Source organism: Streptomyces sp. NPDC048643, assembly GCF_040650615.1.
Lineage (GTDB): Bacteria > Actinomycetota > Actinomycetes > Streptomycetales > Streptomycetaceae > Streptomyces.
On sequence record NZ_JBEZHO010000034.1, the window covers coordinates 54422 to 99805 of the forward strand.

Here is a 45384-nt window from a genome sequence, read left to right on the forward strand (position 1 = left end):
GCCCATCCTCATGCTGACGGCCCGTGACACGGTCGGCGACCGGGTGACGGGACTGGACGCCGGCGCGGACGACTACCTGGTCAAGCCGTTCGAACTCGACGAACTCTTCGCCCGCATCCGGGCGTTGCTGCGACGCAGCTCGTACGCGGCGTCCGCGGGTGCCGTTCCCGAGGACGACGCGCTGACCTTCGGTGACCTGCGCATGGACCTGTCCACGCGCGAGGTCACCCGGGCCGGGCGCCCGGTGGAGCTCACCCGCACCGAGTTCACGCTCCTGGAGATGTTCCTCGCCCACCCGCGCCAGGTCCTCACCCGCGAGCAGATCCTGAAGGCCGTCTGGGGCTTCGACTTCGAACCGTCGTCGAACTCCCTGGACGTGTACGTGATGTACCTGCGCCGCAAGACGGAGGCCGGCGGCGAGCCGCGCCTCGTGCACACGGTGCGGGGCGTGGGGTACGTACTGCGGTCGGGCGGCGCGGAGTGAGAAAGCTGTTCCGCCGGTTCAGGTCACTGCCCCTGCGATCCCGGCTCGCCCTCCTCGTAGCGGCAGCGGTGGCGTTCGCGGTGGCGGCGGTCTCGGTGACGTGCTGGTTCATCGTTCGGGGCAAGTTGTACGACGAGGTCGACGACGATCTGCGGACGACGGTGCGTACGCCGGTGTCGGAGGTCTCGTTCAGCACCCTCATCGACAACTGCACCCAGACGCCCAAGAGCCCTACAGGACCGAACGGTTTCGGCCCGCGGCCCAAGACCATGTACTACGAAGTGGTCGACGCGGACGGCACGGCCTGCGTCTTCGGCGACTCCGCGGGGCTGGTGAAGGTAACCGACAGCGACCGGAAGGTGGCCAAGGAATCGGAGTCCCACGACGGAATGCTCCGCAACGGAACGGACAGTGAGGGAGACAGCGTCCGGGTCCTGACCGCTCCCCTGACCGTCAGCCAGGGCCTGCCCGGCACTCGGAGTACGGTCCCGGGCTACGCCATCGTCATCGGCTCCCCGCTCAAGAACACCGAGACCACTCTCAACGACCTCGCCCTGCTGCTCCTTCTCGTCTCCGGGATCGGAGTGATCGGCGCCGGGGCTGCCGGGCTCTGGGTCGCTCGCGCCGGGCTTCGCCCGGTCGACAAGCTCACCGACGCCGTCGAGCACGTCGCCCGCACCGAGGACCTCACCATCCGCATCCCCGTCGACGACGACAGCGAGGACGAGATCGCCCGGCTCTCGCGATCGTTCAACTCGATGACCGCCTCCCTCGCCAGCTCCCGTGAGTTGCAGCAGCAGCTGATCGCCGATGCCGGGCACGAACTGCGGACGCCGTTGACCTCGCTGCGGACGAACATCGAACTCCTCACCCGGAGCGAGGAGACGGGCCGGCCGATCCCCCCGGCGGACCGCAAGGCGCTGCTCGCCTCGGTGACCGCGCAGATGACCGAGCTGGCGGCGCTCATCGGCGACCTCCAGACGCTGTCCCGGTCGGACGAGGCGCACGCGGGCGACCGGGTGGAGGTCGTGGCGCTCCAGGACACCGTGGAAGCGGCCCTGCGCAGGGCGCGGCTGCGCGGCCCGGAGCTGACGATCATGGCGGACCTGGAACCCTGGTTCGTCCGGGCGGAGCCCTCCTCCCTGGAGCGCGCCATCGTCAACATCCTCGACAACGCGGTGAAGTTCAGCCCGCCGGGCGGCACGGTCGACGTACGGCTGCACGCGGGCGAGCTGAGCGTGCGCGACCACGGCCCCGGCATCCCCACCGACGAACTCCCGCACGTCTTCGACCGTTTCTGGCGCTCCCCGGACGCGCGGGCCCTGCCGGGATCGGGCCTCGGCCTGTCCATCGTGGCCCGCACGGTCCAGCAGGCCGGCGGCGAGGTGTCACTGCGCCCGGCCGAGGACGGCGGCACGATCGCGACCGTACGGCTGCCCGGCGCCCCGGCCGCTCCGCCCGAACTTCCGTGACCCGCGGGTCGGGTCAGTGCCCGACCCGCAGATCCGTGCCCGCCACCTGGACCCGGATCCCGTCGCGCTCGACCCGCACGTCCCGCAGGTTCACCGCCCCGTCCGCCGGGTGCGGCAGCTGGAAGCCCAGCGAGAGCTGGTCGGCGAGAACGGGCCGGGTCAGACGGGTGAGGCCCTGGAGCAGCGTGGGGTCGAAGCCGAGGCGCTTCAGGAGCTCCGGGTGGGCGGCTGCCACGTCGAGGAGGTTCAGCCGCATCGCCTGGTGGACGAAGGCGGGTGCCCCGGTCAGGGAGGCCAGCTTCGTGTCGTCGCGGAGCGCCTCGCGCACCGCCGAGTCGGGCACCCCGAGCCGGTGGACGATCGACGGGACGGCGAGCAGCGCCCGTGCCTTCGCGGCCTCCTTGCCGAGCCTGGCAGCCGTGTCGCGGGTGAGGTGGAGGCCTTCCGAGGCCCGGGTGCCGGGGCGGTAGGTCGCCAGGTCGCCGATGTCCAGGCGCATGCCGCCGATGTGGGTGGAGATACCGCGCGCGCCGTCCCGCCGGATGCGCGCGTCGGCCCGCAGCTGGAGATCGTGTCCGGCGACGGGCAGCGTGCCGCGCGCCCGCACCTGGTCGCGGCCGTGCCCGGTGAACGTGACCTGCGAGGCGCCCAGTTCACGGTTCAGGTCGTCGAAGGACAGCAGGACCTCGCCGTGCATCTGGGGGATGCGGGCGCCGCGCACGGAGGTGGGACCGTCGCCGTCGAGCCGTACGTTCGTCGCCGTCGCCGACACCTTCGCCAGGGAGACCCGGTCGGCGGCCACGTCGGGCACGGTCACCTTCACGGAGTCCAGCCGCTGGTCGGCGAGCTGGGTGAGGAAGGGGAAGCCGCCGATCTCGACCTCGGGCGCGGCCGTCAGATGCAGCTGGTCCTTGAGCGTGTCGGCCGCCCGGTGCTCGGCGTACAGCACCGCCCAGCGGTCGCCGAGGGCGAGGAACGCCGCGAGGGCCAGGATGGTGGCGGACGCCTTCACGGCGAACGGGAGGCCGGCGAAGCGCCTGCGGCGGCGCCGGCTGCCGCGCCGGTGGTTGGGCGGGGACCAGCCGTCGTCCGGTTCTTCCGGAGGCTCGACCACGGGCGGGTCCTCGTGGAGGAACTCCTCCAGCGGCCCGGTGCCGTCGAGGGCACCCAGTTCTTCGTAGGGGTTCGGATAGGGATGCGTGGCTATGCGGTGGGGGGTACGCATCGTCTCATCCGACCATGCGTACCGCCCCTGACCGCAACTGCTACCGCCCGTATGCGATCAACTTCACGCTCCGCGCCTACTTGACGATCGTGATCCGGTCCGCGGCCGGGACCGGGTACGGCGCCGTGGCCGAGGAGCCGGCCGTCAGGTAGGTCTCCAGGGCCGCGAGGTCGTCGTTGCCGACCCGGACGTTCGCGCCCTTGCCGAGTTCCGCGAAGCCGTCGCCGCCGCCCGCGAGGAAGGAGTTCATCGCGACGCGGTAGGTGGCGGCCGGGTCGATCGCCGTGCCGTTGAGCTTGACCGAGTCGGCGACGACGCGGGCCGCGCCGGTCTTCGTCAGGTCGAGGGTGTAGGTGAGGCCCTCGGAGATCTGGAGGATCTTCGGGGAGGCCTCGTTGGCGCCGCTGACCTGCTGCTGGAGCGCGGTGACCACCTGGGCGCCGGTGAGGTCGACCAGGTTGACCGTGTTGGCGAACGGCTGGACCGTGTACGCCTCGCCGTAGGTCACGACGCCGTTGCCCTCGCTGCCGCTCGCCGCGTAGGTGAGCCCGGCGCGGATGCCGCCCGGGTTCATCACCGCGAGGTCGGCCTCGGGGTCGACGGACTTGCCGTACGCGAGCTGCGCGTCGGCGATCAGGTCACCGAGCGGGGACTCGGTGCCGGCGTTGCCGATGTCGCCGGCGATGTAGCCGATGGGGCGCGAGGCGATCGGCGCGGAGAGCGCGTTCCACTTGGCGATCAGCGACGTGATGTCTCCCGCCTTGGCGACGTCACGCGTGACCACGTGGTTCGCGGACTCGACCGCCGTGCGCGCGATGTCGCCGGTCCTGCGGTCGTACGTCAGCGTGGTGTCCGTGTAGAGCCGGCCGAAGGAGGAGGCCGACGTGACCATGCGGGGGTTGCCCGCCGGGTCGGGGATGGTGCACGCGTAGGCCTGGTGGGTGTGACCGGTGACCAGGGCGTCGACGGCGGGCGTGACGTTCTTCGCGATGTCGACGATCGGCCCGGAGATGCCGTCGCCCGCGCCGGGGCTGTCGCAGTCGTAGTTGTACGACTGCGAGGCGGGCGCCCCGCCCTCGTGGATCAGCGCGACGATGGACTTCACGCCCTGCCGCTGGAGTTCCTTGGCGTACTTGTTGATCGTCTCGACCTCGTCGCCGAACTTCAGGCCCTTGACGCCCTCGGCGGAGACGATGTTCGGCGTGCCCTCCAGCGTGACGCCGATGAAGCCGACCTTGACGCCGTTCTTCTTCCAGACCCAGTAGGGCTTGAGGATCGGCTTCTTGGTCTTCTCGTCGGTGACGTTCGCGGCGAGGTAGGGGAAGTCGGCGCCCTTGAACTTCGCCTTCTTGTCGTAACAGCCGTCCGTCGGGTGGCAGCCGCCCTTCTGCAGGCGGGCCAGCTCCTTGGCGCCCTCGTCGAACTCGTGGTTGCCGACGCTCGTCACGTCCAGGTCGAGCTTGTTCAGCGCGTCGATCGTCGGCTCGTCGTGGAAGAGCCCGGAGATCAGCGGCGAGGCACCGACCATGTCGCCGGCGGCGGCCGTGATCGAGTACTTGTTGCCCTTGCGGGCGTCGCGCAGGTGCGTGGCCAGGTACTCGACGCCACCCGCGTCGATGGTCTTCGTCGTGCCGTCGGGCTGCAGCTCCGTGACGCGGCCGGAGGAGCCGGTCGGCGGCTCCAGGTTGCCGTGCAGGTCGTTGAAGGAGAGCAGCTGGACGTCCTGGTAGCGGCCGCTGCCGTGGTGGTGCAGCGGAGTCGCGTCGTCCTGGTGCGCGCTCGCGGGCATCGCCGCGGCCAGCGCGCCCACGGTGGCGAGACCTGCGGCGGCCGCGAGGAGGCGATGAGTTCGTCTGTGCCGGAAGGTGGGCGGCATGGTTCCCCCCTGGAGAACGGTGAGAGGCGAAAACGCTGGGTCGTGAACTGAACCGGACTGAGCTGACGTGCAATGTGCACCGTGCGATGTGCACGGAACGGGCGGGCGCTACGGGTCCTGCGAGCCGGGCTGGTGGTTCGGTCGAGCGGGTGGTGCGTGCGCGGGCCGGGCGGGCTGTGCGGCCGCTGTGACAGCCGTGGCTTTTGCACGCACTTTAGAATCAACGCGCGTAGCGCAACAGGGGGTTCGGGGTTACGGACTGGTTGCCATCGGCTCACCGGAGGCCGACACCCCGCCCGGCGAGGCTCCGGCCCGCCCCCGCCGCGACCGCTTGCGCATCCCGCGGAGTACCTCCGCCCCGCCACGATCACATCGACTCCGCCCAACCGCTTGTCCCCCAATCACCGCGCCGTACCCTCGTATCCATGACCAGCGACGACACGTCACCCCTCGCCAGCTCGCGCTCCATCGCGACCTACTCCGAGCTCTCCCCGGACCAGGCCGAGGACGTGCTCCGGCTGCTCTCGGAGGCCGCCCTGGAGGACGGCCAGCAGGCGGTGTCCGAGCAGGGGCGGCTCCAGCTGAAGGGTGGAGCCCGCGAGGGCGTCCGGCATCTGCTGCTGACCCTCGGCGACGAACTGGTCGGCTACGCCCAGCTGGAGGACACCGACCCGGTCGAGGCCCCGGCCGCCGAACTGGTCGTCCACCCGGCCCACCGGGGACACGGCCACGGACGGGCGCTCGGCACGGCCATGCTCAACGAGTCCGGGAAGCGGCTGCGGGTGTGGGCGCACGGCGGGCACTCCGCCGCCCGGCATCTCGCCCAGGTCCTCGGTCTCACCCTCTTCCGTGAACTGCGCCAGATGCGCCGCCCGTTGGAGGGCCTCGACCTGGCCGCCCCGAAGCTGCCGGAGGGCGTGAGCGTCCGTGCCTTCGTGCCGGGGCAGGACGACAGCGCCTGGCTCGCCGTGAACGCCGCCGCCTTCGCCCACCACCCCGAGCAGGGCTCCCTCACGCAGCGCGACCTGGACGACCGGATCGGCGAGACGTGGTTCGACCCGGCCGGCTTCTTCCTCGCGTTCCGCGGCGACGACCTCGTCGGCTTCCACTGGACGAAGGTGCACGCCGAGGAGGGCCTCGGCGAGGTGTACGTCCTCGGTGTGCGCCCCGGCGCCCAGGGTGGCGGCCTCGGCAAGGCGCTGACCACGATCGGGCTGCGCCATCTGGCCGCCCAGGGCCTGCCCACCGCGATGCTCTACGTGGACGCCGACAACAAGCCGGCGGTCGCCGTCTACGAGCGCCTCGGCTTCGTCACCCACGAGACCGACCTGATGTACCGGACGGAGTCCTGACCCGGGTTCGGCTCGGAGCGACGGCCAGGGTCCGGGACGGAGTAACGATCCGCCCGTGAGCGGACCGCGCCTCCGGCGCCGGGCCCCTCGGCCGACGTCAGCGGCGGCCGAGGACGGTCGCTCTCCGCCGCCGCAGGGGCTCGGCCAGGCTGCACGCCCCCGCCAGCACCGCCACGACCAGGACACCCGCCCATCTCCGGTGCGCGTCGTCCCAGTGGGGGTCGTGCGTCGCGACGAAGAGCTCCCAGCGCTCGGGGAGCAGCAGGGCCGCCGTGAAGACGGTGCCCACGAGTCCCGCGGACACCGCGATGCCCGGCTCGGTCGCCTCCGCGTGCCGTACGGCCATGGTCGCGGCGGCCAGCGCGAGGGCGGCGAGGGCCGCCGCCTCCAGGGTGACGGCACCCACCGGCGGCCGGCCCTCGTCGGGTATGAGGAGCAGGACCGCCGTCCACCACGCCGCCGACAGCGGAGCGACGAGTCCCAGCCGGACTCCGATCCGCACCGGCCGCCGCGTCGGCACCGCGGCGGTGGTGTGCCGGGCCGGGTCGTCCAGCAGGAACGCCAGTCCCAGGCCGAAGGCGAGGGCGGCGGCCCGCAACACGTTGAGGCAGAGCCACGGGTCGACCTCACCGGACAGCGTCCGCGGAGTGCCGGCCAGCAGCAGCCCGAGGCCCGCACCCGTGGCCAGGGCCGTGCGGGGCAGGGTGCGCCACACGGGCCGGACGAGGACGGCGGCGACCTCGTGAGCCCGGGGGCGCCCTCCTCCTCCCGCGGGCCGTCCGGAGGCTCGGCCGAACCGCTCAGCAGCGTCCGCGGAGCCGCCGGGGCCTTCTGCCGGCCGGGCCGCCAGGTCTACCTCTCGCACGATCCGCTCCCCGAGTCCGCCGGCGTCCCCTTGCCCCCGACCGGGACGCCGAGCAACTCGGCCACCCGCTTCGTGGACGTCTTCGGGGCGGTCAGCTCCGTCCAGTGGGCCTTCACCTTGGCGGCCACGCTGTAGTGCGACTTCGCCAGCAACTCCCGTACCACGGTGGTCTGCTGGGCCGTCATCGAAACGCCGCCGGTGGGCGAGAGCACGTAGGCGGAGCCCTCCGTGGTGTCGTCGAGCCGCACGTCGCGCAGGGACTGCATCGGGTCCGGCTGTGTGCTCAGCGCCAGCCACATGGTCGTGACCACGCGGGCGTCGCACCTCTCACCGGCGCTCTTCTCGTCCCCCGCGACCAGTACGGAGGCGACGCCGACCGCGAACTCGGGAACGCGGTTCCCACCCCAGCGCGTGCCCGCCGTCACGGTGCCCGGTGTGCCGGACGAGTCGATCGCGGCGTCGCCCTGAAGGCCGTACCGGGCGTCGATGCGCTGGCGCACGGTCAGCCGCTCCCCGCCGGCCGATCCGCCCGCGCGGGACTGGATGCGGTCCACGATGTCGGCCCAGTCGGCGGTGCGGCCGGCCCACTCGGGGAACACGCAGTACGTCGACCGGCCGTGCTCGACGCAGACCTGCACCTTCTGCGGGGTGACGGACGCCTTCGCCCGGGCCGCGACCAGTGCGGCGGAGTCGCCCGGGGACTGTCCGGCCACTCCGACGCCGGTCGCGACGGCGGCGACCACCGCCACGGCCGCGAGCAGGCGCGTCCGGCCACCGCTCAACAGGACCGCGAGGCAGAGCAGCAGGGCGGTGAGGCCGATGAGGTAGAGGGCGTGCCAGGCTGCCGGGCGGCCCACCAGGTCGGAAGGAAAGGGGTCAGCGCCCGTGTCGGAGACGACCGGGCCGAGCCAGGTCACCCAGTGCGCGCCCTGCGTGGACGCGGAGACCAGGATGGTGACGGCGTAGGCGCCGATCACGAAGGGCGGTGCGACGAACCCGACCGGGATCAGCCGGGCCAGCAGGACCCCGAGGACACCGGCCAGGAGGACCACCAGGGGGCCCACGGCCAGTTCGGCGGGTGAACCGTGCCCGACGGCGCCCGGCTTCAGCGCGGCCCAGGTGAACTCGAAGCCGACGACCAGCGCGGTGATCGCGACGAACGGCAGCACGGACAGCGCGTGGGCCAGCGTCCGCCGCCAGGGTTCCATGACCAGCACGTCGAAGTGCCGGTCGGTGGACTGTCGGCGCGAGCGCAGCACCGCGCGGTTCACCCCCACGAACAGGGCGATGGCGAGCAGCATCGGGGCGGACTGCGTGGACCGGTCGACGTCCTGGAGAGCGGGGAACTCGTCCATGCCCTCACGGCCGGAGAACAGGGTCCACGCGGTGTAGCCGACGTACACCGCGAGGAAGAGCAGGACCGGGATCTGCAGGAGCAGTTCGCGTGCCTCGAAGCGGGCCAGGGCGACGACGGCGGCCGCCCTGGACCGCGGGCCCGGCGTGACCCGCTCCCTGGCGGTGGGAGCGGTCCGGGGGAGCGTGTGCGTACCGGCGCTCATGCCGTCACCTCCGCGGGCTCACCGTCGAGGGTGAGCAAGTAGCCGTCTTCCAGGGTCGGTTCGAGGAGGTCGGCGCCTTCGGGAGGGTCTCCGACGTTGCGGAAGGTGCCCGTGCCGGTGCGCCATCCGGCTCGGGCGGCCGGGTCGCGCTCGGTGCTGCTCCAGACGCGGCCGGCCGCTCGGTCGGTCAGCTCGGCCGGGGTGCCCTCGAAGCGGATGCGGCCGCCCGCCATGACGATCACGCGGTGGCAGAGCATCGCGACGTCCTCGGTCTGGTGGGTGGAGAGCAGGACGGTGCGGCCTTCACCCGCCTGGGCGATCAGCTCACGGAAGCGCATGCGCTGTTCGGGGTCGAGCCCGACGGTCGGCTCGTCGAGCACGAGGAATCCGGGGTCGCCGACGAGGGCGGCGGCCAGCGCGACCCGCTGGCGCATCCCGCCGGACAGTCGCTTGATGCGCTTGCCGCGCACGTCGGACAGGTCGACGGCCTCCAGCACGCGCCGCACCTCGCGGTGCCGGGCGGTGCGGTCGGTCAGCTCCTTGAGGATCGCCACGTAGTCGACGAACTCGAACGCGGAGAAGTCCTGGTGGAATCCGGGGGTCTGTGGGAGGTAACCGAGGGCCCGGCGGACGTCCAGGCGTCCCGCGGTGGTGCCCGGGTCGTGTCCGAGGACCGTGAAGGCACCCCGGTCTGCCGGTACGGCGGTGGCGAGCACCCGCAACAGGGTGGTCTTGCCTGCGCCGTTGGGCCCGAGGAGGCCGGTGACGCCGTCACCGAGGCGCAGCGAGACGTCGTCGAGTGCGAGCGTCCCTCCGAAGCGCAGGCTCAGGCCGGAGGCGGAGACGGTGGGGATCATGCGGCGTTCCTGTCGGTGAGGTCGGTGAACGGGAGGCGCGAGCTGTCGAACCGGTCCCGTGCGAGATAGAGGAGTGCGGCGGCGAGGGCCGCGACGGCTCCGGCGACGCCCTGTCCGGCCGCCGTGAAGGGCGCGAGGGTGGTGCCCGACGCTGTGGTCGCCTGGGCCACGGCCAGCACCGTGACCCAGCCGCCCGCGACCAGGGCGGGCGCGAGGACGGGGCCGAGCCGGGAGGCCAGCGCGAGGCCGCTCGCGGTGAGGGCGAGGGCCGGCAGCAGCCAGGCCAGGGCCCGCAGGCCGTAGGACGGGAGGGCGAGGGTCGCCACGCCGTTCAGCCCGAGGCCGACCGTGAGCACCGCGACCGTGCGGATCATCAGGAGGCGGAAGCCGTGCAGCGGGGAGACGACCGCCATCTCGTACGTCGGGTCGAGCCTCGGTCCGTAGGAGAGGGCGACCCCGGCGAGGGGGAGCAGGGGGGCGAGGGCGAGGAACAGGGTGGGGGTCGCGCCGACCCGTGCGGCGTTGGCCGCGGCGACCGTCATGGCGAGGACGGCGACGACGGCGCCGAGCCAGGACCGGCGCAGGACGGGGGCGGCGGCCAGCAGCCGTGCGGTGTGGTCGGCGACGCCGATCCGGACGAGCAGCGCCTCGACCGGGCCGGGCCGGGGTGCGTCGAGCTCGGCGTCGAGCCGCTCCCAGCCGGCGTCCAGGGCCAGCGGGTCGCTGGACGCGGCCAGTTCGGCTCGGCACCGGTCGCACGCGGCGAGGTGGGTGTCGGCGGACCAGAGGCGGGGTGCCTCCAATACGCCCTGTGCATAGGCCCGGAGATCCTCCTCCGGCACGTGCCACGGCGTACGCCCGGTGCTGCCACCGGTCACGCTCTCGTCCCCGCTCGTGCGGTTGCCGTCCGCCACGCCGTCGTCACCCTTCATGCCGCTGTCACCGCTTCCGTGACGGTCGTCGCTCATGCCAACGCCTCCCGCAACTGCCTGCGCGCACGCAGTGCCCGCGTCTTGACCGTGCCCGGCGGGATGCCGAGCAGGACGGCCGCTTCCCGGGTGCTGAGCCCGTCGATCACCGTGGCCTGGAGCACCGCCCGGAGTTCGGGCGAGAGTCTGGTCAGCGCGCCCGCCAGGTCGCCGTGTTCGACGCCTGCCAGCACGCGCTCCTCCGCCGAGACCTCGTCGCGGTGCCGGAGCCGGGCCAGCGCGCCGCGCAGCCTGCCGCGCGCGCCGTCCCCCCGCATCGCGTCCACGAGCCGCCGCGAGCCGATGCGCCACAGCCAGCCGGCCGGGTCGCCCTCCTCGCGGTAGCGGGCGGAGCCGTGCCAGACCGCGAGGAAGGTCTCCTGGACGACGTCGTCGACGATCCCGGGGTCGGCGCAGCGGCCGCGCAACCGCGCGCTCAGCCACGGCGCATACCGCCGGTACAGCTCCTCGAAGGCGCGACGGTCCCGGTCCGCCGCGATGGCCCGCAGCAGCTCTCCGTCGCTTCTCGTTTCCCTCACACCCCCTCATCGGACGAGCCCCGCCGATCGGTTCACGCTCCGGCGAGTTTTTTCCGATCAGTGTTCCGCGCCTGGTCGGGGCCCTGATCCCGGCGTCGCGGGCACCCGGCGGGCCGGGGCGACTTGACGGCGGCCGCTCCCTTGCACCACCCTTTCACTACTCAATTAGTGAAAGGGTGGTTGTCCGAGTGGTCGCGTACCGCATCGACCGGCGCAGCGGCGTCGCCACCTACGTCCAGATCGTCCAGCAGACGAAGCAGGCGCTGCGCCTCGGCCTCCTCGAACCCGGCGACAAGCTCCCCACCGCCCGCGAGGTCGTCGAAGCCACCGCCATCAACCCGAACACCGTGTTGAAGGCCTACCGCGAGCTGGAGCGCGAAGGCCTGGTCGAGGCCCGGCGCGGCCTCGGCACCTTCGTCCGCAGAACGCTCGGCGCCGCCCCGGCCGACTCGCCCCTCGGCGAGGAACTCGACGCCTGGGCGCGCGACGCCCGCACGGCGGGCCTGGACCGCGAGGACGTGGCCGCGCTGTTCACCTCCGTACTGGACGCACACTTCCCGAAGGGGGACCAGTGAGTTCCACCCGCACCACCCGCCCCGCCGTCGCCGTCGAGGCGCACGGTCTCACCGTGCGCTACGGCCGGCGCTCCGCCGCGGCCCTGGACGACTGCTCCTTCCGCCTCCCGGCCGGCCGGGTCAGCGCCCTCGTCGGCCCCAACGGCGCGGGCAAGTCGACGCTGCTGGCGGCGGCGGCCGGACTGGTGCGCCCCACCGCCGGCACCCTCACCGTGCTCGGCACCGGCCCCGCCGAGGCGCGCGAGAGCATCGCCTACCTCTCCCAGAACAAGCCGCTGCACGCCCAGCTCACCATCGCCGAGACCCTGCGCCTGGGCGCAGAACTCAACCCGGCCCGCTGGGACGCCTCGTACGCGGCCGGCATCGTGGAACAGGGCTCGCTCGACCCGGGGACCAGGGTCAGGCGCCTGTCCGGAGGCCAGCGGACCCGTGTCGCCCTCGCCCTCGCGCTGGGCAAGCGGCCCGACCTGATGCTGCTGGACGAGCCGATGGCCGACCTGGACCCACTGGCCCGCCACGAACTGCTGGGCACGCTGATGGCGGACGCCGCCGAGCGCGGGACCACCGTGCTGATGTCCTCGCACATCGTCTCCGAACTCGCCGACGCCTGCGATCACCTGCTGCTCCTGGGCGGCGGACGCATCCGGCTCGGCGGCGGCCTGGACGACCTCCTTCTCGCCCACACCCTGGTGACCGGCCGCGGCACCCCCGCCGACCTCGCCCCGCACCTCGTCGTCGAGTCCCGCGCGGCCGGCCGCGGCCTCACCGCACTGATACGCAAGGACGGACCCGTGGACGACCGCTGGCAGGCCGAACAGCCCTCGCTGGAGGAGCTGCTCCTCGCCCACCTGCGCTCCCCCGCGACCCCCGCGCTGCTCACCCCCGGCACGACCGCGACCCCCGTGGCGGTGACCCGATGAGCACCACCTCCCTGACGTCTCCCGTGCGCCGCGCGCTGCCCCGCCCGCACGGCCTGCTCTGGACGCTCCTGCGGCTGCACCGCACCGCCCTGTGGATCTGGACCGCCTTCGTGGTGCTCACCGCGGGTCTCCTGCTGTGGCTCTACGGCCCGGGCGCCACGCACACCCAGCACCTGCTCGACACCTTCGGCTACGCGGGCGTGCAGGACGACGCCTGGACCGCCGGCACCATCGGCTCCCCCTTCTCCGGCGCCTACAACGACCTCTTCTACGCCCCGGCCTCCCTGCTGAACGCCGCCTCGTTCGCCGTCGCCGTCTTCGCGGGGACCTCGCTGGTCGCGCGCGAACTGGAGAACGGCACCGCGCGGCTCGCCTGGACCCAGTCCGTCAGCCCGGCCCGGTGGCTCGCCGCCAAACTCGCGGTACCCGCGCTGTTCCTCACGGTCGGCACCGGCCTGCTCGTCGCGCTCTACCGGATGCTGTGGTCCGCGCACGGCAACCTGCTGCTGGCCGGCTACGGCCCCCAACGCCTGTACTTCTCCATCGGCCCGGCCACCGTCGCCGCACCCCTGCTCGGTCTGGCCGTCGGCGTCCTCGCCGGGCTCACCCTGCGCCGCACACTCCCCGCCCTCGCCGCCGCGGGTGCGGTCCAGTACTCCGTCATCGCCGTGCGCTCCAACTTCTGGCCGTTCCAGCGCGGTTATCAGCAGCCCGAACTGTCCGTCCGCAGCCGGGCCATCACGTCCACCGGCGCGGAGATCCACGACCCGGGCTGCTACGCGAGCCGCGCGTGCCTCGCCAAGCACGACGTCGTCGGCTTCACCCGCCAGTACCTCCCCTCCCCCGACTACTGGCCCCGCCAGCTCCTGGAGACCGGCGTCCTGCTGGCCGCCACCGCGATCCTGGTCGCCGCGGCCTTCGCCGTCCTGAGGAGGACGTCCACCTCATGAGCGCCCCGACCCTGCGCCCCCCGTCGGGCCCTGCCGTGCCGTCCCGGCCCGCCCCGGCCCCGCTCCGCCCCTCCGGCCTGACCTGGACCGTGCTGCGCCTGCACCGCGCCGCGCTGATCGTGTGGGTCGCCGCCCTGCTCGTCGCCGGCGCGGTGATGACCTGGCTGTACGTCATCGGCCCGGACGCCCGCGCGGCCGTCGTCCCCTGCGCCGCACCACCGGCCGACGGCCTGCCGGACTGTGCCTCGCTCCGGGCGATCCACACGGACGAGAACTACGGCGTGGGCCTCGACCTGGTCGCCACCGGCCTCTCGTACCTGATGTTCCCCGTCGCGGCCTGGGCGGGCGCCGCGCTGATCGGACGCGAGCTGGAGAACGGCACCGCCCAGCTGGCCTGGACCCAGTCCGTCACCCCGGTGCGCTGGCTCGCCGCCAAGCTCGCCGTCCCCGCTGTCCTGCTCACCGCCGGCACCGCGGCGGCCGTCGTGCTCCACACGGTGGCCCGCCGGGACGGGAACGGGCCCCTGGCCGGCGCCTGGTACGACCCCGAGGTCTACGCCTCCACCGGTCCCGTCACCGTCGCGTACGCCCTCGCCGGACTGGCCCTCGGCACCCTCGCCGCTCTGCTCCTGCGCAGGGCCCTGCCCGCCGCCGGAGCAGCGTTCGCCGCGACACTCGTCCTCTCCTACGCCCTGCGGGCGGTGCGGCCGAGCCTGTGGCCCACGACGACGATCACCGGGCGGACGGCCCTCGACCTCCCGCCCGATGTCCTGGTCCTCGAACACGGCATCGTCACGAACGACGGCCGGCGCATCGGGAACGACCTGGCCTGCGTCGGCTCCGAGACGTCGGCCCAGATCCGGGCCTGCATGAAGAGCAGCCGACTGAGCGACTTCTGGGCGACCGTCCACCCGGAGTCCCACTTCTGGCCCCTGCAGCTGGTGGAGAGCGGGGTGCTGCTGGCCGTGGCGGGGGCCGCGGCCGTCGCCGCCTTCACCCTGCTGCGCCGTCGCACGGCGTAACCGGCGGTACCCCGGGGGCCCACGCGGCTCGTACGGGGGCCGGAACCCGGTTTCCGGACACGTGGACGTCCGGGAGCCTCCCCCCGATAGCCCGCACGTCATGTCCTCGTAACCATCGATTCAGGTGACCTTGCGACCCTCGGGGAATGCAGCCCGCCGTGCCCGAGCCGTCTCCTCCGCCGGAGAACGAGCCCTCGCCGACCACGCGGAGTGAGCGTACGTCAGTGAAGCGGAACGGAAATTTCCGTATCGCCGCGCTGGCGCCCGCTCTCTCCGACGCGCCGGTCTCGCCTTCGGCGCGGAAGAATGGGTCCATGAACCAGCCAAGCGCCCAGGCACCCGTGCAGCACCCGCAGCCGTCCGTCGGATCCATCGCCGCGCACCGGCCGCACACCGTCGCGGCCAACGTCTCCGACCTGGAGCCCGACCTCGACGCCGACCTCGACGAGTACGAGGACACGGTGCAGGACGGGATCACCCTGCCGCAGGGGCGGTTCCTGGACCGTGAGCGCAGTTGGCTGGCGTTCAACGAACGCGTGCTCGAACTGGCGGAGGACCCGAACACCCCGCTCCTGGAGCGCGCGAACTTCCTGGCGATCTTCGCCAGCAACCTGGACGAGTTCTTCATGGTCCGGGTGGCCGGCCTCAAGCGCCGTATCGCCACCGGCGTCGCCACCAAGTCCGCGTCGGGCCTCCAGCCCCGCGAGGTCCTGGAGATGATCTGGGCGCGTTCCCGCGAGCTCATGGCCCGGCACGCCGCCTGCTACCAGGAGGACGTCGCCCCCGCGCTCGCGGAGGAGGGCATCCACCTGGTCCGCTGGAGCGAGCTGACCGAGAAGGAACAGGCCCGCCTCTTCACGCTCTTCCGGCACCAGATCTTCCCGGTCCTGACCCCGCTGGCGGTCGACCCCGCGCACCCCTTCCCGTACATCTCCGGCCTGTCGCTGAACCTGGCCGTCGTCGTGCGCAACCCGGTCAGCGGCCACCGCCACTTCGCGCGCGTCAAGGTCCCGCCGCTGCTCTCCCGCTTCCTGGAGGCCTCCCCGAACCGCTACGTCCCCATCGAGGACGTGATCGCGGCGCACCTGGAGGAGCTGTTCCCGGGCATGGAGGTGCTGGAGCACCACACGTTCCGGCTCACCCGGAACGAGGACCTGGAGGTCGAGGAGGACGACGCGGAGAACCTTCTCCAGGCCCTGGAGAAGGAGCTCATGCGGCGCCGCTTCGGCCCGCCGGTGCGCCTGGAGGTCGAGGAGTCCATCGACCGCTACGTCCTCGACCTGCTCGTGCGGGAGCTGAAGATCTCCGAGGCCGAGGTGTACCCGCTGCCCGGCCCCCTGGACCTCACGGGCCTCTTCGGCATCGGCTCGCTCGACCGGCCCGAGCTGAAGTACCCCAAGTTCATCGCCGGCACCCACCGCGACCTCGCGGAGGTCGAGTCGGCGTCCCCGCCGGACATCTTCGCCGCGCTGCGCGAGCGGGACGTCCTGCTGCACCACCCCTACGACTCCTTCTCCACCTCCGTGCAGGCGTTCCTGGAGCAGGCCGCGGCCGACCCGGACGTCCTCGCCATCAAGCAGACGCTGTACCGGACCTCCGGCGACTCGCCGATCGTCGACGCGCTGATAGACGCCGCCGAGTCCGGCAAGCAGGTCCTCGTGCTGGTCGAGATCAAGGCCCGCTTCGACGAGCAGGCCAACATCAAGTGGGCGAGGAAGCTGGAGGAGTCCGGCTGCCACGTCGTGTACGGCCTGGTCGGTCTGAAGACGCACTGCAAGCTGTCGCTCGTGGTCCGGCAGGAGGGCGACATCCTGCGCCGCTACTCCCACGTCGGCACCGGCAACTACCACCCGAAGACCGCCCGGCTCTACGAGGACCTCGGACTGCTCACCGCCGACCCCCAGGTCGGCGCGGACCTCTCCGACCTCTTCAACCGGCTCTCCGGCTACTCGCGCCGCGAGACCTACCGCCGGCTGCTGGTCGCCCCCAAGTCGCTGCGCGACGGCCTGATCGCGCGGATCAACAAGGAGGTCCAGCACCACAACGCCGGACGTCCCGCGTTCGTCCGCATCAAGGTCAACTCGATGGTGGACGAGGCCCTCATCGACTCGCTGTACCGCGCCTCCCAGGCCGGTGTGCCGGTCGACGTGTGGGTGCGCGGGATCTGCGCCGTCCGGCCCGGGGTCGCGGGCCTGTCCGAGAACATACGGGTGCGTTCCGTCCTCGGCCGCTTCCTCGAACACTCCCGGGTCTTCTCCTTCGGCAACGGCGGCGAACCCGAGGTGTGGATCGGCAGCGCCGACATGATGCACCGCAACCTCGACCGGCGGATCGAAGCGCTGGTCAGGGTCACCGACCCGGCTCACCGAGCGGCCCTCGGCAGGCTGCTGGAGACCGGCATGTCCGACACCACCGCCTCCTGGCACCTCGGCCCCGACGGCGAGTGGACCCGACACGCGACCGACGCGGATGGCCAGCCCCTGCGGAACGTCCAGGAGATGCTCATAGACGCCCGGAGGCGCCGGCGTGGCACAGCAACACCTTGATCCCCCCACCGGTCCGTCGGCCGGGACAGCCCCCACCGTCCCGGCCCCTCCCGTCCAGGAAGGCGACCCCATCGGTGACGCCCTGGCGGGCTACCTCCGGGCTCAGGCCACGGAGTTCCTGCGCTCGCTGCGCCAGCACCGGGAGACCGGCAACGCGGCGGGCGGCGCCGGGGAATCGGGCGACGCGGCGCGTTCGCTGCGCCGCTCCGCCCGCCGTATCAGCGGCAGCCTGCACACCTTCCGGCCGCTCCTGGACGCGGACTGGTCGGAGGCGATGCGCCCCGAGCTGGCCTGGCTGTCGGGCACCCTGGCCCGCGAACACGCGTACGCCGCACGCCTGGAGCGCCTGCTCGGCGCGCTGAACCGGCTGTCGGGCACCGCCGCGCTGCCCGCCCAGGTCGGACCGGGTCCGGCCGCCGCCCCCAAGGGCAGCCTGACCGTCGGCGCCGCGAAGGCCGGCGCCCTCCTCGACCGGCAGCTGACCCTCGCGCGCACCCGCGCCCACTCGGCGGCGCTCCAGGCGCTCGGCTCCTCCCGTTTCCACGCGGTCGCCGACAGCGTCGCCGTCCTCGCCAGCGAGGTCCCGCTGACCCCGGCCGCGGACTTCACCGACCTGCGTCCGCTGGCCGGAGCGGCCCAGGGCCGGCTGGCCGACGCCGTCACCGCGCTGCCGCTGGTCACCGCGGGCCACCCCTACAACGCGGAGGCCCTCGTGCACGGCCTCTCCGCGGACACCGCCCCCCAGCCGCAGGACGCGCCCTGGCACCAGGTCCGGCTGCTGCTGAGGCTGCACCGCTACGCGCGCGAGGTGCTGCACGGCGGGGAGTTCCCCGTCGACGGACGGCTGCTCGGCGCGGGACAGGCGCTCAACCGGCACCGCGACGCGGCGGAGGCCGCGGCGGCCGCCGCGTCGGCGGCACGCACCCCGCGGATCGCGCCGGCGACGGCGTACGCGCTGGGAGTGCTGCACGCCGACCAGCGGCACGAGGTGGAGGCGGCCCGGTTCGCCTTCCAGCAGGCATGGCAGAAGGAAGCCGTACGCACCCCGTGAGGGAGGCCCCATGGCCGACGACACCATCCATGCCGCGGGCTGTGTCCTGTGGCGCCGCTCCCCGGTCGGCTCCGGGCTGGAGATCTGCCTGGTGCACCGGCCCAAGTACGACGACTGGTCGCATCCGAAGGGCAAGCTGAAGCGCGGCGAGGACTCCCTCGCCGGCGCGCTGCGCGAGGTCGGCGAGGAGACGGGCTACGGGGCCGCCCCGGGCGCCGTCCTGCCCACGCTCCGCTATCTCGTCGGTGACCGCCCCAAGGAGGTCCGCTACTGGGCGGCCGAGGCGGCCGACGGTCATTTCACGCCGAACGACGAGGTCGACCGCGTCCTGTGGCTCTCCCCCGTCGCAGCCCGTCACCGTCTCACCCAGCCGCGCGACCGTGATCTGGTGGACGCCCTGCTGGACGCGCTGCACCTGACGTGAGGCCGTCCCGTACCGGCGAGCACCTTCCGTACCGGCACGAACGCGGAATCCGCGCCGGTACGCACAGGGGCGTGAGCCGGTACACGCGGGAAAGGCGCGTCGAATGAGGGATGGCGGAGGCGTGCGTACGCTGAAACAGGAGCCGCCCCTGTTCGTCACTCAGAGTTTCCCCGCAGGCCCCCTGGGCCGGAATCCGGCCGTGTCCTCGACGTAAGCCTTCCGTGACCTCACCGCACCGCCCTCAGGGGTTCACCCCCCGTTCACTTATGGCCATCGACGCCTTCACCTGATCTGCCTAATTTCGGCCGTACACGGTGCGAAGGAAGTCCCCGGACGTTCTCCCCGCATCGCTACAGACCGCGTTACTCAGACTTCGCACGCCGCCACCAGACGGCGGCTCCTGGAAGGAACTCCCGAAAGTGAAGCTTCAGCGCATGAACCGGCGGGCCCTCACCCTCGGTGCTCTCGCCGTCTCCGGCGCCCTGGCCCTCACGGCGTGCGGCTCTGACGACACGGGCAAGAGCGACGCGGGCGGCAGCTCGGCGCCGACCGCTGCCGCGGGCTCCATCAAGTGCGACGACGCCAAGGGCCAGCTGCAGGCGTCCGGCTCCTCCGCGCAGAAGAACGCGATCGACGCCTGGGTCAAGGCCTACACGGCCGCCTGCAAGGGCGTTCAGATCAACTACAACCCGACGGGTTCGGGCGCCGGTGTCACGGCGTTCACGCAGGGCCAGACCGCTTTCGCCGGTTCGGACTCGGCTCTCAAGCCGGAAGAGGCCACCGCGGCCAAGAAGGCCTGTGACGGCAACAACGCGGTCGACCTCCCCATGGTCGGTGGCCCCATCGCCATCGGTTACAACCTCCCGGGTGTCGACAACCTCGTGCTGGACGCCTCGACGATCGCCAAGATCTTCGACGGCAAGATCAAGACGTGGGACGACGAGGCGATCGCCAAGCTGAACCCCGACGCGAAGCTCCCCAGCACCAAGATCCAGGCGTTCCACCGCTCGGACGAGTCCGGCACCACGGACAACTTCACCAAGTACCTCAAGGCCGTCTCCCCGTCGGACTGGAAGTACTCGGGCGGCAAGGCCTGGCAGGCGCAGGGCGGCCAGTCCGCTCAGGGCTCCTCCGGCCTCGCCCAGCAGGTGAAGCAGACCGCCGGCGCGATCTCGTACTTCGAGCTCTCCTACGCCGCCGACGGCATCAGCACCGTCGACCTCAAGACGGAGGCCGCCACCCCGGTCAAGGCCACCGTCGAGAACGCCACCAAGGCCATCTCCTCCGCCAAGGTCGCCGGCGTCGGCAACGACCTGGCCCTGGAGCTGAACTACAAGCCGACCGAGGAGGGCGCCTACCCGCTCACCCTGGTCACCTACGAGATCGTCTGCGAGAAGGGCAACAAGGCCGACACGCTGGCCGCCACGAAGTCCTTCCTCACCTACATCGCGAGCGAGGACGGCCAGAAGCAGCTCACGGCCGCCCAGTACGCGCCGATCCCCGACGAGATCATCACCAAGGTCCGCTCGACCGTCGCGAACCTGAGCTGACCCGAGTGTGCGGCCCGCCTCACCGAGGCGGGCCGCACCGTCCGGTGCACCGCCGCCTGGAGCCGCCACTCGACTCGGCTCCGCAGACCGGAGACTCCTGATGGACATATCGACACAGAACACCGAAGCACCTCCTCCCACCCCACCGCCTTCGACGATCGAGCAGAAGCGCGCGGCCCGTGGCGCCACCCGCCCCGGCGACCGTGTCTTCCTCGGCCTGTCCCGCGGGTCCGGCATCCTCCTCCTGGTGATCATGGCCGCCATCGCGGTCTTCCTCACCTACCGTGCCGCCATCGCGATCAGCAAGGACCACGCGAACTTCCTCACGACGTTCGAGTGGAACACCAACATCGAGCCGCCGGTCTTCGGCATCGCGGTGCTGGCCTTCGGCACGGTGGTCTCCGCGATCATCGCCATGGCCCTCGCGGTCCCCGTCGCCGTCGGCATCGCCCTGTTCATCACGCACTACGCGCCGCGCAAGCTCGGCGGACCCATCGCGTACGTGATCGACCTGCTCGCCGCCGTCCCGTCCATCGTCTACGGCCTCTGGGGCGCCCTCGTCCTGGTGCCGCACATGGGCGGCCTGTTCGGCTGGCTCGACCACTACTTCGGCTGGACCGGCATCTTCGAGTGGCAGGGCGGAGCGCCCCGCTCCATGCTCACCGTCGGTGTCCTGCTCGCCATCATGATCCTTCCGATCATCACCAACGTCAGCCGTGAGGTCTTCCGGCAGGCGCCGATGATGATCCAGGAGGCGGCGCTCGCGCTCGGCGCCACCCGCTGGGAGGTCATCCGCATGTCGGTGCTGCCCTTCGGCCGCTCCGGCGTGATCTCCGCCTCGATGCTCGGCCTCGGCCGCGCGCTCGGCGAGACGATGGCCGTCGCCACCGTCCTCTCCCCGACCTTCGACATCAACGCCAGCCTGCTCGACCCGGGCGGCGGCACGTTCGCCCAGAACATCGCGAGCAAGTTCAGCGAGGCCACCCCGTTCGGCCAGGACGCCCTGATCGCCTCCGGTCTGGTCCTGTTCGTCATCACCCTGGTGGTCAACGGCGCGGCGCGCGTGATCATCAACCGCCGCAAGGAGTACTCGGGGGCCAACGCATGAGCAACGCACCCGTCACCGCACGCCACGCGAGCACGCTGCGCGGCGGAACCCTCCCGAAGTGGTCCCCGTGGGCCATCGCGGTCGGCGCCGTGGTCGTCGCCGTCGGGATCGGCCTCGGCGCCGGCCTCGACAGCAAGGTCCAGTGGGGCCTGATCGCCGCGATCCTCTTCGTCCTCGGCACGTACGGCATCGCCGCCCGCGTCGAGGGCCGCCGTCAGGCCAAGGACCGCGTCGCCACCAGCCTGGTCTGGGTCTGCTTCATCGTCGCCGTCATCCCGCTGGCCTCCCTGATCTGGGAGACGGTCAAGCGCGGTGTGAAGGTCTTCGACGTCTACTTCCTGACGCACTCCATGGGTGTGGTCGCCGACACCGAGACCGGTGGCGGCATCTACCACGCGATCATCGGCACCCTGGAGCAGGTCGGCATCGCCAGCCTGATCGCGGTGCCCGTGGGCGTGCTGACCGCGATCTACCTCGTCGAGTACGGACGCGGCAAGCTCGCCAAGGCCGTCACCTTCTTCGTCGACGTCATGACGGGCGTCCCGTCGATCGTCGCCGGTCTGTTCATCCTCAGCTTCTGGATCCTGATCCTGGACATGGGCTACTCCGGCTTCGCCGGTGCGCTGGCCCTCGCGATCCTGATGATGCCCGTGGTGGTCCGCTCCACCGAGGAGATGCTGAAGCTCGTCCCGAACGAGCTGCGCGAGGCCTCCCTGGCCCTCGGCATCCCGAAGTGGCGCACCATCATCAAGGTGGTCCTGCCGACCTCCCTCGGCGGTATCACGACGGGTGTGATGCTCGCCGTCGCGCGCATCACCGGTGAGACGGCCCCCGTGCTGCTCCTGGTGTGGGGTACGAACTTCATCAACACCGACCCGTTCTCGGGTCCGCAGGCCTCGCTGCCGCTGTACATCTACCAGCAGTACGCGAACAGCGCCGGCTCCGGCGCGGCCTACGACCGGGCCTGGGCGGCGGCGCTCGCCCTCATCGCCTTCGTCATGATCCTCAACATGGGGGCGCGAGCCATCGCGCGGTGGAAAGCCCCCAAGACGGGCCGCTGACGCGGCCATCAGCGACCCGAATCCTTTGCGAAAGAAGCAGTGAACTGACATGGCCAAGCGAATCGACGTAAGCGGTCTGACCGCCTACTACAGCGCCCACAAGGCGATCGAAGACATCTCCATGACGGTCGAGCCCCGCTCGGTGACGGCCTTCATCGGCCCCTCCGGCTGCGGCAAGTCGACCTTCCTGCGCACCCTGAACCGCATGCACGAGGTCACCCCCGGTGGCCGCGTCGAGGGCAAGGTCCTCCTCGACGACGAGGACCTGTACGGCAGCTCGATCGACCCGGTCGCCGTGCGCCGCACCATCGGCATGGTGTTCCAGCGCCCCAACCCCTTCCCCACGATGTCGATCTTCGACAACGTGGCGGCGGGCCTGAAGCTCAACGGCTCCTACAAGAAGTCCGAGCTGAGCGACGTCGTCGAGAAGTCCCTCAAGGGCGCGAACCTCTGGAACGAGGTCAAGGACCGGCTGAACAAGCCCGGCTCCGGTCTGTCCGGCGGTCAGCAGCAGCGACTGTGCATCGCGCGGGCGATCGCGGTGGAGCCGCAGGTCCTCCTCATGGACGAGCCCTGCTCGGCCCTGGACCCGATCTCCACCCTCGCCATCGAGGACCTGATCGGTGAGCTGAAGGAGCGCTTCACGATCGTCATCGTGACGCACAACATGCAGCAGGCCGCCCGCGTCTCCGACCGCACGGCGTTCTTCAACCTGTCCGCGGTGGGCCAGCCCGGCCGCCTCATCGAGATAGACGACACGGAGCGGATCTTCTCCAACCCGTCCGTCCAGGCCACGGAGGACTACATCTCCGGTCGCTTCGGCTAGACCGGATCTCCTCCTCGAACCCCTCGCGGTGCTGCATGGCGGTGCCACCGCGAGGACGAAAAGGGCCCGCCCCCGACACCCGGGGGCGGGCCCACTCGTTTGCGTCCTTCAGTCTCCGGCGGGCCGGGGGCTTCAGGGGAACTTCAGCCCGTCCGGCGTTGAGGACGAGGCCGTCCATGCCGAAGGGGGGTCCGGGGGCGCAGCCCCCGGGGACGGGAAGGGAAGGGGCGGAGGGGGCGAAACCAAAAGGCCCGGCCCCCGGAGGAAACCCCCGGACGACCGGACCCTGGACCCTGGAACAGAGGAACGGGAACGAGCGGCCCCGCTAGAGAACCGCGACGTTCACGATCCAGAAGCTCACAGCGGCCACGAGCGCGGCCGCCGGCATGGTGATGAACCAGCCGAGGACGATGTTCTTGGCGACACCCCACCGCACGGCCTTCACCCGCTTCGTGGCCCCCACACCCATGATCGCGGACGTGATGACATGCGTCGTGGAGATCGGCGCCTTGAAGATGTAGGCCGTGGCGAACATGATCGACGCACCGGTCGTCTCCGCGGCGAACCCCTGCGGCGGATCGAGCTCGATGATCTTCCGCCCGAGCGTCCGCATGATGCGCCAGCCACCCGCGTACGTCCCCAGCGACAGCATCATCGCGCAGACGAGCTTCACCCAGACCGGGATCGGGTCGCCGGGACCCTGCACATCGGCGATGACCAGGGCCATCACGACGATACCCATCGTCTTCTGGGCGTCCTGAAGACCGTGCCCGAGGGCCATGCCGGCCGCCGAGACGGTCTGCGCGATACGGAAGCCGCGCTTGGCCTTGTGCGGGTTGGAGCGCCGGAACAGCCACATGATCGCGGCCATCACCAGATAGCCGACGAGCAGGCCGACCACCGGCGAGAGGAACATCGGAATGATGATCTTGTCGAGCACGCCGTCCCAGTAGACCGTCGTACCGCCGGCCAGCGCCGCGCCGACCATGCCGCCGAACAGGGCGTGCGAGGACGACGAGGGCAGACCGAAGTACCAGGTGACCAGGTTCCAGGTGATCGCGCCGATGAGCGCGGCGAAGAGGATGCCCATCCCCTTCGACCCCTGGGGCGTCTCGATCAGCCCCTCACTGACGGTCTTGGCGACCCCGCTGCCGAGGAACGCACCGGCGAGGTTCATCACCGCGGCCATGGCGAGCGCGGCCCGTGGCGTCAGGGCACGCGTGGACACGGACGTGGCGATGGCGTTCGCCGAGTCGTGAAAACCGTTCGTGTACGTGAATCCGAGCGCGACCCCGATGGTCACGATCAAAGCGAAGGTGTCCATGAACGGGTCAGGACTCCTTGACGGCGATGGTCTCCACCGTGTTCGCCACGTGCTCGAACGCGTCGGCCGCTTCCTCCAGCACGTCCACGATCTGCTTGAGCTTCAGCACCTCGATGGCGTCGTACTTGCCGTTGAAGAGGTGGGCCAGCAGCTTGCGGTGGATCTGGTCGGCCTGGTTCTCCAGACGGTTGACCTCGATCCAGTACTCGGTGAGGTTGTCCATGGTCCGCAGGTTCGGCATGGCCTCCGCGGTCAGTTCCGCGGCCCTCGCCAGCACCTCGATCTGCTGCTCGACACCCTTGGGCAGCTCCTCGACCTGGTACAGGACGACCAGGTCGACGGCCTCCTCCATGAAGTCCATGATGTCGTCGAGGCAGGAGGCCAGGTTGTAGATGTCCTCGCGGTCGAACGGCGTGATGAACGAGGAGTTCAGCTGGTGGAAGATCGCGTGTGTCGCATCGTCACCGGCGTGTTCGGCGGCCCGCATACGCTCTGCGATCTCGGCCCGGGCGGAGGTGTCCGCTCCGAGCAGTTCCATCAGGAGTTTCGAGCCCGTGACGATGTTGTCCGCGGATGCGGAGAACATGTCGTAGAAGCTCGTCTCCCTGGGGGTCAGACGAAAGCGCACGTTGGGGTCCTCGGGGTGCTTCGGTTCGGTCAGGCTGATGCTAGGCGCATCATCCGGCCACGGCTAATGGGCCGTCCCCCAGTGTCGCCCATCGGGCAGTGTGATCAGCACAGGGTCCGGTACCGGCTTCTGGCAAGGGCCCTATACCCGGCAAAGTTCGATACCATATACCCACTAGGGGTATACGTACAGGGCTTAACAGACGAGATTCGGCCAGGTTCCCCGGCCGGATCACGACCGGCATCCGGGACAGTCCCCGGGCAGGCCCCTGACAAAACCGCCGAGCGGATCAACAGGAGGACGCGATGACGACCACCGAGGCCGGCGCGACCGCGCCCTCCGGCGACGGACACGAGGTCGTGACCGATCACGACCGCGGCGTCCACGGCTACCACCAGCAGAAAGACGAGCACCTGAAGCGGCTGCGCCGGATCGAGGGCCAGATCCGCGGGCTCCAGCGGATGGTCGACGAGGACGTCTACTGCATCGACATACTCACCCAGGTCTCGGCCTCGACGAAGGCCCTGCAGTCCTTCGCCCTCCAGCTCCTGGAGGAGCACCTGCGGCACTGCGTCGCGGACGCGGCTCTCAAGGGCGGCGACGAGATCGACGCCAAGGTCGAGGAAGCGACGAAGGCGATCGGCCGCCTGCTCCGCACCTGAGAGATGTGACGCACGCGACGCGGGGGACGTATGTGACATCCCCGACTCTTGTGACGTTCCGGACCCGGACCGGGACACAGAGTCGACGCGACACCGGGACGCCGCGTCCGGAACGCCGTGCAACAAGTCGGGGACGCCGGGACCGGAACGCCGGGCGACGGGACGGATCAGGACGCCCGCTCCGCGGCACCCCGCCCTCAGAGCCGGGCGCTAGTCCCCCGCGCCGCGCGGACGGGCGCGTTCTTCGGCCACTTTCAGCACCTCGTCGATGCTCTCCAGGCTCAGCCGGTCCTCGTCGGCGGCCGAGGCCGCGATGATCAGGTCACCGCACAACTCGATCTCGGCGAGGGCCACGTGGTCCTGAACTGCCGTACCGCCGACCGGAGCCACGTGCGTCACCTCTTCCTGCCGTCACCGGCTTCCTAGAGTAGGGAGCGGCCTACACACCGCGCATGGCACGGAAGGGCCATTTCCGGCCCTCCGGTGAAGCTACGGCTCCGGATGCTCTTGCCCATTCCACCGGAACCCACTACTCCGCGATCTTCCCGGCGTAGATGTCCGCGGAATCCGGCAGCCGTACGTCCGCGGCGGCGCCGAAGGCGTACAGCAGGGTCGTCGAGGCGACGTCGACGGTGCCCTTCTTCTGGTCGTTGACGAAGCTGAACCGGTGCCGGACCTTGCGCAGCCGCCCCTGGTCGTCGAGGTAGGCGTCGAACGGCACCGCGGTGGTGGCGAACCCTTTCGCCGCCGCGTTGAGCGCGGGCCGCTGCCCGGTCGAGGCGCCCCGCGCGGCCACCAGGAGGTCGGCGGTCCCGCGGTAGTGCCGCACCGAGGTGCCGGCCACCTCGGTCCGCCCCACGTACGTCGCCGTGCGCGCGCCGCGCAGCAGCTCGGCCGCGGCGTACGGGTCGGTGGCTCCGCCGGTGACCAGGTTCCCGTCCGAGAGACCGGCGGTGTCGACCCGGACCCACTTGTCGGCGGGCACACCGGCGCCCCGGTTCTTCATGAACAGCGCACCCGGGGCGAGCAGCTCGGTGATCGGCCGGTGCTCGTCGGCCCCGGCGGGGTCCTGCGGCAGCAGCACCTTCAGCCGCCCGGTCTGCTTGCGGAAGTCGTAGACACCCTGCCCGCGGATGGTGACCCGGGTACCGCCGGTCGCCATCTCCATGGACGTGGTGGCCTTGGCGCTGCCCGCTCGCTCCAGCGCGCCGGCCGCCTGGCGCAGCGTCCCGACGGTGTCGGCCCCGGAGCCGACGTCCTCGGCGGCGGCCCCGCCGCCCGAGCACCCGGTGCCGCAGACCATGAGTCCCGCCATGACGAGCGCCATCGCGGTCGCCCGTCCCTCCTGCTGCGCCACCATCGTCCGCCGACCCCCAGCCGGTCCGTCCCGGGCCTCCCTGTCGTCCCGCTTAACGACGGGTGCGGGCGGCCGTCACGCGGCAGGAGTCCGTTCACTTGCCTTGGGTAACGTTGTCGGTGTGGAGCAGCAGGACATCACCGACCCGGTATCAGAGCACCGCGCGACCACCGTCGAGCAAGGTCCCTTCTGTCTGGCCCGCTGCACCTGCGGCTGGCGGGGCCCGGCCCGCCGCGCGAGAAGCCAGGCCCGCGCGGACGGCGCGGCCCACGCGACGGGCGACACCCCCTGAGGAACGCTCGTCCTCCCCTGCCCCGCCTCCCTCTCCTTTTCGTACCTTTCCCTCCCCTTTCGCGGCCACCCCGCCGTTCCCGTGGCGGTGCGCGCGTGCTGGGATGCGGGAGCTGTAGCGGTTTCGCGACGTTCGGACGTGGAACCTGCGGGCCCGGGGGCCCGTCTCGTTCCACGGAACCCAGGGGAGGCGCACATGCAACGGCGTACGTTCATCGGCGGTACCACGGCCGTCCTCGCGGCGGCGGCGACGTCCGCGTGCAACGGCACGGACAGCGGCGGTGCTTCGGGTGCCTCCGGCACGGCGGGGAGCACCGCGGCGGACGCCTCAGGCATACGCTCGGCGGCCGCGGGCAGCCGCGCGGCCGCCAACTGGACAGCCCTCTCCCACGCCCTGGACGGCGCCCTCGTGCGCCCGGGCGACCGCAGCTGGTCGGCAGCGCACCAGCTGTACAACACGCGCTTCGACGGCCTGAAGCCCGCCGCCGTCGCCTATGTCGCGCACGCCGACGACATACGCACGACGATGGACTACGCCCGTGCCCACGGCGTCAAGGTGTCGATACGCAACGGCGGCCACTCGTACGCCGGTTGGTCCTCGGGAGACGGCCGCCTGATCATCGACGTCTCCAAGCTGAACAAGATCCGCGCCTCGGCGAACGAGGCCGTCGTCGGCGCCGGCTCGAAGCTGATCGACGTCTACCGGACGCTGGCCGCGAAGGGCGTCACCATCCCCGCGGGTTCCTGCCCCACCGTGGGCGTCTCCGGTCTGACGCTGGGCGGCGGCCACGGCGTGGTGTCACGGGCGTACGGACTGACCTGCGACAGCCTCACGCGGGCGACGCTGATCACCGCCGACGGCAAGCAGCTGACCGCCGACTCCTCCACGAACAAGGACCTGTTCTGGGCGCTGCGCGGCGCGGGCAACGGCAACTTCGGCGTCGTCACCGAGCTGCGCTTCAAGACCCACCCGGCGCCGCAGGGCGTCTCCGCGTACATGACCTGGCCGTGGGCGAAGGCCGCCGCCGTGGTGAAGGCCTGGCAGGAGTGGGGCCCGGACCAGCCGGACGAGATCTGGTCGTCGTGCCATCTCGCGAGCGCGTCCGGCGGCAGCCCGACCGTCTCGGTCGCCGCCTTCTCCCTCGGCACCTACGGCGAGCTCCAGAACGCCGTAGACAAGCTGGCCGACCGCATCGGCTCCCCCGCGCGGAGCGTCTCCCTCAAGCGGCGTTCGTACGAGGAGTCGATGGAGGTGTACGCGGGCTGCTCGTCCTTCTCGGCGGACGCCCAGTGCCATCTGCCGGGCTCGACGCCGGGCCGCGTCGCGCAGGGCGCCCTCGGACGCGAGACGTACGCGGCCCGTTCGGACTTCTTCGACCGGTCGATCTCCGCGGCCGGCATCCAGACGCTGCTGAGCCAGATCTCCGCGGTCCGCGGCGGGGCGGGCAGCATCGCGCTCACGGCGCTCGGCGGCGCGGTCAACCGGGTGTCGCCCACCGCGACGGCGTTCGTGCACCGTCGCTCCCGGATGCTCGCGCAGTACATCGTGTCGTGGCAGGCGGGCACGTCCGGCACCACCGCCCAGTCCTGGCTGACCGGCGCCCACCACGCGATGGCCCGGCACGCCTCGGGCGCGGCCTACCAGAACTACACCGACGCGACGCTGACGGACTGGCGCAAGGCCTACTACGGGGACGCGGCGACCCGCCTCAAGACGCTGAAGCACCGTTACGACCCGGACCGCTTCTTCTCGTTCCCACAGGCGCTGTAGCCGGCGGCCGTGGCGGGTGCCCCGGCCGCGGGCGCCCGCCCGTCACCGGTGCGGGCGCCCGATCGGACGGTCAGGCCGCGAGGTCCCGCTCCTCGGAGTGCTCGGTGCGCGCCCCGGGGATGAGCGTCTCCTGCCCGGCGGGAGCCGCGTTCCGCGCGCGGATCAGCCGTCCCGCGCGCGGGGACCGCTCCACGGCCTTCATGACCGGGGTCAGCAGGGCCATGGCGAGCGGCGACAGCAGCAGGGCGACCGCGGTGCCGAGGGCGAATCCGCCGATGACGTCCGTCGGGTAGTGCACGCCCATGTAGACGCGGCAGAACCCTTCGAGGAGCGCGAGCCCTATACCGGCGAGGCCGATCCTGCGGTGGGCGACGAAGAGCCCGACGCCCATCGCCATGGTGAGCGTCGCGTGGTCGCTGACGAAGGAGAAGTCGGTCTTGCCGCCGATCAGGACGTCGAGGCCCTGGTGGTCGACGAAGGGCCGCGGCCGCTCCACGAAACCCCGTATCGGAACGTTCACGAGGACGGCGATGCCGGCCGCGAGGGGGGCCCAGACGAGTGCGGCCACGGAGGACGCTGCGTCGGTTCCGCCCCGGCGCCGGACGGTCCACCAGCAGCCGACGACCAGGAGGACCATCGCGAACAGGAGACCCCACTCACCGACGAACTCCATGATGCGGTCGAACCAGTGCGGCGCGTCCTTGGCCAGGCCATTGATGTCGTACAGCAGGTCGACGTCGGGGTTCGAACCGGATTCGGCGAGTCCAGCCATGGTGCTGCGGCCCCTTCGTCGTCTTTCCCACGGTCGCGCCTTCTCGCGCGCCGCTCGATCCACCCCCGTGGTCGTAGAACAAGGTCTCTACGTGGAATAGGAACGCACAGTTCCCTGCGGTGGGTTCCGCACTCCACGGAACGATCACGCAGACGTTATCGAAGAGAGACACATCGCCGCAGCTCAGGGGGTGGGTTCAGATCGAAGTGGGCAATGCTTTCGCGCCATCTTCCGTCACTCGGGTGGCCCCGAAGTAGTCGGGGGTGTCGATGGGGTCGAAGCGGATGACGGCACCCGTGCGGGGTGCGTCGATCATGTAGCCGCCGCCCACGTAGATCCCCACGTGCCGGATGGCACGGGAGTTGGTGAGGTCGTCCGAGAAGAACACCAGGTCCCCCGGCAGGAGTTCGGACCTCTTGGGGTGCGCTCCCGCGTTGTACTGGTCGTTGGCGACCCGCGGCAGAGTGATCCCGGCGCTCTCGTAGGAGGCCTTGGTGAGACCCGAGCAGTCGAAGCGTCCGCCCTGGTCAGCAGTACCGGTGCCACCCCACAGGTAGGGCGTGCCGAGCTTCTTCTGCGCGTAGGTGATCGCGGTCGCGGCCTGCTTCGAGGGGTCCACGCGGGTCACCGGAGCGGCGAAGCTCTTCGACAGCGTGGTGATCGTCTTCACATAGTTCTGGGTCTCTTTGTACGGCGGTACACCCTTGTACTTGATGACCGCGTACGCGCCCGCGTTGTAGGCGGCGAGCATGTTCTCGGTGACGTTTCCGGGCGCGTTCTTCACATAGGAGGCGAGCTGGCAGTCGTACGAGGCCGCCGACGGAATCGCGTCATTCGGGTCCCACACGTCGCGGTCGCCGTCGCCGTCGCCGTCCACTCCGTGCGTGGCCCAGGTTCCCGGGATGAATTGCGCTATCCCTTCGGCCTTCGCTGGACTCTTCGCGTTCGGGTTGAATCCGCTCTCCTGGTACAGCTGAGCGGCCAGCAGCGCCGGATTGATCGCTCCGCAGAGATTGCCCCACTTCTGCACGAGGGGCTGGTACGCGGCGGGCACGGCGCCCTTGGCGAGTCCGACGGCGCCGCCGCCGATGCCGTTGGCGAGGTTCCCGGCGACCATGTAGACGCCGACGACGAGCAGCATCACGAAGCTGATCCCCGTGCCGATGGCAAGGGTCGCCACGATCCACGCCTTACGCACCGTCAACCGCCCCTCACCGCACAGGAGTCCGCCGACGTCAGTGTAGAGGCGGGCTCCGTGCGCGGGGGAGATCGCGCACAGGCGGCAGGCGAGGTTCCGCCGGACAGTCCCTAACCGGCCAGTCCGGCCTCGCGGTAGAGGTCGGCGGCCTCGGTGCCGAACACGGCGCTGTACGAGATGTCGTCGGTCTTCCCGCCCTGCTCGTGGCCGCCGATCACACCGACGACGGCGCCGTCCCCGTTCACCCAGGGGCTGCCGCTGGTCCCACCGGGGAAGTCGGGGCACGCGATGCGCTGCTGCGTGCGGCTCTGCGCGGTGGGCTTGTCGGTGCACGTGATGGCGGTGTCGGCGGAGCTGGGGTATCCGGTCACGGTGACGGCGGTGGCCCCGGTGGCGCGGTGCGCGGCGAAGACGTTGGCGCCGCCGACGGCGTCCTCGGCCTTCTTGCCGTCCCGTTCACCGAGGACCGCGAAGGCTATGTCGCTGTCCTCGCCCTGCCCGTCCTTCCACCCGTCGGGCAGGAACACGCGCCGGACGTCCCAGAACCCGTACGGCGCGCCGCCGTCCCGGTACCCGGGCGCGAAGGACATCGGCCGGCCCCCGTCCAGACAGTGGGCCGCGGTGAGGAGGAGGTCGCGCCCCGCGCTGTGCACGACGGAGGCGGTGCAGAAGTGCCCGCCAGCGCCCGTGCTCGCGGCGTCCCCGTGGAACAGGGCGCCGACGCGGGCCGTCCGGGCGTTCACGGCGGCCTGGACGGTCACGCCGAACGGTCCCGGCCCGTCGTCGGCCGCCGCCACCGACGAGGACGTCACGGCCAGCAGCACGACCGCCGCGCCGAGCAGCGCGGGCCGCCGCCGGGCTCCGGGGAAAGGGGTGACGCGGGTGCGCTTCATCGCCTCTCACCTTGCCCCGAGCGGGTGAGCAAAACCTTGGACGAGTCCGAGTATCGCCTGAGACCTCCCGTGCCGCCCGTCCAGACCCCGAGGGCCCTGCGGCCCCGGGCCCGGCAGGGCGGCCGGCCGGGTGACAGCCCCTTCCGGACAGGCCCGGACGAGCTGTGGTCCGCGCGCCACGAGGGCCCCGGGCCGGGGATACGGTGGCCGCGGAAGTCTCCGATCACGGACCCGGGGTCCGGACGCGGCGAGGCAGGGGCCTCCTTCCACCTGGCCGGAGAGGAACACCACCGTTGACCGACATCCCCCCGGGCCTCGACTGGGTGCGGGCCGCGCCCAAGGGCGTGACCGGACCCGGCCCCTGGATCGAGCTCGCCTTCGGCACGGACGGCCTGGTCCACCTCCGGGAGACCGGCGACCCGGAGAACGTCGTCACCACCACCCGCAGGAAGTGGGACGCGTTCGTGCTGGGCGTCCGGGCGGGCGAGTTCGACCACTTCGTGGCGGGGGCCGACGACGAGCGGCCCCCGGCTCCCGCGGAGGACCGCCCCTGAGGTGAGGTGCCGAGCGCCGAGCCGTCACCGATGATCACACCGATACGGCATGCGCGCGTACCCCCACGACCGCACGGGGGGATAGCCTGGAGGCGACGGACCGTCATGAGCGGTACGGGGGCGCCGTGTCGGCCGGCAGCGGTTCGCGCGAGCGCCGTAGAAGGGGACAACGACGGAACCACACGACAGGTTTCGCTCGCACTTCATTGCCCGGCGTGACCGGCCGTGATACACAGAGTGACGATACGACTCTTCGTATACCGCCGTACGCCTCCCGAAAGGGTCCCCGCGCACGCCGGTGACAAGGGATTCGTACGAAACCCGCCAACCAATGACGTCAAGTCGACATACGAAGGCGTCTTTGTCGGCGAGAATGGGCCCGACCTCTGCGCAGTGGCAGGGGGTGCAGAACTACCCACTAGGGGCGGTGACTTACATGCTTTTCGCAGCCGACAAGGGCGACATCAACACGATCATCGGCGGGATCGCCCCGGACTGGGGCCCCTTCGGCAGCCTGGGCAACGAAGCCAAGGTGATGGTCGAGGTGGTGATGGCGGTCGCCATCCTGCTGTGCCTGGGCATCGCGATCTGGGGTGCGGCCAAGCAGCGCATCGGCGCGACCGCCCTCCGCGACACCTTCAGCGCCGAACAGGGCAAGGGCCTCATCATCGCCGGGCTCACGGGAGTCTTCATCATCGGTTCCCTCGGCACGCTCTTCACCATCGTGTACGGCATGGCCGTGTAGCCCGGCCGGACCGCGCCGCAGCCGGCGCACCGTCAGTCCCCGGCCGGGCGTGCCCGGACACCCCGTCCTCCGACCCACCCGTCCGTCGTGCCCACCGGCTGAGGTTGCGTTTCCCTGATGTCGAGTCACCACACCGCGCCCGCGCGGGAACCAGCACGGCTACCGTCGTACTACGTGGTTCAGCGAGAGGTTGAGGGGGCGTACGCGGCATGAGTCTCGGAGACGAACCCGGGTACGGCGACGCCTCGCGCGGCGAGGACGGGGGGTACGGCGGCTCCGGCCAGACCCGCACCCGCCTCCCCGACCGCCAGGGCGACGTCTACGGCGGCGCGCGACGGGGCCGCGGATCCTCCTCCCGGAGCCTGATCACGGTCGTCGGCGTCGTCGTCCTCCTGATCGCCGCGATCGCCTTCGCGAACCGCGGCGACGACTCGCCCTCGGCGGGCGACACGGGCGGCGACAAGGCGAAGACGTCCCCGACGTCCGCCTCCGGCGACCACCCCGTGAACACCAGGTCCGCCGGCATCCCCTCGGGCTTCCCCCACACGGGAGAGGGCGCCCAGAGCGCGGCGGCGAACTACGCGGTGGCGTTGGGGTCGACGGCCATGTTCAACACGGCCGCACGGCACGACATCGTCAACGCCATCTACACGTCCGCCGCCGCCGTCCAGCTCCAGAGCCCGATGGACCAGGCATACTCCGCGGACTTCCTCGGCAAGCTGGGGCTCGATGCCGACGGCAATCCGCCCAAGGGCAGCACGTTCGTCTCGCGCACGATCCCGGTGGGCACCAAGACCGAGCAGTACGGCGGCGCCGGCGCCAAGGTGTCCGTCTGGTACATGGGCCTCATCGGCATGTCGGGCCAGACGTCGACCGATCCGGTCAGTTCCACCTGGAAGACGTGGACCTTCGAGCTCCAGTGGGACAACAGCGACTGGAAGATCGTGACGGACTCCCAGAAGGACGGGCCCGCCCCGGTCCCCGGCGACGACAAGGCCGCCACCTCCGACGAGATCAGCAAGGCCATCGAGGAGTACGGAGGGTTCACGTATGCCCGGTAGCCGAAGCGGCGTGCTCAAACTCGCCACCGTCGTCACCGCCGTACAGAGCACGGCCGTCCTGCTCGCCACTCGCGCCTCCGCGGCCCCGACGCCGAGTCCGACACCGTCCAAGGATCCGTGCGGTCTCCTGATCGGCCCCGCCAAGCAGTACTGCGAGAGCGACAAGGGCGGCGGCGGCAAGGGCGGCCTCACCAGTGACCCCGGGGGGCTCGGGTCGACCCTCGACCCCCTCTCCTCCCTGGCGAAGGGCTGCGCCGACGCCGCCTCCTGGACCGTCGACAAACTCTCCGCCGCCGTGAACGACACCGCCAACGTCGACTTCACGAACCCCAAGTTCCTCCAGCAGTACGCCGTCGTCTTCGCGGCGTCCACGATCCTGACCCTGCTGCTGTGGCTGCTGGCCGTGGCCAAGCGGGCCGTCCGGGGTGTCCCCCTCGGCACGGCCCTGTCCGAGGCGATCGGGTTCCTCTGGCTGACCGTGCTGGCGTCGGCGTTCACCCCGCTGATCCTCTACACGGTCGTCTCGGCGACGGACGGCGTCACGGAGGTGCTCGCCAAGACCACGGGCAACCAGACGGACGCGTTCTTCGGGACGTTCTCCGGCGCCCTCGGCAAGGGCGAGAACATCGGCGGCGGCCCGATCATGCTGATCGTCGTCTCGCTGGTCTCGATCCTGGCCGCCGGAGTCCTCTGGCTGGAGCTGGTGATCCGGGCCGCCCTGCTCTACGTCGGCGCCCTGCTCGGCACCGTCGTCTACGCGGGCCTCGTCGACAAGAACCTGTGGGGCCACGTCCGCCGCTGGGCGGGCATCATGATCGCGGTGATCCTGGTGAAACCGGTCATCGTGATCGTGCTCGGCCTCGCCGGCGCCCTCAGCTCCGACAGCGGCCCCGACGCGTTCTCCGCCGTCGTGTCCGGCCTCGCCATCATCCTGCTGGCCATCTTCGCCAGCGCGATGATCTACCGCTTCGTACCGGGCTTCGGCGACGAACTCGCCGGCTCCCGCAACAACCGCATCATGCAGGGCGCCGAGGGCAAGGCGGCCGCCGTCATCAGCTCCCCGGCGACCATGGTCGCGCAGGGCATCAAGACCCACAGCACCCGCGCGGACAACAACGGCGGCGGAGGCGGAGGCAGCCAGCCCCGTCCCGCCAACCCCGTGTCCGGTGGTGTGGCCGCGCACAGCAGTCGTACGCCGAACGGAGGCGGCGGATCTGTCCCCTCCGCCGCACCCCCACCGCGTAGCAGCCCGGTCAACACCCCGCACGCGAGCAACACCCGCAACAGCAGCACCAACAGCACGGGAGGTGAAGGGCGTTGACGACCGAGTCCCACGTGTCCCACGTGGTCACGCCCCGCCGTACATATCTGATCGGCCGCGCCCGGCCGAACGCGATCGTCGGCCGCAACCGCGAGTCCGGCGAGATCGCGCTCATCATCGCGGGCGCGTTCCTCGGCATGATGTGCGGCCTGCTCGTCCCGGTCCTGTCCCTGCGGATCGTGCTGCTCATGGGCTTCCCGCTGCTCGCGCTGGCCGCGGTGTACATCCCGTACAAGCGCCGCACGTTCTACAAGTGGTTCGAGATCAACCGCAGCTACAAGCGGAGCCTGCGCAAGGGCACCGCGTACCGCAGCCAGGTGATGGAGGCCGGAGTCCGCGTCGACGGCAAGGAGGTCGAGATCGGCCCGCCGCCCGGCATCGGCCGGATCTCCTGGCTCGCCGCCCCCTTCGGTCCCGACGAGATCGCCGTGCTGCTGCACGCCGACCGCCGCACCGTCACGGCAGCCATCGAGATCGAGGGACCCGGCGTCGGCCTGCGCGACAGCGAGGACCAGGAGGCCCTCGTCGACCGCTTCGGCACGCTGCTCAAGCACGTGGCGAACGGCGACGGCTTCGTCACGCGCCTCCAGATGCTCGCCCGCACCCTCCCCGCCGACCCGGACGCCCACGCCAAGGACGTCTCCGTACGCGGTGACGAGCGGGCGCCCGGCTGGCTCCAGCAGTCCTACGACCAGCTCCAGTCGATGGTGTCCACCAGCAGCGAGCAGCACCGCGCCTACCTCGTCGCGTGCATGCACTACTCGCGCGAACTGGCCTCCGAGGCGCAGGCCATGGCACGCGCCGCCCGGCCGCAGGGCGGGCGCAAGCTCGACCGGGACGCCGGACTCGCCGTCGTCATGGCGCGCGAGCTGACCGACATCTGCTCCCGGCTCCAGGAAGCCGACATCCGCGTACGGCAGCCGCTCGGTCAGGGGCGGCTCGCCTCCCTCGTGCACTCGATGTACGACCCGGACCACCCGATCGACCACATCCAGGCCATGACCAAGCGCAACGCCTGGCCGGCCGAGCTGGACGCCATGGAGCCGACGTACCTCCAGGCGAAGACCCGCGAGTCCTCCACCCGCGCGCCCTGGTGCCACTCCACGGCCTGGGTGAAGGAGTGGCCGATGACCCCCGTGGGCGTCAACTTCCTCGCCCCGCTGCTCGTCCACACCCCGGACGTCATCCGCACGGTCTCCGTGACGATGGACCTCGAACCCACCGAGATCGCCATCGAGCGCATGCTGACCGAGAAGACGAACGACGACGCCGAGGCCAGCCGCGCCGCCAAGATGAACCGCACCGTCGACCCCCGCGACATCGCCTCGCACAACCGCCTCGACCAGCGCGGCGAGGACCTCGCGAGCGGCGCCGCGGGTGTCAACCTCGTCGGCTACATCACCGTGTCCTCGCGCAACCCCGAGGCGCTCGCGCGCGACAAGCGCACCATCCGCGCCTCGGCCGGCAAGTCGTACCTGAAGCTGGAGTGGTGCGACCGCGAGCACCACCGCGCCTTCGTCAACACACTGCCGTTCGCCACCGGAATCCGCAGGTAGGGGCTGATGCACTGATGCGGGATCCGCTGTCCATCGCTACCGACGCCTTCACGTCCTTCCTCTTCGGCAAGGTCGAGACGACCCGGCTCCCCGTCCGCACCTCCACGGGACAGGCCCAGGCCGTCTACCTCCCGACCGCCGCACCCGGCCTCGGTGACTCGGGCGTCATCATCGGCCGCGAGGTGTACTCCGGGAAGGGCTACATCTACGACCCCTTCCAGCTGTACGGGCAGCAGTTGCCCGCCCCGCACTGGCTGGTCCTCGGCGAGTCCGGCAACGGCAAGTCGGCCCTGGAGAAGACGTACGTCCTGCGCCAGCTGCGCTTCCGCGACCGCCAGGTCGTCGTCCTCGACGCCCAGGGCGAGGACGGCGTCGGCGAGTGGAACCTCATCGCGGAGGAGCTGGGGATAACCCCCATCCGGCTCGACCCGACGGCCGCCCTCGACATGGGCATCCGGCTCAACCCGCTCGACCCCGCGATCACGACGACGGGCCAGCTGGCACTGCTGCGCACCATCATCGAGGTCGCCATGGGTCACGGCCTCGACGAGCGGTCGGGCTTCGCCCTGAAGGTCGCGCACGCCTACGTCAACGAGACGATCGTCGAGCGCCAGCCCGTCCTCACCGACATCGTGGAGATGCTGCGCCACCCCGAACCGGAGTCGGCCGAGGCGATGAACGTCGCCATAGACGACGTACGGGCCTGGGGTCTGGACGTCGCGCTGGTCCTCGACCGGCTCGTCGACGGTGACCTGCGGGGCATGTTCGACGGTCCGACGACGGTGGGCATCGACCTGGACGCCCCCCTGATCGTCTTCGACCTGTCGCACATCGACCGGAACTCCATCGCCATGCCGATCCTGATGGCGATCGTCGGCGTGTGGCTGGAGCACACCTGGATCCGGCCCGACCGCAAGAAGCGCATCTTCCTGGTGGAGGAGGCGTGGCACATCATCAACAGCCCCTTCGTGGCCCAACTCTTCCAGCGGCTCCTGAAGTTCGGACGACGCCTCGGCCTGTCCTTCGTGGCGGTGGTCCACCACCTCTCCGACGTCGTCGACGGGGCGGCGGCGAAGGAGGCCGCCGCGATCCTGAAGATGGCGTCGACCAGAACGATCTACGCCCAGAAGGCCGACGAGGCCCGGGCGACGGGACGGGTCCTCGGCCTGCCCCGCTGGGCGGTCGAGATCATCCCGACGCTCACTCCGGGCATCGCGGTCTGGGACGTCAACGGCAACGTCCAGGTGGTCAAGCACCTCATCACCGAGACCGAGCGCCCCCTGGTCTTCACCGACCGGGCCATGACCGAGTCCTCGGCCGACCTTCTCCTCTCCGACGACGCGATGCGCGCCGCCGAACTGGAGGCGGAGGAACGGGCGGCGGCCTTCATGGAGCAGCACCTCAGTGACCTCGACGACTCCTCCGAGTCCACGGTGGCGTGAGGCGGCGTGAGATGAGACCGGACGACCGGCACGGCCCCCGTCGCGAGGGGGACGGCGGCATCCCCGACGGCCTGCTGATCGGGGTGCTCGGCTTCCTCCTCGGCATGACCCTGATGGTGTGGACGGCCACGGGCCTCGCGGGCCTGTTCTCCCGCGGCGCCTGGCCGGACGCGGTCACCTTCCCGCGTACGCCGCTGGCCATGCGGCACCTGATCGGCGCGCCGCACGACCTGCCGGGCGCCTGGTCCGACACCCCCGCCGCCCAGCTGTCCGGCTACGGGCTCTTCTGGGGCCTGTTCATCGGCCAGTTGATGGTCCTGCTGGTCCTCACCGTGTTCGTGATGGGGACAGTGGCCCGGTGGCGCGCGGGCCGGGCCCGACGACGCGCCGAAGCCGTGGCGTCCGCGGGCGCGATCGGCCCGGTGGTGCCGTCGGCCAGAATCGAACAGCAGGCGTGGGCGGAGCAGCAGCCCCCGGTCGCCGCGCAGTATCCCGGCCCGGCGCAGCCGACGGCCGCGCAGCCGCCGGCGACGGCCCACACGCCCGCCCTGGCCGCCGAGGACGGCCGGACGGCGGATCGGTCCGGCCAGCGGACGGGCGCCGCCCAAGCGGGCGTACAGACAGGCGCACAGCCGGCCGGGCAGACGTTCGCCGCCTCGGGTGCGAACGCGGGCGCCTGGGCCGCCACGGCGGCGACCATGTGGGCGGGCGGCCGGGAGGCGGCGCCCACCGACGGCACGGCACCCCTCACCACGACGCCGGCCCAGCCGAAGCAGGCCTGGGAGAACACCCACGCGGTGGTCCTGGCCGCGGCCGAGGCCCGGCGGCCCACCGCCGCCCAGGCCGTGCGCGACGCCGAGGGTCCCGCCCTCGTCGTCACCTCCGACCCGCGGATCTGGTCGGAGACCAAGGACGCCCGCGCCAAACTGGGCCCCGTCCTCCTCTACGACCCCACGCACCTGTGCGACACCCCGGCCCGCCTCCACTGGTCCCCCGCGGCCGGCTGCCAGGACAGGGAGACGGCGGCGGCCCGCGCGAGCGCCCTCCTCGCCGCCGTACGGCCCACCGCCAAGGTCGACCAGGCGATGGCCGACGTCGCCGAGACGCTCCTGCGCAGCTACCTGCACGCCGCCGCCGTCGAGGGCAAGGCCTTCCGCCACGTGCACCGCTGGGCCCAGGGCACACAGGTCCAGGACGCCGTACGGGCCTTGCGGACGAACCCCAAGGCCGCGTCCGGCGCCGCCGGCGAACTCGAGGCCGCGCTCACCTCGCACCCCGAACGCCGCGACATCGCACAGGAGTTGACGGCCCGGGCGCTCTCGTCGCTCGGCACGGTCAACATCCGGGAATCCTGCACCCCGAACCGAACTGACAGCCTCACCCTGGATTCTTTCGTGGACGAAGGGGGCACGCTCTATGTGGTCGGTGAACCGATCGAGGACCCCAAGGCGAACCCCGGCGCCATGCCGCTCCTGACGGCCCTCGCCTCAAGCGTGGTCGAGCGTGGCCGGCGCATGGCCGAACGGTCATCCTCCGGTCGGCTCGACCCACCACTCACCCTCGTCCTCGACGACGTGGCGGCCGTCGCCCCGCTCCCCCAGCTGCCGGACCTCCTCACCACAGGCCCGGCCCGCGGCCTCCCGACCCTGGCCCTCCTCCGCTCCCGCGAACAACTCCGTTCGCGCTGGCCGTCGTACGAGCTGCCGGACTGAACCGCGGGCGGCGCCGGGCCCGCCCGTCACCCGTCGAGGGTCAGGACGACGGAGCGCGACAGCGCGTCGGCGCCGCGGATCCGCTCCCCCTCCACCGTGATGGTGAGTTCACGCAGGTCGGCCAGTTCGGCGAGCGGGGCGACGTCGATATCGACGTCCACCGTCAGGGCACCGCTCACCCGACAGACGACCAGTCCGGGAAAGGCCGCGGGCAGTCGGTCGAGCGCCGCCTGCACCGCCCGCTCGCCCTCCCACGACACGAGGTACAGGTGGGTGACGCTCCCCAGCACCGCGCCGGACGGGAGTGCTTCCACCGAGGCGGCCGTCGTCCTGAGTTCGGTGATCCGGGCCAGGGTGCCGGTCCCGGCCCTGCCGCACAGGAACTCCAGGTCGCTCACGCCGAGCTGGGGCAGGCTCAGCCGGCGGGCAGGGTGGTGGGCCAGGTACGACGTCAGCGCCTCCCCGGACACCCCGGCCCTGACGTCCAGTGCGTCCGGCCGCAGCCCGAGCCGCCGGAGGTGACCGAGCTGCTCGTCGTTCTTCACGGTGAACATGAGGTCGTCCGGATCCAGTCGCGCGATGATCTCGTCGGCGTACTGCTCACTGTCGAAGCGGGACCAGGACCACACGAGTTGAGCTCGCACCGCAACGAAGGGATGGTCGACGAACCGGGCGAGAAAGGGGACGGCGGCGTCGGAGGCGACACGCGACGCCGCGATGACCGTATGGAAGGCGCCCAGGTCGTCCACGTCCTCGGGGCCGGGCAGCAGGCGCAGGATCAGCGGCCCGGCTTCGGCCAGAGTCCGGGCCTCCTCCTCGTCGCCCGGAGGGATGAGGGTGGCCGTGGCCCGTTCCACGGCCTCCCGCACGGCCGGGCTCAGCGACGTGGCGTGCTCGAGACAGGCCGCCGCGAGCAGACGGATACGCGCCCGCACCCTGGGGTCCGCGCCCCGATCAGCTCGCGCCAACAGCTCCCGGAAGATCGTCTCGCGCTCCCGCGGGCGGGCGAGCGCGACGGCCATCCGGATCACGTCCTCCCACTGGTCGTCGTCCGCGTGCTCGACCAGCAGCCCGAAGTCGCCCTCCTCCACGGCCGCCCGGGCACCGAGGAAGTCCTGGAAGGTGCGGTGGATGAAGTCCACGGAATCGGGAGCGGGTTCACGGAGCAGGCCGCTGCGCTGGAGGAGATGGTCGAAGACAGCCGGAGCCTCCCCCAGCTCGGCGACCTCGGGAATCGCCGGAAGGACCCGGGCGACGATGGTCTCGGCCCGTGAACGGTCCATCTCCGTACGGCCGTTCTTGATCAGCCAGTACGCGAGCAACTGGAGCACCTCCCGTTGCGGCTCCTCCCGCAGGGCCGGGATCGCCATGTCCCGCTCCCGGTCGCGGCGGCTGAGCAGCATCGACAGCGCGGCCTCGTAGAGGTCCTTGCGCCCGTGCGGCAGGGAGCCCCGCCGGTCGCGATGAAGGGCGCAGATCAGCCCGCACATCAGGGGGTTGGCGGCCAGCCTCCCGAGGTCCGGCTGCGTCCGTACGGCGGTGCGGAGTTGGGACGCGTACCGGGCCAGCTCGCCGCCGTCGTCCGTACCCGTCCGCGCGGCCGCGTGCCAGCGCTCGATGAACGTCGCGATGTCGGCCGGCCCGAGCACGGAGAGCGTCAGCTCGGCGAACCCGTCCTCGATCAGCCAGTCATGGCCCACGGCCGAGGGGCGGGAGGTGACCAGCCAGCGGTTCTGCCCGTCGTACGTGTCGATCAGATCCCGCAGCCACCTGCGGGTCCGCTCGCGCTCGGGCTCGGGGACCTCGTCGATCCCGTCGACGAGGATCAGCCCGCGTCCGGCGAGGAGCACCCGGTCCTCCCACCCGTCGGGCTGCCCGCCGGCCAGCGGGCAGCCCGACGCCGCGAGCAGGTCGCGGGGGTTGGGCAGCCGTTCGCCGTGGCGGGTGAGGGTACGGAGCGGGAGGACGAACGGCACCCGGTCGTCCAGGTACTCCAGCCGGTCGGACAACTCCCCCCGGGCGGCCATGACGGCCAGCCACTGCACGAGCGTGCTCTTCCCGGAACCGGCCTCACCCCGCAGCAGTACCCGCCGGTTGGAGGCGAGGACCTGGTCGGCGGGTTCGGTCCCGTCGGCGAGCGCCCACTGATAGGCCTGTCCGGTCTCCCCCCGGGACGCCGGACTCGGCACCCGACGGGTCGTCTCCAGGTTCAGGTACGCCACGTCCAGCGGCCACCGCGTGGGCGAGCTGCTCAGGTCGATCCCGTGAATGGTGAGCTTCCCGTGCTTCTTGCGCAGATGCTCCAGATACCGCCGCTCGAAGGCGGCGTCCTCACCGCCCGGCAGGGGGCTGCGCCGCACCAACTCGTCGACCTTGCAGATGAGTTCGTCGAGGCCCCGGGCCTGCTCCACCAGAGCGTGCGCGACGAAGGTCGACCGTTGCGTGAAGAACTGCAGGATGTGCAGACAGGCGGCGTCGACCAGACGCTCGTAGAAGTACGTTCCCTCGGAACTCAGATGCCGCTCGGGCCGGTCACCGGCCCGCCGCAGCTCCCGCGCGAACTCCTGATGCCCCAGCCGTACGGCGTCGAGATCGGTGAGGGTGAGGTCGCCGAGTGCGTGGAGCGTGGCGCCCAGTGCGTCGACGACGGCCTGTTCCTCGTCGGCGGCGATCGGCCGTTCACCGCTCCGCAGTCCCTGCCGGACCAGCTTCGCGGCGAGTTCCCGGACGTCCGCCTCCGTGAGGGAGCGCTTCTCTCCCGTGAAGGAGACGTACCCGGAGATGCGGATCGGCCGGTCGACGAGACCGGCGCCGGATCCCTCGGCGACGAACAGCTTCTTCACGAGGGAGCCCACGGCGGCCGAGGCCAACCTCGTTCCGACGGCGGCGAGTTCCACGTGTGCTCCCCCGAGACGACTGCGATCCTCCCGGGGATCCTAGGCCGCGCCGCCGGACGGCGGAGATCGCTCCGTCATTCGCCCCGGGTGATCACGAACTCCAGCTCCAGCTCCCCGGTGTCCCCGGGCATCGGCACGGTGTTCCCCGTGGGACGGAAACCGGCCTTCCGGTAGAACGCCTCCGCCCGGCTGTTCTTCTCGTGGACGAAGAGCCGTACGCGCTCCAGTCCGATCCCCCAGGACCACACGAGAGCGGCGTCGAAGAGCGCCCGGGTCACCCCGGCCGCGCTTCCCCGGTGCTCGGGCCGCACGAAGACCCCCACCAGATGCCCCTGGCTCTGCTCGATGACCTGCCCGAACGGGTCCACCGACCCGGCCTCCTCGACCAGCACGGTCACGGACCCGCCCCACGTGCCGTCCTCGCCGACCGCGACGAACTGCTGCCGCGACTCGACGCCCACGGCAGCCCCGGCCGCCCGCTCCTTCCAGAAGCCGTCGGCCTTGGCGGACGCGTCCTCGTAGGTCTCCAGGAACGCGAGGTGAGCGACGGGGTCCCGGAGCGCGTCCAGCCTCAGCTCCTTCACCTGACGCCACTCGTCGGGCCATATGGAACGGATCACGTGGTTCATGAGGGTCACGGTAGTACGGGCCCGCACCGGCGCTCACCCGGATATCCACCCTGCCGAACGCCGCCGGCCCACCCCCCGTCATGCTCTTCCCTTGTACGACAGTTCCAGCCAACAACCGCTACAGCACCGGCTCGTCAGGGAGAAACACCGCATGGCCAAGGTCCAACTCGAGGAACTCCGCACCGTCATTCATCCCGAGGGCAAGCTGGACAGCAGGGCCGAACACTGGGCCGGCCGCCTCTACATGAGGTCCCTGTCCCTCCGCGTGACCCTCCGGCTCGTCGACGCCCGTATCTCGCCGAACCAGATCACGGTGATCATGGTGGCCGCGGGTGTCCTCTCCGGAGTCGCCCTGATCCTGCCGGGCCTCGGCGGGGCGGTCCTCTCCGTCCTGTTCATGCAGCTGTATCTGCTGCTCGACTGCGTGGACGGTGAAGTGGCCCGCTGGCGGCGCCAGTTCAGCCCGCTCGGCGTCTACCTGGACCGCCTCGGCGCCTATCTCGCCGACGCCGCCGTCATGGTCGGCATGGGCATCCGTGCCGCCCAGCTCGGTCTCGACCCCTACCTGGTGGCGGGGCTCGCGGCGGCCATCGGCGTCCTGCTGCTGAAGTCGTCCTCGGACCTCGTGCACGTCGCCCGCTCCGACAGCGGCATGCAGAAGGCGACCGACCAGTCCGTCGTCCCGCGCTCCAGCGGCCTCGCCAACATCCGCCGGCTCGCCTCGGCCGTCGGCCTGCACCGCCTGGTCAACGGCATCGAGTGCACCCTTCTGCTGCTCGTCACCGCGGTCATCGACCTGGCTCTCGGCGACCTGACCGCCACCCGCGTCGCCACGATCGCCGTGACGGCGATCGTCTGGCTCCTGGTGCCGGCCCACATCGTCTCGATCGTCGCGTCGTCCCGCCTGAAGTAGCCGGAAAACAGGAAAGGGGGGCGGTCTCCATACGGAGACCGCCCCCCTTTCTTCTTCCTATTCGAGTCTCCAACGGCCGCAACAGAAAAGCCCTCGGAACGCAGAAAACCCCCGTACCGGTATCCCCGGTACGGGGGTTTTCTCAAAAATTGTTCGGCGGCGTCCTACTCTCCCACAGGGTCCCCCCTGCAGTACCATCGGCGCTGTGAGGCTTAGCTTCCGGGTTCGGAATGTAACCGGGCGTTTCCCTCACGCTATGACCACCGAAACACTATGAAACTGTCAACCGGAGCCGTGGCATAGCTACGACGGTTGTTCGTGGTTTCAGAACCAACACAGTGGACGCGAGCAACTGAGGACAAGCCCTCGGCCTATTAGTACCAGTCACCTCCAGCGGTTACCCGCCTTCCAGATCTGGCCTATCAACC

The 45384-nt window shown here is 71.2% G+C and carries 41 protein-coding genes and 1 rRNA gene (1 of these 42 running past the window's edge); 25 read left to right on the top strand and 17 right to left on the bottom strand.

Annotated elements, in window-relative coordinates; translation table 11 throughout:
- Positions 1-484, top strand: partial view of a response regulator transcription factor gene (locus tag AB0C62_RS28300; RefSeq protein WP_081218134.1) — the 3' portion only. Its footprint begins 248 nt before the window's first position; 484 of the gene's 732 nt are visible here — the last part of the coding sequence; its start codon lies beyond the left edge, outside the window; it ends in the stop codon at positions 482-484.
- Positions 481-1956, top strand: a complete 1476-nt coding sequence (locus AB0C62_RS28305; RefSeq protein ID WP_362977817.1) for a HAMP domain-containing sensor histidine kinase — start codon at positions 481-483, stop codon at positions 1954-1956. The genes AB0C62_RS28300 and AB0C62_RS28305 overlap by 4 nt, the downstream gene beginning before the upstream one ends.
- 13 nt (positions 1957-1969) lie before the next feature.
- On the opposite strand, the gene AB0C62_RS28310 is transcribed toward AB0C62_RS28305, so the two are convergent.
- Both AB0C62_RS28310 and AB0C62_RS28315 read right to left on the bottom strand, forming a co-directional pair.
- On the bottom strand, positions 1970-3181 hold the full coding sequence (locus AB0C62_RS28310) for a DUF2993 domain-containing protein (RefSeq protein ID WP_362977819.1): 1212 nt from the start codon (positions 3179-3181) through the stop codon (positions 1970-1972).
- 76 nt (positions 3182-3257) lie between these two features.
- On the bottom strand, positions 3258-5057 hold the full coding sequence (locus tag AB0C62_RS28315; RefSeq protein ID WP_362977821.1) for a bifunctional metallophosphatase/5'-nucleotidase: 1800 nt from the start codon (positions 5055-5057) through the stop codon (positions 3258-3260).
- A gap of 425 nt (positions 5058-5482) precedes the next feature.
- On the opposite strand from AB0C62_RS28315, the gene mshD reads away from it, so the two are divergent.
- Positions 5483-6409, top strand: a complete 927-nt coding sequence (gene mshD, locus AB0C62_RS28320) for a mycothiol synthase (protein ID WP_362977823.1) — start codon at positions 5483-5485, stop codon at positions 6407-6409.
- Positions 6410-6506: 97 nt separating this feature from the next.
- Here the strand turns inward: mshD and AB0C62_RS28325 are convergent, their stop codons facing one another.
- The 5 genes from AB0C62_RS28325 to AB0C62_RS28345 are packed head-to-tail and all read right to left on the bottom strand — an operon-like array spanning position 6507 to position 11197.
- Entirely contained in the window at positions 6507-7274 is a 768-nt protein-coding gene (locus AB0C62_RS28325) for an ABC transporter (RefSeq protein WP_362977825.1), read from the bottom strand.
- Positions 7262-8833 (bottom strand): ABC transporter permease, encoded by a 1572-nt coding sequence (locus AB0C62_RS28330; protein WP_362977827.1) that lies wholly within the window; start codon positions 8831-8833, stop codon positions 7262-7264. The genes AB0C62_RS28325 and AB0C62_RS28330 overlap by 13 nt, the downstream gene beginning before the upstream one ends.
- Positions 8830-9690, bottom strand: coding sequence for an ABC transporter ATP-binding protein (locus AB0C62_RS28335; protein WP_362977829.1), 861 nt, complete (start codon positions 9688-9690; stop codon positions 8830-8832). Before AB0C62_RS28335 ends, AB0C62_RS28330 begins: the two co-directional genes overlap by 4 nt.
- A complete protein-coding gene (locus AB0C62_RS28340) occupies positions 9687-10658 on the bottom strand; it encodes a zf-HC2 domain-containing protein (RefSeq protein WP_362977831.1) in 972 nt (323 codons plus the stop codon). The genes AB0C62_RS28335 and AB0C62_RS28340 overlap by 4 nt, the downstream gene beginning before the upstream one ends.
- Entirely contained in the window at positions 10655-11197 is a 543-nt protein-coding gene (locus AB0C62_RS28345) for an RNA polymerase sigma factor (protein ID WP_362977833.1), read from the bottom strand. The genes AB0C62_RS28340 and AB0C62_RS28345 overlap by 4 nt, the downstream gene beginning before the upstream one ends.
- A gap of 188 nt (positions 11198-11385) precedes the next feature.
- Here AB0C62_RS28345 and AB0C62_RS28350 point away from each other — a divergent pair, with 188 nt between their 5' ends.
- The 11 genes from AB0C62_RS28350 to pstB all read left to right on the top strand — a co-directional run bounded on the left by AB0C62_RS28350 (position 11386) and on the right by pstB (position 23230).
- Complete coding sequence (locus tag AB0C62_RS28350) at positions 11386-11772, top strand: GntR family transcriptional regulator (protein ID WP_362977894.1); 387 nt, start codon at positions 11386-11388, stop codon at positions 11770-11772.
- A complete protein-coding gene (locus AB0C62_RS28355; RefSeq protein ID WP_362977835.1) occupies positions 11769-12692 on the top strand; it encodes an ABC transporter ATP-binding protein in 924 nt (307 codons plus the stop codon). Before AB0C62_RS28350 ends, AB0C62_RS28355 begins: the two co-directional genes overlap by 4 nt.
- Positions 12689-13642 (top strand): hypothetical protein, encoded by a 954-nt coding sequence (locus tag AB0C62_RS28360; protein WP_362977837.1) that lies wholly within the window; start codon positions 12689-12691, stop codon positions 13640-13642. Before AB0C62_RS28355 ends, AB0C62_RS28360 begins: the two co-directional genes overlap by 4 nt.
- Positions 13639-14664 (top strand): hypothetical protein, encoded by a 1026-nt coding sequence (locus tag AB0C62_RS28365; protein WP_362977839.1) that lies wholly within the window; start codon positions 13639-13641, stop codon positions 14662-14664. The genes AB0C62_RS28360 and AB0C62_RS28365 overlap by 4 nt, the downstream gene beginning before the upstream one ends.
- 314 nt (positions 14665-14978) lie before the next feature.
- Positions 14979-17210, top strand: a complete 2232-nt coding sequence (locus AB0C62_RS28370; protein ID WP_362977841.1) for an RNA degradosome polyphosphate kinase — start codon at positions 14979-14981, stop codon at positions 17208-17210.
- The gene (locus AB0C62_RS28375) at positions 17191-18261 is read left to right on the top strand and encodes a CHAD domain-containing protein (protein WP_362977843.1); all 1071 of its coding nucleotides are present in this window, start codon (positions 17191-17193) and stop codon (positions 18259-18261) included. Before AB0C62_RS28370 ends, AB0C62_RS28375 begins: the two co-directional genes overlap by 20 nt.
- Positions 18262-18271: 10 nt before the next feature.
- Positions 18272-18685: an NUDIX hydrolase gene (locus AB0C62_RS28380; RefSeq protein WP_362977845.1), complete on the top strand. Its 414-nt coding sequence runs from the start codon at positions 18272-18274 to the stop codon at positions 18683-18685.
- A 419-nt stretch (positions 18686-19104) separates the two neighbouring features.
- Entirely contained in the window at positions 19105-20235 is a 1131-nt protein-coding gene (gene pstS, locus AB0C62_RS28385; protein ID WP_362977847.1) for a phosphate ABC transporter substrate-binding protein PstS, read from the top strand.
- Positions 20236-20335: 100 nt separating this feature from the next.
- A complete protein-coding gene (gene pstC / locus AB0C62_RS28390) occupies positions 20336-21343 on the top strand; it encodes a phosphate ABC transporter permease subunit PstC (protein ID WP_164374172.1) in 1008 nt (335 codons plus the stop codon).
- A complete protein-coding gene (gene pstA, locus AB0C62_RS28395) occupies positions 21340-22404 on the top strand; it encodes a phosphate ABC transporter permease PstA (protein ID WP_362977850.1) in 1065 nt (354 codons plus the stop codon). The genes pstC and pstA overlap by 4 nt, the downstream gene beginning before the upstream one ends.
- 49 nt (positions 22405-22453) lie before the next feature.
- Positions 22454-23230 (top strand): phosphate ABC transporter ATP-binding protein PstB, encoded by a 777-nt coding sequence (pstB, locus tag AB0C62_RS28400; RefSeq protein ID WP_164374170.1) that lies wholly within the window; start codon positions 22454-22456, stop codon positions 23228-23230.
- Between the two features lie 325 nt (positions 23231-23555).
- Here the strand turns inward: pstB and AB0C62_RS28405 are convergent, their stop codons facing one another.
- Positions 23556-24554 (bottom strand): inorganic phosphate transporter, encoded by a 999-nt coding sequence (locus AB0C62_RS28405; protein WP_362977852.1) that lies wholly within the window; start codon positions 24552-24554, stop codon positions 23556-23558.
- A gap of 7 nt (positions 24555-24561) precedes the next feature.
- The gene (locus AB0C62_RS28410) at positions 24562-25182 is read right to left on the bottom strand and encodes a DUF47 family protein (protein WP_081218155.1); all 621 of its coding nucleotides are present in this window, start codon (positions 25180-25182) and stop codon (positions 24562-24564) included.
- A 305-nt stretch (positions 25183-25487) separates the two neighbouring features.
- Here AB0C62_RS28410 and AB0C62_RS28415 point away from each other — a divergent pair, with 305 nt between their 5' ends.
- Positions 25488-25844, top strand: coding sequence for a metal-sensitive transcriptional regulator (locus AB0C62_RS28415; RefSeq protein WP_356167481.1), 357 nt, complete (start codon positions 25488-25490; stop codon positions 25842-25844).
- 210 nt (positions 25845-26054) lie between these two features.
- Here the strand turns inward: AB0C62_RS28415 and AB0C62_RS28420 are convergent, their stop codons facing one another.
- Both AB0C62_RS28420 and AB0C62_RS28425 read right to left on the bottom strand, forming a co-directional pair.
- The gene (locus AB0C62_RS28420) at positions 26055-26243 is read right to left on the bottom strand and encodes a hypothetical protein (protein WP_362977854.1); all 189 of its coding nucleotides are present in this window, start codon (positions 26241-26243) and stop codon (positions 26055-26057) included.
- 130 nt (positions 26244-26373) lie between these two features.
- A complete protein-coding gene (locus tag AB0C62_RS28425) occupies positions 26374-27204 on the bottom strand; it encodes a hypothetical protein (RefSeq protein ID WP_362977856.1) in 831 nt (276 codons plus the stop codon).
- A 118-nt stretch (positions 27205-27322) separates the two neighbouring features.
- Between AB0C62_RS28425 and AB0C62_RS28430 the strand changes: the two genes are divergently transcribed.
- Positions 27323-27493: a hypothetical protein gene (locus AB0C62_RS28430; protein WP_179165265.1), complete on the top strand. Its 171-nt coding sequence runs from the start codon at positions 27323-27325 to the stop codon at positions 27491-27493.
- A gap of 195 nt (positions 27494-27688) precedes the next feature.
- Positions 27689-29263: an FAD-binding oxidoreductase gene (locus tag AB0C62_RS28435; protein WP_362977858.1), complete on the top strand. Its 1575-nt coding sequence runs from the start codon at positions 27689-27691 to the stop codon at positions 29261-29263.
- Between the two features lie 70 nt (positions 29264-29333).
- On the opposite strand, the gene AB0C62_RS28440 is transcribed toward AB0C62_RS28435, so the two are convergent.
- The 3 genes from AB0C62_RS28440 to AB0C62_RS28450 all read right to left on the bottom strand — a co-directional run bounded on the left by AB0C62_RS28440 (position 29334) and on the right by AB0C62_RS28450 (position 32126).
- Complete coding sequence (locus AB0C62_RS28440) at positions 29334-30035, bottom strand: phosphatase PAP2 family protein (protein ID WP_362977860.1); 702 nt, start codon at positions 30033-30035, stop codon at positions 29334-29336.
- 196 nt (positions 30036-30231) lie between these two features.
- Complete coding sequence (locus tag AB0C62_RS28445; protein WP_362977862.1) at positions 30232-31239, bottom strand: bifunctional lytic transglycosylase/C40 family peptidase; 1008 nt, start codon at positions 31237-31239, stop codon at positions 30232-30234.
- Positions 31240-31343: 104 nt separating this feature from the next.
- Positions 31344-32126 (bottom strand): trypsin-like serine protease, encoded by a 783-nt coding sequence (locus AB0C62_RS28450; RefSeq protein ID WP_362977864.1) that lies wholly within the window; start codon positions 32124-32126, stop codon positions 31344-31346.
- A gap of 293 nt (positions 32127-32419) precedes the next feature.
- On the opposite strand from AB0C62_RS28450, the gene AB0C62_RS28455 reads away from it, so the two are divergent.
- From AB0C62_RS28455 to AB0C62_RS28485, 7 genes are all read left to right on the top strand, one after another.
- Positions 32420-32680, top strand: a complete 261-nt coding sequence (locus tag AB0C62_RS28455; protein ID WP_362977866.1) for a DUF397 domain-containing protein — start codon at positions 32420-32422, stop codon at positions 32678-32680.
- 436 nt (positions 32681-33116) lie between these two features.
- Complete coding sequence (locus AB0C62_RS28460) at positions 33117-33425, top strand: hypothetical protein (RefSeq protein ID WP_037622434.1); 309 nt, start codon at positions 33117-33119, stop codon at positions 33423-33425.
- A gap of 209 nt (positions 33426-33634) precedes the next feature.
- Positions 33635-34486, top strand: a complete 852-nt coding sequence (locus tag AB0C62_RS28465) for a hypothetical protein (RefSeq protein WP_362977868.1) — start codon at positions 33635-33637, stop codon at positions 34484-34486.
- The gene (locus tag AB0C62_RS28470; RefSeq protein ID WP_362977870.1) at positions 34476-35807 is read left to right on the top strand and encodes a hypothetical protein; all 1332 of its coding nucleotides are present in this window, start codon (positions 34476-34478) and stop codon (positions 35805-35807) included. Before AB0C62_RS28465 ends, AB0C62_RS28470 begins: the two co-directional genes overlap by 11 nt.
- Positions 35804-37363, top strand: a complete 1560-nt coding sequence (locus tag AB0C62_RS28475) for an SCO6880 family protein (RefSeq protein WP_362977872.1) — start codon at positions 35804-35806, stop codon at positions 37361-37363. The genes AB0C62_RS28470 and AB0C62_RS28475 overlap by 4 nt, the downstream gene beginning before the upstream one ends.
- Positions 37364-37377: 14 nt before the next feature.
- Positions 37378-38805 carry an ATP-binding protein gene (locus AB0C62_RS28480; protein WP_362977874.1) on the top strand — a complete coding sequence of 476 codons (1428 nt, stop codon included), beginning with the start codon at positions 37378-37380 and terminating at the stop codon, positions 38803-38805.
- Between the two features lie 11 nt (positions 38806-38816).
- Entirely contained in the window at positions 38817-40517 is a 1701-nt protein-coding gene (locus tag AB0C62_RS28485; protein WP_362977876.1) for a type VI secretion protein, read from the top strand.
- A 26-nt stretch (positions 40518-40543) separates the two neighbouring features.
- Here the strand turns inward: AB0C62_RS28485 and AB0C62_RS28490 are convergent, their stop codons facing one another.
- On the bottom strand, positions 40544-43414 hold the full coding sequence (locus AB0C62_RS28490) for an NACHT domain-containing protein (protein ID WP_362977878.1): 2871 nt from the start codon (positions 43412-43414) through the stop codon (positions 40544-40546).
- 74 nt (positions 43415-43488) lie between these two features.
- Complete coding sequence (locus tag AB0C62_RS28495; protein ID WP_362977880.1) at positions 43489-44043, bottom strand: GNAT family N-acetyltransferase; 555 nt, start codon at positions 44041-44043, stop codon at positions 43489-43491.
- 151 nt (positions 44044-44194) lie between these two features.
- On the opposite strand from AB0C62_RS28495, the gene AB0C62_RS28500 reads away from it, so the two are divergent.
- A complete protein-coding gene (locus tag AB0C62_RS28500) occupies positions 44195-44956 on the top strand; it encodes a CDP-alcohol phosphatidyltransferase family protein (RefSeq protein WP_362977882.1) in 762 nt (253 codons plus the stop codon).
- A gap of 151 nt (positions 44957-45107) precedes the next feature.
- Here AB0C62_RS28500 and rrf read toward each other — a convergent pair.
- Positions 45108-45224, bottom strand: a 5S ribosomal RNA gene (gene rrf, locus AB0C62_RS28505).
- Between the last annotated feature and the right edge of the window lie 160 nt (positions 45225-45384).

Coding starts and splice junctions, on each gene's coding strand:
- AB0C62_RS28480 (WP_362977874.1), top strand. CDS start 37,378: ATGCGGGATCCGCTGTCCATCGCTACCGACGCCTTCACGTCCTTCCTC.
- AB0C62_RS28360 (WP_362977837.1), top strand. CDS start 12,689: ATGAGCACCACCTCCCTGACGTCTCCCGTGCGCCGCGCGCTGCCCCGC.
- AB0C62_RS28440 (WP_362977860.1), bottom strand. CDS start 30,035: ATGGCTGGACTCGCCGAATCCGGTTCGAACCCCGACGTCGACCTGCTG.
- AB0C62_RS28340 (WP_362977831.1), bottom strand. CDS start 10,658: ATGAGCGACGACCGTCACGGAAGCGGTGACAGCGGCATGAAGGGTGAC.
- AB0C62_RS28405 (WP_362977852.1), bottom strand. CDS start 24,554: ATGGACACCTTCGCTTTGATCGTGACCATCGGGGTCGCGCTCGGATTC.
- AB0C62_RS28470 (WP_362977870.1), top strand. CDS start 34,476: ATGCCCGGTAGCCGAAGCGGCGTGCTCAAACTCGCCACCGTCGTCACC.
- pstB (WP_164374170.1), top strand. CDS start 22,454: ATGGCCAAGCGAATCGACGTAAGCGGTCTGACCGCCTACTACAGCGCC.
- AB0C62_RS28415 (WP_356167481.1), top strand. CDS start 25,488: ATGACGACCACCGAGGCCGGCGCGACCGCGCCCTCCGGCGACGGACAC.
- AB0C62_RS28460 (WP_037622434.1), top strand. CDS start 33,117: ATGCTTTTCGCAGCCGACAAGGGCGACATCAACACGATCATCGGCGGG.
- AB0C62_RS28315 (WP_362977821.1), bottom strand. CDS start 5,057: ATGCCGCCCACCTTCCGGCACAGACGAACTCATCGCCTCCTCGCGGCC.
- AB0C62_RS28495 (WP_362977880.1), bottom strand. CDS start 44,043: ATGAACCACGTGATCCGTTCCATATGGCCCGACGAGTGGCGTCAGGTG.
- AB0C62_RS28465 (WP_362977868.1), top strand. CDS start 33,635: ATGAGTCTCGGAGACGAACCCGGGTACGGCGACGCCTCGCGCGGCGAG.
- AB0C62_RS28425 (WP_362977856.1), bottom strand. CDS start 27,204: ATGGTGGCGCAGCAGGAGGGACGGGCGACCGCGATGGCGCTCGTCATG.
- AB0C62_RS28380 (WP_362977845.1), top strand. CDS start 18,272: ATGGCCGACGACACCATCCATGCCGCGGGCTGTGTCCTGTGGCGCCGC.
- pstC (WP_164374172.1), top strand. CDS start 20,336: ATGGACATATCGACACAGAACACCGAAGCACCTCCTCCCACCCCACCG.
- AB0C62_RS28330 (WP_362977827.1), bottom strand. CDS start 8,833: ATGAGCGCCGGTACGCACACGCTCCCCCGGACCGCTCCCACCGCCAGG.
- AB0C62_RS28435 (WP_362977858.1), top strand. CDS start 27,689: ATGCAACGGCGTACGTTCATCGGCGGTACCACGGCCGTCCTCGCGGCG.
- mshD (WP_362977823.1), top strand. CDS start 5,483: ATGACCAGCGACGACACGTCACCCCTCGCCAGCTCGCGCTCCATCGCG.
- pstA (WP_362977850.1), top strand. CDS start 21,340: ATGAGCAACGCACCCGTCACCGCACGCCACGCGAGCACGCTGCGCGGC.
- AB0C62_RS28365 (WP_362977839.1), top strand. CDS start 13,639: ATGAGCGCCCCGACCCTGCGCCCCCCGTCGGGCCCTGCCGTGCCGTCC.
- AB0C62_RS28485 (WP_362977876.1), top strand. CDS start 38,817: ATGAGACCGGACGACCGGCACGGCCCCCGTCGCGAGGGGGACGGCGGC.
- AB0C62_RS28310 (WP_362977819.1), bottom strand. CDS start 3,181: ATGCGTACCCCCCACCGCATAGCCACGCATCCCTATCCGAACCCCTAC.
- AB0C62_RS28335 (WP_362977829.1), bottom strand. CDS start 9,690: ATGATCCCCACCGTCTCCGCCTCCGGCCTGAGCCTGCGCTTCGGAGGG.
- AB0C62_RS28370 (WP_362977841.1), top strand. CDS start 14,979: ATGAACCAGCCAAGCGCCCAGGCACCCGTGCAGCACCCGCAGCCGTCC.
- AB0C62_RS28450 (WP_362977864.1), bottom strand. CDS start 32,126: ATGAAGCGCACCCGCGTCACCCCTTTCCCCGGAGCCCGGCGGCGGCCC.
- AB0C62_RS28500 (WP_362977882.1), top strand. CDS start 44,195: ATGGCCAAGGTCCAACTCGAGGAACTCCGCACCGTCATTCATCCCGAG.